We start from the raw sequence: 57,671 nt of genomic DNA on the forward strand, positions 1-57,671 counted from the left end.
CACAATACTGCTGATAAGCCTGTAAACTTTGTATTCCACGGTGGTTCCGGTTCTTCATTGGAAGAAATTCGCGAGGCGATTGGTTATGGTGTTATTAAAATGAACATCGATACTGATACGCAGTGGGCTACATGGGATGGTATCCGTAAATTTGAAGCGGCTAACCGTGATTATCTTCAGGGACAGATTGGTAACCCAGAGGGTGATGATAAGCCAAATAAGAAATATTACGACCCACGCGTGTGGTTACGTAAAGGTCAGGAAACGTTGGTTGAGCGCTTGAAAGTCGCTTTTGAAGATCTTAACTGCATCGATCGTTTATAATATTTAATTATATGCATACAAAGAGGCGCAATTTTATAAATTGTGCCTCTTTTTTTTATATTTTGGTGCTTCACTATTCTAAGGAGTAAATTATGCGTTCAACATCACCTTCATCACGAGATAGTTTTACAAGTAAATTCGGGGTTATTGCAGCAGCTGCCGGTTCAGCAGTTGGACTTGGCAATATATGGAAGTTTCCCTATGAGGTTGGACAAAATGGAGGCGGTGCTTTTTTAGTATTTTACTTTTTCTTTATCATCACCATTGGCTTGCCAATTATGATTTCTGAGTTTGTGATTGGACGCCGGACTAATGCTAATGCGGTAAGGGCCTTTAAAAAACTATCTCCCGGCCGACCATGGTATTTTACGGGTGTTATGGGTGTTGCAGCTGCTTTTATGATCTTATCATTTTACGGAGTTGTGGCCGGTTGGACGCTTGAATATATTTACCAGGCTCTTGTTAACTCATTCAAGGGGATGTCGCCGGCGGAACTCTCAGAAGGATTTAATGTGTTCTTAAGTAATCCTGTAAGACCAATTATCTGGCAGGTTTTGTTCATGATCTTAACTGCTATTGTCGTCATAGGAGGTATTAAGAATGGAATTGAGAAGCTCACCAAGGTGTTGATGCCGGTATTGTTATTGATTATCATTATTATGGGCGTCAGGTCGTTAACGCTCGGTACAAATATTGATGCATCAGGTGAGATCATTGGTCGCTCGGTTGATGGATTGAAGTTTTTATTTCAGCCTGATTTTTCTAAGGTTGACACCGATGTTATTCTGGATGCGCTTGGTCAGGCTTTCTTTTCTTTAAGTTTGGGTATGGGTACAATAATCACATATGGCTCATACATTAGAAAAGACAATAACTTAAACAGAACAGCTGTTCAGGTGGCGTTTCTGGATACGCTGATTGCCTTGTTGGCCGGTATCGCTATTTTTCCGGCAGTATTTTATTTTAATGTTGCTCCAACAGAAGGCCCGGGGCTTGTGTTTACAGTATTGCCAAGTATTTTCCAAAAGATGGTAGGTGGCTATTTCTGGACTTTGGCATTCTTTCTATTACTGGCTGTTGCTGCGCTTACTTCAAGTATATCGTTGCTGGAAGTCGCTGTAGCCTACTTTGCGGAAGAGTTGAAGATAAACAGGGTTAAGGCCACAATTATTACCACTATTATGATTACGTCACTGGGAGTGCTTTGCTCGCTTTCCAATAATGTATTGAGTCAGGTGCAGTTGTTTGGCAGGGATATTTTCGCTTCAATGGAGTATTTGTCTTCGAATGTCATGTTGCCGCTGGGTGGTTTCTTAATAGCTCTTTTCACAGGCTGGGCTATCAAACGGAGTGATTTCTATGCCGAGTTATCCAATGAGGGAACTTACAAGTTAAAGATGTTTAATGCCCTGTATTTTATCATTCGTTTTATTGCCCCGTTTGCGATTGGTTTGGTATTTCTTTATTCGGTTGGCTTGCTTGGTTAACTAAAAGATACTGCTTATGTGGCGCGATCTATTTACTCTGTCAAAAAGAGAGCAGCAGGGATTGATCAGTCTTATGGTTATTTTAATTGTGACAGGAGCAATGTTGTTCGTTGGTAAGTCATATGAAGAGCCTGAAGTTGATGAAAAGCTGATTGAGTGGGCTAATAGTGTTCGGATTATTGAAGATGCCCATATGGAGATGGTGATGGATACTGTTTTTGCTTTTAATCCCAATTATGAAAGTGTAAGTCGTCTGCAATTGCTTGGTTTTTCAAACCTGGCAATAGTTAATCTTATTAAGTATCGTGAAGCCGGTGGTTTTATTAAATCACCTGATAAGTTAAGGCAGATTTTTGGTGTTGATTCAGTTTTATACAATAAGCTGCAGGATTATATTGATCTGGAATTGGACCTGGGGGAAGAAGAGTTTAAAAATGGGGCAGTGTCGGCAGGTGGTGGCCGTGTAATCTCTCGCACCGGTAATAGTGTTGCAAGAGATTCGGTTGTGACAAAGCCTGAGATGAGAATTGAGATCAATTCAGCAGATACTGCTGTTTTTGCTTTGCTAAAAGGTATTGGACCTGTGTTGTCAAAGCGAATTGTGGCTTATCGCAAAAAGCTTGGCGGTTACTGTGAAGTGCAGCAATTAATTGAGGTGTATGGGATCTCTGATGATGTGCTAGGCCGCAATTTGCCTTATTTGGAAGTAGATGAATCATTAATACAGCCACTCGATGTTTCGAGGGCGAGTTTAAGGCAAATGAAGAATCACCCTTATCTGGATTTTTACATGGCTTTGGAAATATACGAAGCCAGGAAAAATAATAACCTGATATCGCTGGATCAGTTTTATAATTCTGACGCTTTTATGAAGGCAGATACTGCAATGCTTTCAAGGTATTTTGTTGTTGGTAAAGAAGGGAGTGGAGGTAATTAATTGAAAAAAGTATGCCTAAAAATTTGTTGTACTCGGTAAACTTCATTTTCTTTGCACCTGCAAAATTTCGAGGGAGCTCTTCTAATGAGCTTCAAAATGTTGAATTTTTGCGGTTTAATGACTAATTTTGCGGTTCAAATAAAAAGTAAGCGTTATGATAGTAATTCCTATTAAAGAGGGCGAAAACATCGAGAGAGCCTTAAAGAAATTTAAAAGAAAATTCGAGAAGACTGGTGCTATGCGTGAGTTAAGATCGCGTCAGGCATTTACTAAGCCTTCTGTTGTAAGAAGAGAGCAGGTAAAAAAAGCTATATATATCGAGCAATTACAGCGCGAGTCTGAATAAATTGCTCGCGGAGGGCGTCTGTTTACTGCTTTTTTCGTATATTCGTTTGAAGCATAAAAAGACACCCTCTGTTAATGCAATACTTAGAATCTTTCTATAATTACCTGACTTATGAGCGAAGAAATTCGGCTCATACAATTACTGCTTACAAAAAGGATATAGATCAGTTTTGTAGCTTTCTGGAGAGCGAAGGTGTCGATCTCTGGGTTAATGTAACTTCAAAAACCGTCCGTTCCTGGATGGTGTCTTTGGTCGACAATGGAATTTCGGCGAGGACGGTGACACGAAAAATTTCCACATTAAAAGTATTCTTCCGGTTTTTAATGGTTCAGGGAGTTGTTGATAGCAATGTAGCTGAGCATGTTATTACGCCCAAAATTCCAAAACGATTACCTGTTTTTGTGAAAGAGGGAGAGATGAATCTGTTGCTGGATGTTGTTGATTTTGGTTCTGATTTCAAGGGGCTAAGAGATAAGCTTATTATTGAGATGTTTTACCATACCGGCATGCGTTTGTCGGAATTGGTAAATCTGAAAGATGAAGATATTGATTTTGGGAATGATGTGTTCAGGATATTGGGTAAGCGAAATAAAGAGCGGATTGTTCCAATTATTAAAGAACTAAAAGTGTCGCTTGTTCGTTATATTGAAGAACGGAACAAGATGTTTCCTGATCGGGTTAATTCAAATTTGTACATAACAGAAAAAGGATTGCCGGTTTACCATAAATTAGTTTACCGGGTTGTGAATGGTTATTTGAGTCGGGTTTCTACGGTTTCTAAGAAAAGTCCTCATGTTATCCGACATTCATTTGCCACGGCCTTATTGAACAGGGGAGCTGACCTGAATGCAATCAAGGAGTTGCTGGGTCATGCGAATCTTGCGGCAACAGAGGTGTATACACATAATACATTCGAAAAACTTAATTCTATTTATAAACAGGCTCATCCCAGAGCCGAAAAGATGGAGGATTATATATGAATATTACAATTCAATCCGTACGCTTTACAGCGTCAGCACAATTAGAGGAGTTTATTCAGCAGAAAGTTGGGAAATTAGATCAATTCTTCGATGGAATTGTTTCTGCAGAAGTTATCCTGCGGTTGGATAAGTCTGATTCGACCGAAAATAAGGTTGCTGAAATAAATCTTAATATTCCGGGGGAAAATTTGTTTGCAAAAAAGCAATGCAAAACATTCGAAGAAGGGGTTGATTTATCGGTAGACGCCTTGCGTAAACAACTGATTAAATGGAAGGAAAAGGTGCGTGCCAAATAATTAAAAAAAGAATATTTTTTTTTGTGTTCTTGAAAATAAATTATACATTTGCACACCGATTTTAGGGTAGTAAAACTATGCTAAAGTACTATAAATAGGCTGATTGACTAAGGTTATCGGCCTATTAAAATGAAATAAAGTTAGTGTTTTGCTAACAACGATCTTTTGAAAATGATGTGATTTTAATGGGGAGATACCAAAGTGGCCAACTGGGGCGGACTGTAACTCCGCTGACTTATGTCTTCGTAGGTTCGAATCCTGCTCTCCCCACTTTTTTAGGATCTAAATCTATTTTTTTGCTGACATTAAAGTGGAATTTGCTTATCTTTAACGTCCTGCGAAAAAAATGCGGGAGTAGCTCAGTTGATAGAGCATCAGCCTTCCAAGCTGAGGGTCGCGGGTTTGAGCCCCGTCTCCCGCTCTCTTTAGGAGCTGTGATGATGATTCCTTAAAAATATTAATTAAAGATTCAATTTATATCTAATTGTCTAATATTTCGAGTTATGGCTAAAGAAACATTTGTAAGAACGAAGCCTCACGTTAATATCGGTACCATTGGTCACGTTGACCACGGTAAAACTACTTTGACTGCTGCAATTACTAAAGTATTGGCAGAAAAAGGACTTTCAGAAGTGAAAGACTTCGATCAGATTGATAACGCTCCTGAAGAGAAAGAAAGGGGTATTACAATTAACACTGCTCACGTTGAGTACCAAACAGAAAACCGTCACTACGCTCACGTTGACTGTCCAGGTCACGCCGACTACGTAAAGAACATGGTAACTGGTGCTGCTCAGATGGACGGTGCTATCCTGGTATGTGCTGCTACTGACGGTCCTATGCCTCAGACTCGTGAGCACATCCTACTTTGTCGTCAGGTAAACGTTCCTAAGATCGTTGTTTTCTTGAACAAAGTTGACATGGTTGACGATGAGGAATTATTAGAGCTTGTTGAAATGGAAGTTCGTGACCTATTGAACTTCTATGAGTTCGAAGGTGATGATTCTCCAGTAATCATGGGTTCTGCTCTTGGTGGTTTGAACAACGAGCCAGAGTGGGTTGAGAAGATCATGGAATTAATGGCTGCTGTTGATGAGTGGATTCCACTTCCTCCACGTGATGTTGAAAAAGATTTCTTGATGCCTGTTGAGGATGTATTCTCGATCACTGGTCGTGGTACTGTAGCAACTGGTCGTATCGAAACTGGTGTTATCAACTCAGGTGAAGAAATGCAGATCATTGGTCTTGGTGCTGAAGGTAAGAAGACTGTTTGTACTGGTGTTGAGATGTTCCGTAAGATTCTTGATCGCGGTGAAGCTGGTGATAACGTTGGTCTTTTATTACGTGGTATCGACAAGAAAGAGATTAAGCGTGGTATGGTATTAGCTAAGCCAGGTTCAATCAATCCTCACTCTAAGTTTAAAGGTGAGATCTACGTATTGAAGAAAGAAGAAGGTGGTCGTCACACTCCTTTCCACAACAAATACCGTCCTCAGTTCTATTTACGTACATTAGACGTAACTGGTGAGATTACTCTTCCAGAAGGAACTGAAATGGTAATGCCTGGTGATAACGTAACTATTACAGTAGATTTGATCTACCCAGTTGCATTGAACCAAGGTCTACGTTTCGCTATCCGTGAAGGTGGTAGAACAGTAGGTGCTGGTCAGGTTACTGAAATTCTTGACTAATCACTGATTAGAATATAGATAGCCGGAAGTATTGCTTCCGGTTATTTTACGGGTGTAGCTCAGTTGGTAGAGCACTGGTCTCCAAAACCAGGTGTCGGGCGTTCGAGTCGCTCCTCCCGTGCTAAAAGAGCCGGTTTTAGATTGTAACAAATTTAGGGCCGGCGAACTAATGAAAAGTACTATGAGTAAGATAACAACATATTTCAAGGACGTTCAGAACGAGTTGGTGAACAAAACTTCATGGCCGAGCTGGTCAGAGTTAACGAATAGCGCAATTGTTGTAATGATTGCTTCAGTAATTATTGCAGGTATCGTTTTTGCTATGGATTATTCGTTTGATAATATTCTTGATTGGGTATATAAACGCCTTTACTAATCTTATTAGGACTCTCAGATAATGGCAGAAGTCAATAAAAAATGGTATGTTCTTCGAGCAATCGGAGGAAAAGAAAAGAAGGTTAAAGAATATGTGGAAAGCGAAATCGCAGGCTTAAAGCTGACCGATTACGTGAGCCAGGTATTAATACCAACTGAAAAAGTTTATCAAATCCGTAATGGTAAAAAAGTAAGCAAAGAGCGCCCTTATTTACCAGGTTACGTATTGGTTGAAGCTGCTATGGTTGGCGAGATACCACATATCTTAAGAAATATCCCAAATGTTATCGGATTCTTAAATGACAATGATGATACTCCGGTTCCATTGCGTCAATCTGAAGTTAATCGTATTTTAGGAAAGGTTGATGAGTTAAATGAAACTGACGAGGAAATCAATGTGCCTTACTTTGTCGGTGAAACTGTAAAAGTAATTGATGGCCCATTCAACGGGTTTAACGGTTTAATCGAGGAAGTAAACGAAGAGAAGAAGAAATTGAAAGTAATGGTGAAGATTTTCGGAAGAAAGACACCATTGGAATTGAGTTTTATGCAGGTTGAAAAAGAGTAATACTTAGTAAGAATCGCTTCCGTGCAACTTGTTTGCATTTACAAGTAATAAACTTTTCACCGATAAACTATATTTATTAATAAATACGAATTGCTACAATGGCTAAAGAAGTAGAAACCTTTATCAAACTTCAGATTAAAGGTGGTGCAGCAAATCCTTCACCTCCGGTAGGACCTGCGTTAGGTGCTAAAGGAGTGAACATCATGGAATTCTGTAAGCAATTCAATGCCAGAACACAGGAGAAAGCTGGTAAAGTTTTGCCTGTGGTCATCTCGGTGTACAAAGACAAGTCTTTTGACTTTGTTATTAAGACACCTCCGGCATCTGTTCAAGTATTGGAAGCAGCTAAGCTTAAGGGTGGTTCACCAGAACCTAACCGTAAGAAAGTTGGATCTGTTACTTGGGAACAGGTAAGAGTAATCGCCGAAGATAAGATGGCTGACTTGAATTGTTTTACTGTAGAATCTGCAATGAGGATGATCGCCGGTACCGCCCGAAGTATGGGAGTAACCGTTTCAGGAGAATTCCCTGGTAGTAACTAATTAAGACCTTTTTGCGAAAATGACAAAACTAACAAAAAATAAAAAGTTAGCGTTAGAGAAATTGGATGCCTCAAAGCATTACACTCTTGAAGAAGCAGCAAAATTGGTAAAGGAAATCACCACTACCAAATTTGATGCCTCTATTGACGTTGATGTGCGTTTAGGAGTTGACCCTCGTAAAGCAAATCAAATGGTTAGAGGAGTTGTAACTTTGCCTCACGGAACTGGTAAGGAAACACGCGTTCTTGTAATGTGTACTCCTGACAAAGAAGAAGAAGCAAAGGCCGCAGGTGCTGATTTTGTTGGATTAGACGAATACATTGAGAAAATCAAAGGCGGTTGGACTGATGTGGACGTGATCATAACAATGCCTAGCGTTATGGCTAAAGTAGGTGCTCTAGGGCGTATTTTAGGACCTCGTGGTCTTATGCCAAACCCAAAGAGTGGTACTGTAACCATGGATATCGCTAAAGCTGTAAATGAAGTTAAAGCTGGTAAGATTGACTTTAAAGTTGATCGTTACGGTATTGTTCATACATCAATCGGTAAAGTATCATTTACTGAAGATAAAATAGTTGACAACGTAAAGGAATTTATGAGCACGATTATGAAGCTTAAGCCTTCATCTGCTAAAGGAACTTACGTAAAAAGTGTTAGTCTTTCTAGTACTATGAGTCCTGGTATTCGCATCGATGCTAAATCAGTTGATGCTTAATGTTTAATCTTTAAAAAGACGAAGGAATCATGAGAAAAGAAGATAAAAATACATTAGTCAACGAACTGCTTACAAACCTTAACGAGTATAGCCACTTCTATGTAACTGAAGCTGGTGGTTTGAATGCAGAAGTTAGTAGTAATCTTCGCCGCGAGTGCTTTAGCAAAGAAGTGAAAATGGTAATGGTTAAAAATACCATTTTCAGAAAAGCGTTAGAGCAAATGGAAGGCGAATACGAAGAGATTTATCCTACTTTAAAGGGAACAACTGCTGTATTATTTTCAAATACAGGAAACGTACCTGCTAAGTTGATTAAAGAATTCGCTAAAGATAACGCTAAGCCAGAATTAAAAGGTGCATACGTAGAGGAATCAGTTTACGTAGGTGCTGACCAGCTTGAAGCTCTTTGCAGCATCAAGTCTAAGGAAGAATTACTTGGCGATGTTATCGGATTATTACAGTCTCCAATGAAGAATGTTGTTTCTGCGCTTTCATCTGGAGGTTCAACAATTCACGGTTTATTACAAACCTTAGCAGAAAAAGAATAATAAAAGTACAAACAATATTTAATAAATAGAAAAATGGCTGATATCAAAAAGTTGGCAGAAGAGTTAGTAAATTTAACTGTTAAAGAAGTTAACGAGCTTGCTGAAGTATTAAAAGAAGAATATGGTATCGAACCTGCTGCTGCAGCTGTAGCTGTTGCAGGTCCTGCTGCTGGTGGTGAAGCTGGTGGTGCTGCTGAGCAAACTGAGTTTGACGTAGTCTTAAACTCTGCTGGTGGTTCTAAGTTAGCTATCGTTAAGTTAGTAAAAGAAATGACAGGCGTTGGTCTTAAAGAAGCTAAAGAATTAGTTGACAAAGCTCCAACTGCATTAAAGGAGAAGGTTACTAAAGAAGAAGCTGAAGCATTAAAATCTCAATTAGAAGAAGCGGGAGCAGAAGTTGAACTTAAGTAATTTTAGTCCTATATAAGGATTTTCGGTTTAGGAATCAGTGTGAGCTGACTCCTAAACCTTTTTGTGCTTTAATATTTTAGGTTCAATAAATAAGTTGATAGATGACTCCAAATACTACAGAAAGGATTAGTTTTGCTTCCATCCAGAACAGGTTAAATTACCCTGATTTACTGGAGGTTCAATTAAAATCTTTCCGCGAATTTTTTCAAATGGGAACCACTCCCGAAGAGCGGACATTGGAGGGGTTGTATCAGGTTTTCAACGAGAACTTTCCAATCACCGACACAAGAAACAACTTTGTTTTAGAGTTTCTTGATTTCTCGATTGATCCGGCCCGTTACACCATTCCAGAGTGCATTGAAAGAGGTTTAACATACAGTGTACCTCTAAAAGCCAAATTAAAATTGTACTGTACCGATCCCGAGCATGAGGATTTCGATACTGTTGTGCAAGATGTTTATTTAGGCACAATCCCTTATATGACCGATAAGGGTAGCTTCATTATTAATGGGGCTGAGCGTGTAGTTGTTAGTCAGTTGCACCGTTCACCTGGTGTATTCTTTGGACAAAGCGTACACGCCAATGGTACAAAATTATATTCTGCACGTATAATCCCTTTCAAAGGGTCATGGATTGAGTTTGCTACCGATATCAACAGTGTGATGTATGCTTACATCGACCGTAAGAAAAAGCTTCCGGTAACGACACTGTTAAGAGCCATTGGTTACGAAGGTGATAAAGACATTTTAGCAATCTTCGATTTGGCCGACGAAATTAAAGTCAATAAGGCCAGCCTTAAAAAGGTTGTTGGTCGTAAGTTGGCAGCTCGTGTGTTGAAGAGTTGGATCGAGGACTTCGTTGATGAAGATACAGGTGAAGTTGTATCTATAGAGCGTAACGAAGTAATCATCGATCGTGAAACAATCATCACAGATGAGCATGTAGATGAAATTATTGACTCAGGTACTAAAACAATTCTTCTTCATAAAGAGAATCAAAACCTTTCTGACTTTGCGATTATTTACAATACGCTTCAGAAAGACCCTTGTAACTCAGAAAAAGAAGCAGTAGTTCACATCTATCGACAGTTACGTAACGCTGAGCCACCTGATGAGGCAACGGCACGTGACGTAATCGACAAATTATTCTTCTCTGATAAGCGTTATGACTTAGGTGAGGTAGGTCGTTACCGATTGAACAAAAAATTAAACTTGAGTACTGACTGGGAAAATAAAGTGTTGACTCGCGAAGATATCATCGCGATCATCAAGCACCTTATTCAGTTAATTAACTCAAAGACTGACGTTGATGACATTGACCATTTAAGTAACCGTCGTGTAAGAACTGTTGGTGAACAAATGGCTAATCAATTCGGTGTTGGTTTGGCACGTATGGCACGTACTATTCGAGAACGAATGAATGTGCGTGACAATGAAGTATTTACTCCAATTGACCTGATAAACAGTAAGACATTGTCTTCTGTGATCAATAGTTTCTTCGGAACAAATGCTTTATCTCAGTTCATGGATCAAACAAACCCACTGGCTGAGATTACTCACAAGAGACGTATGTCAGCTCTTGGACCTGGTGGTCTTTCGCGTGAAAGAGCCGGTTTCGAGGTGCGTGATGTTCACTATACTCACTATGGACGTCTTTGTCCTATTGAAACACCTGAAGGACCAAACATTGGTTTGATTTCTTCATTGTGTGTGTATGCTAAGATCAATGATCTTGGTTTTATAGAAACACCATATCGTCAGGTTACAGAAGGTCAGGTTGACCTTACTAACGAAGGTGTATCATACTTAACTGCCGAAGAGGAAGAGTCTAAGATAATTGCCCAGGCAAATGCACCATTGAAACAAGATGGTTATTTCCAGAATGATCGTGTTAAGGCACGTGAAGAGGGTGACTTCCCTGTGGTAGAGCCGTCAGAAGTGCATATGATGGACGTTGCTCCAAACCAGATCGCTTCTGTTGCAGCATCTTTGATTCCTTTCTTAGAGCATGATGATGCGAACCGTGCACTGATGGGATCTAACATGATGCGTCAGGCCGTACCATTGTTACGTCCTGAATCACCAATTGTTGGTACTGGCCTTGAAGGAAAATTAATTCAAGACTCTCGTACACATATCGTAGCTGAAGGAGCTGGAGTTGTTGAGTATGTCGACGCTGATGAGATTGTGATCCGTTATGATCTTACTGATGACGAGCGTTTTGTTAGCTTTGAAGGTGAAACGAAGCGTTATCCGATCGTTAAGTATCAGAAGACTAACCAAAATACCTGTATTGATGTGAAGCCACTTGTTAGCAAAGGGCAGCGCGTTGAAAAGGGTATGATCTTAACAGATGGTTACTCAACTGAAAAGGGAGAACTTGGACTTGGCCGTAACCTGAAGGTTGCATTTATGCCTTGGAAGGGTTATAACTTTGAGGATGCTATTGTGATCTCTGAAAAAGTTGTTCGTAACGATGTTTTCACGTCTGTTCATATTGATGAGTATTCGTTAGAGGTTCGTGATACAAAACGTGGTCTTGAAGAGTTAACCTCAGATATTCCAAACGTTAGTGAAGAAGCAACGAAAGATCTTGATGAGAACGGATTAATCCGTATTGGAGCTCATGTAACGCCTGGTGACATCTTAATTGGTAAGATCACGCCTAAAGGTGAAAGTGATCCAACTCCGGAAGAAAAATTACTACGCGCGATCTTCGGTGAGAAGGCGGGTGATGTAAAAGATGCATCATTAAAGGCTTCTCCATCATTGAAAGGTGTTGTAATTGATAAGAAGTTATTCTCACGTATCGTTAAAGATCGTAAATCAAGAACTTCTGAAAAGAGTCAGATCGCCAAAATTGATGAGGATTTCATCAGAGGTACTGAAGAATTGAAGGGACGTTTAGTAGACAAATTATTTACTCAGGTTAATGGAAAAACATCGCAGGGTGTTAAAGATTATTATGATGTAGATGTTGTTTCTAAAGGAACCAAATTCACACAGAAGATCTTAAATGATATTGATTATATCAATGTAAATCCTAATAAGTGGACAACTGATAAGGACAAGAATGAGCTTATCGCTAAAGTTATTCACAACTATAGGATGAAATATAAAGAGTTGGAAGCAAAAGAGAAGCGCCAAAAGTACAATGTGACTATTGGTGATGAACTTCCAGCCGGTATTGTACAGCTTGCCAAAGTTTATATCGCTAAGAAACGTAAGATTACAGTAGGTGACAAGATGGCAGGTCGTCACGGTAACAAAGGTATTGTATCCCGTATTGTTCGTCAGGAAGATATGCCATTCTTAGAGGATGGAACTCCTGTGGATATCGTATTGAACCCACTTGGTGTACCATCACGTATGAACCTTGGACAGATATATGAAACTGTTCTTGGTTGGGCAGGATTGAAGCTAGGCGTTAAGTTTGCTACACCTATTTTCGATGGTGCCAAGATGGATGACATGAACAAATGGACTGATGATGCGGAAATTCCAAGATATGGTCGTACTTATCTTTACGATGGTGGAACCGGAGAACGTTTTCACCAGCCAGCAACAGTAGGTGTTATTTACATGCTGAAGCTTGGTCACATGGTAGAAGATAAGATGCACGCTCGTTCGATTGGTCCATACTCATTAATTACACAGCAACCATTAGGTGGTAAAGCCCAGTTTGGTGGTCAGCGTTTTGGTGAGATGGAGGTATGGGCATTAGAGGCCTTTGGTGCTGCTAATATCCTGCAGGAGATTCTGACGGTTAAGTCGGATGATGTGATTGGTCGAGCTAAAGCTTATGAGTCAATCGTTAAAGGTGATGGTCTGCCACAACCTGGTATCCCTGAATCATTGAACGTATTGCTTCATGAGATGAGAGGTCTTGGACTAAGTGTGAACCTAGAATAATAGTCTGATCGAAGAGAGAGGCCCTGTGCTTCTCTCTTGATAACCATATTATATAATTTACAATAATACTCTACGCTATATGGCATTTAGAAGAGATCAGAAACAAAAGAGTAACTTCAATAAAATCACAATTGGACTGGCTTCTCCTGAAGAAATTCTGGAGATGTCAAGTGGTGAGGTATTGAAGCCAGAAACAATAAATTACCGTACATACAAACCTGAACGTGACGGATTATTCTGTGAGAGAATTTTCGGTCCTGTGAAGGATTACGAGTGTCACTGTGGTAAATATAAACGAATTCGCTACCGTGGTATCGTTTGTGATCGATGCGGGGTAGAGGTAACAGAAAAGAAAGTACGTCGTGAGCGTATGGGACACATCTCGTTGGTTGTGCCTGTTGCTCATATCTGGTACTTCAAATCGTTACCAAACAAAATTGGTTACCTACTTGGATTACCAACTAAAAAGTTGGATACCATTATTTATTACGAACGTTATGTTGTAATTAATCCTGGTATAAAGGCTGAGGATGGCATCAATAAAATGGATTTCTTAACAGAAGAGGAATATCTTGATATTCTTGAAACGCTTCCAAAAGAAAACCAACATTTAGATGATGATGATCCAAACAAATTCATTGCAAAGATGGGTGCTGAGGCATTACATATGTTGCTTGGACGAATTGATCTGGATTCATTATCTTATGACCTGCGCCACAAAGCCAATACAGAGACCTCTCAACAGCGTAAAAATGAGGCATTAAAGCGCCTGAATGTTGTTGAATCATTCCGCGATTCTCAGGGCATTAACCGTCCTGAATGGATGGTCGTAAAAGTGGTACCTGTAATTCCACCGGAATTACGTCCGCTTGTACCGTTGGATGGTGGTCGTTTCGCTACATCAGACCTTAACGATCTATATCGTCGTGTTATTATCCGTAATAACCGTTTGAAACGATTGATCGAGATCAAGGCTCCTGAGGTTATCTTGCGTAACGAAAAGCGTATGTTACAGGAATCTGTTGATTCTTTATTTGACAACTCACGTAAGTCAAATGCTGTTAAAACAGATTCAAACCGTCCATTGAAATCTTTAAGTGATAGCTTGAAAGGTAAGCAAGGACGTTTCCGTCAGAACCTGCTGGGTAAACGTGTTGACTATTCAGCTCGTTCGGTTATTGTTGTAGGTCCTGAATTAAATATGCATGAGTGTGGTCTGCCAAAAGATATGGCAGCCGAACTATATAAGCCGTTTGTAATCCGTAAGCTAATTGAGCGTGGAGTTGTTAAAACGGTAAAGTCTGCGAAGAAAATTGTTGATCGCAAAGATCCGGTTGTTTGGGATATTCTGGAAAATGTGTTGAAAGGTCATCCGGTTCTGTTAAACCGTGCCCCAACACTTCACCGTTTAGGTATTCAGGCATTCCAGCCAAAATTAATTGAAGGTAAAGCCATTCAGTTACACCCATTGGCATGTGCTGCATTTAACGCCGACTTTGATGGAGACCAGATGGCGGTTCACTTACCACTTGGTAATGCTGCGATTCTGGAAGCTCAGATGCTGATGTTGGCTTCGCAAAACATCCTTAACCCTGCTAACGGTGCTCCTATTACCGTACCATCACAGGATATGGTACTGGGGCTGTATTACATGACCAAAGCTCGTGAAGGAGCTAAGGGGCAAGGTTTGATGTTTTATTCTCCGGAAGAAACGAAGATTGCTTTTAACGAAAAACGTGTTGACTTACACGCGATCGTAAAGGTAAAGACTCTAGATACGGATGAGAATGGTGAAATCATAACTAAAGTTATTGAAACAACTGTTGGTCGTATTCTATTTAATGAATTCGTACCTAACGAAGCAGGTTTCATCAATACGGTTCTGACTAAGAAAGCGCTGCGTGATATTATTGGTGATGTACACAAGGTATGTGGTACACCACGTACAGCAGCTTTCCTTGATGATATTAAGAACCTTGGATATCGTATGGCCTTCGAGGGTGGATTATCTTTTAACCTGGGTGATGTTATTATACCTGCGGAAAAAGAAGCTCTTGTACAGGAAGGATATGACGAGGCTGAGGAGGTGATGAACAACTATAACATGGGTTTCATTACCAACAACGAACGTTACAACCAGATTATCGATATCTGGACGCATGTTAACGCCCGATTGACGCAGACATTGATGAATCAGATTAGTACCGATAATCAAGGGTTTAACTCTGTTTATATGATGCTTGATTCTGGTGCGAGGGGTTCTAAAGAGCAGATTCGTCAGTTATCTGGTATGAGGGGTCTTATGGCCAAGCCTCAAAAAGCAGGTGCTGAGGGAGGACAGATTATTGAAAACCCAATTCTCTCGAACTTTAAAGAAGGACTGTCGGTACTTGAGTACTTTATTTCTACTCACGGTGCTCGTAAAGGTCTTGCGGATACCGCTCTTAAAACAGCGGATGCGGGTTACTTAACACGTCGTCTGGTAGATGTATCGCAGGATGTTGTTATTCTGGAAGAGGATTGTGGTACATTGAGAGGATTAACTGCAACTGATATTAAGAATAACGAGGAAATCGTTGCTTCACTATTTGAGCGTATCTTAGGTAGGGTTTCTGTTCACGATATTTACCATCCAAGTACAGGTGAGTTAATTATTAAGTCTGGTCAGGAGTTTAGTGAAGTTGCAGCCAGGATAGTTGATGAGTCACCAATTGAACGTGTTGAGATACGTTCAGTACTGACCTGTGAGTCTAAGAAAGGTGTTTGTGCCAAATGTTACGGACGTAACCTGGCTACAGGTCGCATGGTTCAGTTGGGTGAATCAGTTGGTGTTATTGCAGCTCAATCAATTGGTGAGCCGGGTACACAGTTAACACTTCGTACCTTCCACGTAGGGGGTACAGCTGGTAACATCACTTCTGAAAATAAGATTCATGCTAAATATGATGGTATTGTTGAAATTGAAGAATTACGTACAGTTCCATCAAAAACAGAAGAAGGAGAAGATGTAGATGTAGTTATCGGTCGTTTGGCTGAATTACGTATCATCGATAAGAATACTAATATTGCATTAACAACTCACCCAATCCCATATGGTGCCAAACTTTTCATTAAGAATGGTGCTGAGATCAAGAAGGATGATGTGATATGTGAGTGGGATCCATATAATGCGCTTATTATCTCTGAGAAAAAAGGTAAAGTAGCTTTCGAAAACATGATCGATGGTGTTACCTATAAAGAAGAGTCAGATGAGCAAACTGGTTTCCGTGAAAAAGTAATTACAGAAACTCGTGATAAGACTAAAAATGCCGGCTTACGTGTTGTAAGTGCTGATGGTGAAGTGTTGAAAAACTATAACTTACCAGTAGGTGCTCACATGGCTGTAGAAGAAGGGGATGACGTTGCTCAAGGTCAAATTCTTGCCAAGATTCCTCGTGCAGTTGGTAAAGCAGGTGATATCACCGGTGGTCTTCCACGTGTGACTGAGTTATTTGAAGCACGTAACCCAAGTAATCCAGCTGTGGTTTCTGAGGTTGACGGTGAGGTAACATTCGGTAAGATTAAGCGTGGTAACCGTGAAATTATCGTTACTACTAAAGCTGGTGACGTTAAGAAGTACCTGGTTTCATTATCGAAGCAGATTCTTGTTCAGGAGAACGATTATGTACGTGCCGGTACACCACTTTCTGATGGTGCAACAACGCCAAATGATATCTTAAGTATCAAAGGTCCTACAGCTGTTCAGGAATACATTGTAAACGAGGTGCAGGATGTATATCGTCTACAGGGTGTGAAGATTAACGATAAGCACTTTGAAATTATCGTTCGTCAGATGATGCGTAAGGTTGATATTGCTGATCCGGGTGATACTAAGTTCCTTGAAAAGCAGGTTGTGGATAAAGTTGAATTCATGGAAGAAAACGACAATATCTGGGGTAAGAAAGTTGTTGAAGATGCTGGTGATTCAACCACATTGAAGGCAGGTATGATTATTACCGCTCGTCGTTTACGTGATGAAAACTCACAATTAAAGCGTCGTGACCTTAAACTGGTTACTGCTCGCGAGGCTGTTCCTGCAACATCGAGTCAGGTGCTACAAGGTATTACGCGTGCTGCACTTCAAACTAAGAGCTTTATGTCTGCTGCTTCCTTCCAGGAAACAACAAAAGTTCTTAACGAAGCCGCAATCCAGGGTAAAGTTGATAAACTGGACGGATTGAAGGAAAATGTGATCTGTGGTCACTTAATTCCTGCCGGTACTGGTGTGCGTAACTTCACTAAGGTTGTCGTTGGTTCTAAAGAAGAATTTGACAGCCTGGTAAGTAAGAAAGCTGCCAGTGAAGAAATAGAGTAAGTTTATTTATTGAGATAGAGAAAGAGGGGAAGCACAGTTGTGTCTTCCCCTTTTTTCAAAATATTAGAACTATGGAAGACAAGAAAAATCAAAACCAGATTAACATCGAGTTGAACGAAGAGGTATCTCAGGGCACCTACTCCAATCTTGCTATAATTACGCATTCACCTGCAGAATTTGTTGTGGATTTTGTAAGAATTATGCCAGGCGTACCTAAAGCGCAGGTTAAATCGCGTGTGATATTAACTCCTGAACATGCTAAACGCCTGATGAACGCTTTGAAGGATAATATTGCAAGATACGAATCTTTGCATGGTCCAATCAAAAACACTGACAACAATGGACAAGGACCAACAATGCCAATGAATTTTGGACCTGCAGGTCAGGCATAAGAATTGAAGATATTTAAAGTAAAACGGGGCTGCATTGTCCCGTTTTTTTTATTTTTACTAAAAATGACGCTTATGTATTCTCCGAGAGTTTTCCTTTTACTTTGTTCTTTTCTGCTTATACTTTCCTCATGTCAATCAAAAGCTTCAGATGAAGATAAAATGCTAAAGCTCGGTTGTGAGCAAGTCGAGGAATATCTTCCATTGTTAAAGGATAAAAGAGTTGGACTACTGGTAAATCATACTTCAGTTGTAAATGGTGTCCATATTGTTGATACCTTATTGGCGCAAAATATCAAAATTACTAAAATATTTGCCCCTGAACATGGTTTCAGAGGAAAGGCTGATGCCGGCGAACACATAGATAGTAATGTTGATGTGGAGACTGGTATTCCGGTTATTTCTCTTTATGGGAAGCATAAAAAGCCAACAGAGGAAGATTTGTCAGGACTTGATATAGTCATTTTCGATATACAAGATGTAGGAGTTCGATTTTATACCTACATATCATCTATGCATTATATGATGGAGGCTTGCGCAGAGCAAGGAGTACCCATGGTCGTGTTTGATCGCCCTAATCCAAATGGAGATTACTTTGATGGTCCGATCTTAAAAGATAAGTTTAAGTCTTTTGTAGGTATGCATCCTATACCGGTTGTTCATGGCTTAACAGTTGGCGAGCTGGCGAAAATGATCAATGGTGAGAAATGGTTGAAAGACTCCCTTCAATGTGATTTAAGCATTATTGAGATGGATAATTACAATCATAATATGATGTATTCTCTTCCCATTAAACCATCGCCCAACCTGCCTAATGATATATCAATCAGGCTCTATCCGTCATTGTGCTTTTTTGAGGCAACCGAGGTAAGTGTAGGGCGTGGGACTTATATGCCATTTCAAATTATCGGATATCCCGACTCTACCTTTGGAGAGTTTACGTTTACTCCAGTCAGTATTGACGGTATGTCTAAATATCCGCCTCAACAAGATAAACTATGCTATGGAGTTGATCTGCGTAGCGAATCTTTATCCCATCGTTTTAGCCTGGAATATCTTTTGGATTTTTATGAGAAATCGTCTTATAGTGATGATTTTATTAGTAATGAGCGCTGGTTTAACCTTTTGGCAGGAACAGATGAATTATTCAAACAGGTTAAGGCCGGATTAACAGAAGAGCAAATTCGCCAAACCTGGCAAGACGAACTAAATGAATACAGTAGATTAAGAGATCACTACCTTATATATCCATAGCAATGAAGTTAAAACTATCAGGATTAATCTGTTTGCTCATTGTATTCCATGTTCTATCTGTGGGACAAAATGAGTTTAAATATACATGTGTTGATATTGAAAGTGTTTTAAAGGATTTCAAAGTTGTAAAGGAATCAGGGGGCAATTTTCAGATAGATAATGTGAATAACGAAAAGCTTGCCTTTATGGTGAGCGAAAACAAAAGGGAATGGCGGGATTATATTTTAAGGTATATTGAGATTCCTGCTTATGCCTGGTCTGAACCGAATCTTAAACATGATTTGACCAACGATTCAATAGAGCATCTGATAGTTGTTGTTGATAGCCTGACCAACAAGGGGCAGCTACTGGAATTGATGGATTCAGTTAAAGTATCCCTTTTAATGTTTGGGGATACTTTAAAAAATGATGTGGCTGCCTATACTGATAGAGCTGAAAATGCATTGTTTTTTAGTCAAAATAACCCGTTATCGAGAGATTTATCTATTCAATATATTTTTAAGGGTTTTAATCTGAAAGACGGGCATGTATACTGGAATAAAGAAAACCGGCTTAACTATTTACCTCCAGAGGTTCACGGATTAAATGCATGTAAAATCAAATACAAAGTTGATTCAATTGCGCAGCATGCTATTGAGGCCGGAGCTTTTCCAGGTTGCCGAATACTGGTTGCCTACAAAGGAACAGTGGTTTTTAATGAATCCTATGGATTTCATACCTATGATAAGCGAACGCAAGTCAGGCAACATGATGTTTACGATTTAGCATCCGTGACCAAAATATCTGGACCTTTGCCACTTATAATGAAGGCATGTGACGAGAAAAGAATGGATTTAGATATGCCTTTTTATCAGTACTGGCCGGATTGGAAAAGCCGATTGTTTCATCGGTCCAACAAAGAGCAAATGACACTTCGGGAAGTGTTAGCTCATCAGGCCGGATTGACTCCTTACATCAATTATTATCCCTGGTTACTGGATGAAGGGCATTTGAAGAATAAATATTTTCAATTATATCCTTCAGGTAATTATGATTTAAAGATTGACAACAACTTATACCTATCCACTGATTTTAAGAAGAGGGTATATAAAGCCATTCGGAAATCACCGCTGCTTAACGAGAGAAAATACAAATACAGTGGTTTGTCATATATGATATATCCTCAGCTATTGTCTGATTTATACTCTGAAGATTATGAAAGCCTTTTATATGATGAATTTTTCCGTCCTTTAGGAGCATCTTCATTATGTTATAATCCACTGGATAAAATAAAACACAGTCGTATTATTCCAACTGAGATTGATAGTAATTTTCGGAAGCAGCAGATCAAAGGATTAGTGCATGATGAAGCTGCTGCTGTAATGGGAGGGGTTTCTGGCAACGCCGGTCTTTTCTCAAGTGCTGATGATTTGGCTAAACTAATGCAAATGTACCTGAATAAAGGAAGTTATGCCGGGCACCAATATATTTCCGAATCTGTGTTCGATGAGTTTACGAAAGTACAGTATCCGGATAATGAGAACAGAAGAGGAGCAGGTTTTGATAAACCTTTGTTTGGTAATGATACATTGTCAATTAAGGTGAGCTATCCTGCACCGGCTGTTAGCCCTGAAAGTTTTGGACATAGCGGCTTTACCGGTACTTTTGTTTGGGTTGACCCTACATATCAATTGGTGTATATCTTTTTGTCCAATCGGGTTTATCCAAGTCGCAACAATAGATTAATCTACCAGATGAATGTTCGTCCAGGCATCCAGCAGATTTTCTATGATGCTATAAAAGAAAAGGGGCTTACCAGTCTTCAGGTAAATCCTGATTAGGTTCAGGATATTCAGGTTTGCTGTTCATTTTATAAAATATCTGATTTTCTGTGATATCCATCTCAATAACTTTCATATGAATAAGGTTAATCAGAATTTTTTCAGCCTTACGCGGGCTAATGTTAGCCATGCCACAAAACTTTGAAAAAGTAATATAACCATGGATGCCTAAATAAGTAAGAAGTTTACTTTCGGCATACTTTATTTTTAGAAGTGCACCTCCTGGTTGTTTGTCCCTTTTCCACACTTCAGTCAGAATTCGGTTGGCAACCAGGTTCTGATCTTTTACTCTAACATAATAAGTGGATTTTCCATCTTTATCAGGAGCCGAGTGAGGGCGGTTTTTACTCTTCTCAATGATGATTTCTAACACTGTTTTGCCTTCAATCTCCCATTTACGAGTTTCAAACTTTACACCTGGGCGACAATGACGTGTGGCAGCAGATTCAATCATGTAATATTCTTCATCGGATTCTATACCGGCTATTTTACCGTTATCCTTTACTCCAATCAAGAGACGTCCCCCATCTGTATTAGCAAATGCGGCAATTGAACGTGCTATTTTTTTTGTATCTGTAATTGCAAACTTAAAATCCTGAGTCTGGTGTTCTCCTTCCTGGATCATTTGCTGAAGCTCTTTCTCATTCACTGTTCTAAATTTTGTGCAAAGATCGGAAAAATGCCAGTATTAATAAAACCTGGGGAATTGAATACTGATATTTTTAGTTAAAGTATTGTAAATGCTTAAATAGTTATTAATATGTTGATAATAAGTTATTAAGAATGAGTATTAATAAGGATTAAATTCTGTAATTATGAGAATTGTCATGGAAATAAATGTTAAAAAATATTAACTTTTAGAGAAATAATTCTTTATACCAATAATTTTTTAACAACCCTTAAATCAACAATTATGACTGAAGTTAAACAATTGGTAAAAGGATTGGCGGACCAACACGGCCGGTCAATGGAGAGCCTTTTACCTATTCTTCAAGGAATCGTACACCAGGAACAGCACATTTCAGAAGATGCGATGGTGGAAGTGGCCCGTGAGCTGAATATATCAGCAGCTCAGGTATTTGGAACGGCCACTTTCTACTCTTTTCTTCATACTAAGCCTCTGGGCAAATATGTGATTCGTGTTTGCAAAACAATTACCTGTATGATGCATGGTAAAAATCAGATAATTAAAGAGCTTGAGACAGTTTTAAAGATCAACCTGGGAGAAACGACTCATGATCGTAAATTTACACTGCTCGAAACCAATTGCCTGGGACAATGCCATAAAGGTCCGGCCATGCTGATCAATGATGAGCCATATACTGAACTGACGCCAGAAAAAGTGCGTGAAATAATTATGAAATATAAACAGCAGGAAATCAATGCTAACTAAGCTTTAGTTAGATCCTTTTTTTGATTGATTTCATAAAACACGCAATTGTATGAAAAAGAACTTACAAAGACTCGATCTTATATTTAAGAACGAACATGATACAGATGCTATTCTAAAGAAGACATTCGCAAGAAATGATGATGATGTTATCAATGACTTAATTAGTTCCGGACTTAAAGGGCGAGGAGGAGCTGGTTTTCCTACTGGTTTGAAATGGAAATTGGCAGCCGAAGCAGCTGTTGATGAAAAATTTGTCATTTGTAATGCTGATGAGGGTGAGCCCGGTACATTTAAAGATCGGGAGATATTGTCGAGTGTACCGCATAAGGTTTTATCAGGCATGGCAGTTTGCGCCAAGATAATAGGTTCTAAGAAAGGTTTTATTTACTTAAGAAGTGAATATACTTTCCTTAAACCTCAGCTTTTAAATGTAATCGATGAATTTCATAAACTTCTTGATACCCTGGGCTTGAATTTCAGAGTTGAGATTTTTATGGGAAGTGGTGCATATATCTGTGGTGAAGAAAGCGCCTTGTTTGAAAGTATGGAAGGTAAACGTGGTGAACCACGTAATAAACCGCCATTCCCAACCGATTTTGGATACAAAGGTAAGCCAACTGTTATTAATAATGTGGAAACTTTGGCCCATACCTATTCAATTTTTAAATATGGTCCTGATAAATTTAAAGATCTGGGAATCCAGGATTCAAGAGGCTCTAAAGTATTTTCGGTTTCTGGTGATACTCCGATACCAGGTATCTATGAATTGGAGTTTGGAATGTCCCTGCAAAAGTTTGTGGATGATTTCGGAGACGGGGATTCCAAAGCTGTGCAGGTTGGTGGAGCATCAGGTTTTTGTGTGCCGCGTAAGCGGTTTGGGAAAACAGTCATCGGTTATCAGGGAAAATTAAGAGGCACATCTTTGCCAACCGGAGGCTCAATGATGATTTTCAACTCATCACGATCCATGTATAATGTACTGCATAATTACCTTGACTTCTTCGTAGAAGAATCCTGTGGACAATGTACTCCATGCCGGGTTGGTACTCAGCAGCTATTATTGGGTATTCAGGCCGTAAAAAAAGGTGAGCAGTCTTCTACTTATCTGGATAAGCTTCTCGACCTGGCTGAAGCTATGCGGGTGACTGCAAAATGCGGTTTAGGGCAATCAGTTGCCAACTCATTTTCATCCATTGTTGAGAATTTCCGTGAGGAGATGATTTACTAACCTTAAACTCTTGATTATGTCAGACAAGATTAATCTAAAAATAGATAATATAGCAGTTAGTATACGTGGTGGTGCAACGATATTAGAAGCTGCTAAAACAATAAATGTGCGCATACCAACTCTTTGTCACCACGAGGATTTATGTGTTGCCGGTAATTGCAGGGTGTGCGTGGTTGAGCAAGTTGGAAGTGACCGCCTTTTACCTGCTTGTGCAATGCCAGTTGCTGAAGGCATGGAAATTCAAACCAACAGCATGAAGGTAAGAAACGCCCGTAAACAGATTGTTGAATTATTGGTGAGTGAACACCGCGCTGACTGTACGCGATGCTACAAGAATGGAAAGTGTGAACTACAGGAACTTTCTTCAGAATACATTGTTGGAGAAGGCGGTTTTATTGACCTGATAGCGCATAAAGGCTATACCATTGATAACTTTTCACCTTCAATTATTAAAGATGACAGTAAATGTATCAGGTGTCAACGGTGCGTAAGAACCTGTGATCAGCTGCAGAGCATCGGGGCTCTTACAGTTGCTCATAAAGGAGAACATATGAAGGTCTCATCCTTCTTCGATAAGCCTATGTTTGAGGTTGTTTGTACAAATTGCGGACAGTGTGTTAACCGTTGTCCTACAGGAGCACTTACAGAGAAAACCTACCTGGATGAAGTATGGTCGGCTCTTAATTCTGAACATAAGCATACTGTGGTTCAAACAGCACCGGCTGTTCGAATTGCACTTGGTGAAGCTTTGGGTATGCCGCCTGGAGAAATCGTTACAGGTAAAATGGTATCGGCCTTACGCCGTTTAGGATTCAATTCTGTTTTAGATACTGATTTTACAGCTGACTTAACAATTATAGAAGAAGGGAATGAATTGCTGCAACGTCTTAAAAGCGTTGTAAAAGATAAAGACGAAAGTGTTAAGTTGCCACTTACAACCTCTTGTTCGCCGGGATGGGTCAAGTTTATAGAACATGCATTCCCTGATTTGTTGCCAAATGTTTCTACAGCAAAATCTCCGCAGCAAATGTTTGGTGCATTGGCCAAAACATTCTATGCCAATAAAATTGGGGTTGAGCCTGAAAATATGGTGAGTATTTCAATTATGCCATGTACTGCTAAAAAATATGAGGCTGATCGGCCAGAAATGCGAAGTAGTGGATTCAAGGATGTGGATTATGTTTTAACTACCAGGGAATTGGCTCTGATGATTAAGCAAGCAGGTATTGATTTTGTTTCCCTGCCTGACGATGAATACGACAGTATTATGGGAGAATCGAGTGGTGCTGCTGTTATTTTTGGTGCAACCGGCGGAGTAATGGAAGCGGCATTGCGAACAGCTTATGAGGTGGTGACTGGTCGTGAAGTTCCTTTTGAAGGATTGAATATTACACCTGTACGCGGTATGGAGAATATCCGGGAAGCTAACATTAAGATTGAAAATGTATTGCCGGAATGGGATTTCCTTGAGGGAGTTGAGCTAAAAACATGTGTAGCACATGGTTTGACCAATGCTAAACATGTTATGGAAGCAGTGAAAGAAGGTAGGGCTGATTATCATTTTATAGAAATAATGGCCTGTCCTGGCGGTTGCCTGGGTGGAGGAGGTCAACCAATACCTACATCTCCGGCTATTCGTAAAAAACGAAGTGAGGCAATTTATCATGAAGATGAATTAAAGCCAATAAGAAAATCTCATGAAAATCCGGAAGTTGTTCATTTATATGAAGAATTCCTGAAGGAGCCGCTAGGTGAGGTATCTCATAAGTTACTTCATACGCATTATACCGAACGTAACAGATATTAATAAATGGAGAGAAACCGGCTTAGGTCGGTTTCTTTTTACTATTTTAAACTTGTTTTTCGAGTTTATTGATTATGGAAACGAAACATGAAATTGTAATATGTCTTGGCAGCTCCTGTTTTTCAAGGGGTAATAAAGATGTATTAGAGGTTGTTAAAGCATTTTTAAAGGAACATAAATTAACCGCTGAGGTCTTTTTTCATGGCGACCTGTGCGGGGGTAAATGTGAAGAAGGACCTGTTTTGCAAATTGACGATCAGACTTTTTCACAGGTAACAGTTGATAATGTTTATGAGATACTGACCAGCTATTTTGAAGTTGAACAGGAGAAGTAGAATTATATGGGGCAATTAATACAAACAGACAAAGAGAAATGTAATCTTAGTTATACATGCGTACGGGTGTGTCCGGCTAAAGCCATTAAAATAGCCGATAAGCATGCGCAAATACTCCCTGATCGTTGTATTGGCTGTGGTCAATGTGTGACCATGTGTGGGCAACATGCGATTGAATATCGGAGTGATATTGCCAATGTTGAAAGTTTAATCAAAACGGATAGCAAGGTGGCCGCAATTTGTGACCCTGCTATTTCAGGAGAATTTACTGACGTAGCTGATTATCGCAAATTTGTTGCAATGATTCGTGAAATTGGATTTGACTTTGTTACTGAAATGTCCTTTGCAGTTGACCTAATTGCATATAAATACAAAGATCTGGTAGATAATTTTCAGGGTAAGCATTACATAACAACTAAATGTCCACCTGTTGTAAGTTACATTGAAAAGCAGGAACCTGAACTTGTAGATAACCTGGCTCCAATTGTACCGCCTTATATTGCCATGTCTAAAGTTATTCATAAACGCTATGGCGACGAGGTTAAGGTTGTATACATTACTTCATGCACAGCTGCAAAGGATGAGGTTAAACACTTTTATCATACTGATGGCCATGTTGACGGGGTGTTAACTTTTGTTGAATTACGTGAGCTCTTTGCAAATAAAGGAATAGCTGAAAATACAGTTGAATTCAGCGAGTTTGATGCGCCACTTGGACGTAAAGGAGGCTTATTCCCCATATCACATGGACTCTTTCAGGCGGTAGATATTAATCAGGGTCTATTGGAAGGAGATATTCTGATAACTGAAGGACGAGCTAATTTCTTACAGTCCATTAAGGAGTTTAAGTCTGAAAATCAGTTAAACCAACACCTTGACTTATTCTATTGCAAGGGATGTATTCAAGGACCCGGTATGTCAAAAGGAGGTAAGAAATTTACACGGCGTTCACAAGTGATTAAATATGTCAATAAGCGAATGAAAGCCATTGATGCTTATCAATGGCGTTTAGATATTGAGGAATTTAAGACTTTGGATTTGTCTCGTAGCTATAGAAGTAAAGACTTGAGATTACCTACACCAACAAAGGCTGAAGTTGATGTGATTTTGGCAGATATGGGGAAATCGAAGCGTGAAGATCAATTGGGTTGTGGTGCTTGTGGTTATCCTACCTGTCGTGAGTTTGCAGTGGCTCATCTCCAGGGATTAACGGATTATGAACAGTGTTATACCTTTTCCATTAAAAAATTACGCACCTATGTAAATAAGGTGAATGCTTCTAATGAAAAGTATAAAAAAACACAGGAGGCATTAGTGAAAAGTGAAGAAAAAGCGAGGGTTGAGGAAGGTTTGGCGCGTGAAGCAGCAGAAACGACCACAGCTATGCTCAATAAATTAAGAGCAGGTGTCGTGATTGTTGATGACAATTTAAATGTGATTGAGGCCAATCAGCGTTTTGTGGAGATGCTGGGCGACGATGCCAGAGATATTGCTGATGTGGTGCCGGGTTTAAAAGGAGCTGAATTGAAAAGTCTGGTTGATTTCTATAAGGTCTTCTCAACAGTCTTGCAGGCAGGTCAGGACGTACTGGATCGCGACGTTGAATATGGTGGTTCTATCTTTAATGTCTCGGTGTTCACAATCAAAAAGAATAAGGTAGTTGGGGGAATTATTCGTGACCTGGTAACGCCTGAAGTAAGAAAGGAAGAAGTGATAAAAAGGGCACAGGATGTAATCAAAGAAAACCTGGAAACTGTTCAGCAGATTGCCTTCCTGCTTGGAGAAAGCGCCTCCAAAACAGAAAAAACGCTTAATAGTATTATCGAAGCTCAACAATTAGGAGAGAGCCATGGAGCTGGAAAATAGCTTTTTTATAGACGTTGAATGTCGCCAGAATAACCATGTCGGTGAAATCATTTGTGGTGATGTTTTTCTTTCTCAAAAAATAAAAGAGGAAGGAAGAATTGTTGCTGTGCTTTCTGATGGAATGGGAAGCGGAGTGAAAGCTAACGTTCTGGCTACCCTGACTGCTTCTATGGCCATGAATTTTACCATCGAGCATCGTGAAGTGGCTCGTACAGCCGAGATCATTATGAATACCCTGCCGGTATGCAGTGTGCGAAAGGTTAGCTACAGTACATTTACCATTATTGATATTGAAGATGATGGCACAACAACGATAGTAGAGTATGATAACCCCCTTTGTTTAATTATGCGTGGCCAGGAAGAGTTTGATCCGGGTTGGGAAGATCTGGTTCTGAACAGTGAAAAAAATAGAGGGAAAAAAATACGTATTTGTAAATTTAAAGCAAAACTTGAAGATCGCATATTTTTTTGGTCCGATGGAATTGTACAGGCAGGTATGGGTTCAAGAGCTTTTCCTTTTGGCTGGGGACGTGAAGATGTTGGAGAATATGTTAAGAAAATTGTTAACTACAGACCATTTGCTTCGTCAGGTAAGTTGGCCCAAAAAATCATTAATATGGCTCAGCTGCATGATGGTGACAAACCCAAAGATGATACCTCGTGCGGTGTAATATACTACAGAGAACCGCGTAAACTGTTGCTTATTACCGGTCCGCCGTTTGATGAGCACAATGATTTTGAATTTTCCTTAAAAGTTAAGCGCTTTAAAGGCCGGAAAATTATCGCAGGAGGAACTACTGCTGAAGTTGTTGCCCGCGAACTGGCACTGAAGTTTGATGCGGGTTTTGAATCGGAAGATTCGGAATTACCACCAGTGTCTTTTATGGAAGGAATTAGTTTGGTTACTGAAGGGATTTTAACCCTTGGAAAAGTAGCCCGAATATTGGAAAACTACAATGTTAACAGCCGCTTAGCCAATGGGCCTGCTGATCAGATAATAAAAATGCTTTTTGAAAGCGATAAGATTCATATTCTTAATGGGACACGCATCAATGTAGCCCATCAGGATCCAAATTTACCAGTTGAACTTGAAATCAGGAGGACAGTTGTAAAGCGTGTTGTTCGCCTGCTTGAAGAAAAATTCCTCAAAGACGTTACTATCGAGTATATGTGATAAGAAATCGTAAATAAATATGATGTAAATCATACGTTTAAGTTTTGTTATGATTTGATGCTCAAATGTTAATAAACCTTTTAATTTGATAGCTATGGGGTTTCTTATCGTCTGATTTGTTGCGTTTTAATTTAGACTTGTTCTGTATTAAAGAAAACCAACATCTGGCCTTTTTTTTCTCGGTATATTAGTATTAGTTTGCTTTCATATTCGGGAAAAATTTCTTTAATCGAATGCTAAACTAAATCCAGCTAAGAAACTAAAAATATGGCGTCATCAATAAAAATAAAAAAGATAGCTGAGCTTTTGGATGCTTGTGTTGTATGCGGTGAGCAGTATATTGACTGCGAGGTTAACCATGCCTTTGCGAGTGACTTGATGAGTGATGTGTTAACACTCGAATCTGAGCAACTGGTCTTAATAACTGGATTAACAAATATGCAAACCGTACGAACAGCAGAAATGGCTGATATTAATTGTGTTGTTTTTGTTCGTGGAAAGAAAATAACACCCGATATGATAGAAGTAGCTGAAGAAAATAATATGGTTCTTATTGAGTGTCAGTATTCAATGTTCAGAACCATTGGTGTTTTATACGAGGCAGGCGTTAGTCCCGTTTATTAATTTTAATATGGAGTTTAACTACGAAGTTGAAGGAGGGAATTTTGCTAAAGCTGGAAATGCAGCCAGTAGTGTAAAAAAGGTTCTTAAACAGCTAAATGTTGATCCTAAAATCATTAAACGCATCGTTGTCGCGCTTTATGAAGGTGAAGTTAATGTTGTGGCTCATGCCTATAAAGGGAGTGTTTTAGTGGATATTGATACGAATAGAATATACATTAAAATAGCGGATGAAGGTCCTGGAATTCCAGATATTGATCTGGCAATGCAGGTTGGTTACTCCACAGCTTCAGCCATGGTGAGAGAGATGGGATTTGGTGCTGGAATGGGATTGCCAAATATGAAAAGAAATGCTGATACAATAGATATAACAAGTAAAGTTGGTGAAGGAACTATAGTTGAATTAACAACTAAGTTGACCAGTTAAGAACTTAAAACCTATGAGTGAACAACAGTTTTATCACGCATTAAAAGTCGATAAGGATTTGTGTTTTGGTTGCACACATTGTATGAATGTTTGTCCGACAGATGCCATTCGTATACGCGATGGTGTTGCATCAATAAGAAAAAACTGGTGTGTTGATTGTGGTGAATGTATGAAAGCTTGTCCGGTAGATGCCTTCTATGTTGAGCAGGATGATTTTGAGAAGATATTTAACTTTAAGCATCGGGTAGCTATTCTGCCGTCGGTTTTTATTGGTCAGTTTTCTAAAAGAATTAAAGAGTGCGAGATTATCGATATCCTGAAAGGACTTGGATTTACACATGTAGTGCCTGCGGAGGCAACAGTTGATGTTATTAATGAGTCCATGCTTGATGAGTTGAACTCCGATAGAGAAAAGCCAATGATAAGTGCTTTTTGTCCCTCAATAGTAAGACTTATTCAAGTTCGTTTTCCAGGATTAGTGAATAATATTATTCCAATTAAACCTCCAATTGATACTACTGCACTGTATTACCGGCAGTTGTTACAAGAAGAGGGGAAAAGCTCAGATGAAATAGGTATATTCTATGTAACCCCTTGTGCCTCAAAAATTGCAACTGTCAAGAGTCCTGTTGGAGATGAATCATCAAATGTTGATGGTGTTATCAATATGGATTTCTTATACAACAAAGTATTTCATGTATTAAATAATCGCAATGAGACGACTGAAAATTGTGATTACACTGTGCCTTATTTATCTCCGAAAGGATTGAACTGGAGTCTAACGGATGGTGAGGCTAGTCAAATGAGAGGCCGTTGTTTGGCTATTGATGAAATACATAATGTTATTTCATTTCTGGAGAAGGTTGAAAATGATGAAATTATAAACGTAGATTTTCTTGAATTACGTGCTTGCGATCAGAGTTGCGCAGGAGGTGTATTGCTGACTGAAAATCGATTTTTAACCGTTGAACGTATTAAGAACCGTGCAGATCGCATAAATGCGTCCGGAAAATATATTCAAAATATTTCTGAAGAACACAAACAAACGATTAAGGCGAACAGTGATGTAGGTAAGATTGAGCCGCGTTCAATGATGGTATTGGACGAAGATATGGGCATTGCATTGAAAAAAATGGAACGCGTTCGTCGTATGATGTGCTACCTGCCTGGTATTGATTGCGGTGCATGTGGTGCGCCAAGCTGTGAGAGCCTGGCTAAAGATATCGTGCGAAAGGAAGCACATTTGTCCAACTGTGTGTTTTTGCAGAGGATGATGGAAAAGACTAAAAAGTTAGACCCACAGCACTCTATCCGAATTATAGAAAAAAGCTGGGGCAAAGATCGTTTAGATAAGGATTGTAAGAAAAAAGGAGCAAAGAATGACAGTTTCTGATATCATAGAAAAGCTAGAACTAAAAGTTACAGGTGGAGAAGAAGGCCTTCAAAATGAAGTAAAGGGAGGTTACACTTCAGACTTATTGAGTGATGTGATGGGAAATGTAGATGAAGGGCAAGTTTGGATAACCCTACAGACACATCGCAATGTTATGGCTGTGGCTTCGCTTAAAGAAGTAGCAGCTGTTATTATAGTAAAGGATTTGGAGGCTGATGAAAATACTATTAGTCAAAGTAATGATGAAGGTATTCCATTGTTGAGTTCTTCAATGGAAGCGTTTGAATTGTCAGGTGAACTGTACAAATTATTGAACAAATGATATGAAACGCTTTAAGGCAGATTTGCACATGCACACCGTCTTATCTCCATGTGGAAGTTTAGAGATGAGCCCGGCAGTCATTGTAAATAAAGCATTAGAGCGAGGATTAGATATAATAGGCATTACCGATCATAACTCAACCAGGCAATGTGCCGAGGTTTATAAGATAGGTAAGCAAAAAGGATTAGCAGTGTTATGTGGTGCTGAAGTCACCACTAAAGAGGAAGTCCACTGTTTAACGTTCTTTGAAAATTTTGAAAAACTTGAACTTTTTCAGGCATATCTTGATAAACATCTGCCAAATATTCCCAATGATGTTGAGAAATTTGGTTACCAGGTGTGGGTTGATCATGCTGAGGAAATTGTTGGTCAGGAAGATCGTTTGTTGATTAGTGCAATAAATCAGTCCATTGATGAGGTTGAGAAAAAGGTGAGAGAACTTAATGGATTGTTTATTCCGGCCCATATATTCCGGCCAAGTTTTAGTGTTTATAGTCAATTGGGTTTTATGCCTTTTGATATTATACCAGACGCCATCGGGATGAGCGCCAGAGTGGATGTTGAAGAACAGATAAAAAAACACCCTGAGTTAAAGCAATTTGCAGTTTTACGCTCTTCAGACGCTCATTTCCCGGAACAGATAGGAACGCACTATTCTATAATTGAAATGGAAGAAGCCACTTTTGATGAGTTACGCAAAGCACTGCATCAGCAAGAAGGAAGAAAAATTGTAGAACTGAAGTAATGAAGGATTTATCAATGCATATCATGGACATTGTTCAGAATTCGGTGAGAGCGAAAGCAGAGAATGTGAGACTTGCCATCACACTGAATGAGCAATGGTTGATCATTAAAGTGGAAGACGATGGAAGTGGAATGGATAAGGAGACCTTAAAGAAAGTAACGGATCCATTTTATACGTCCAGAACAACACGAAAGGTTGGGATGGGTATTCCTTTAATTCTGCAGAATGCCGAGTTGACAGGTGGAAACATGTGTTTATCTTCGGAGTTGGGAGTTGGTACAACACTGACTGCCACATTTGGACGCGAGCACATTGACAGGCCACCAATGGGAGATATTGCATCTACTGCCGCAATGATGATAACGGGTAACGATGGTGTTAACCTTCAGTTTGTAGTGCATAGAAAAGATGATGAATTTGCAATAAGTACCAATGAGGTCAAAGAGGCAATGGGGGATGTAGATATACGATTGCCAAAAGTGACAAGTTTTTTAAAGGAAATGATTGACGAGAATTTAAAGGAATTAAATATAGAATTTGATTAAATGTCTGATTAGATCAGGCATCCAGACAAACAAAAGAATGTGTAATTAATAATAACCAATCGCTATGTCAAAAGTAAAATCTCTGGCTGATTTGCGTAAAATGCGCGAAGAATTGCAGACTAAAGTAAGTCTGCGTGAGAAAAGCGACAATCCTGAAAAAATGGTTCAGGTAAAAGTGTCGATGGCTACTTGTGGTATTGCCTCAGGAGCAAAAGAAGTGATGAACCATATGATTGAAGAAATGGATCGTCAGGCAATTGATGCCATAGTTACTCAAACCGGATGTATGGGATACTGTCATGCAGAACCTACTATCGAAGTAACACTACCTGGAACAGATCCAGTGGTTTTTGGTCATGTGGATAATAAAAAGGCCGATGAAATCATTGAGAAGTATGTTATCAGAGGGGAGTTGGTGGATGGAATCATCCCGGTAAATTACGAAACAGTAAAAGAGAATAAAAACGAATAGTTTTTTGCGCTATGGCTAAATTCAAAAATCATATCCTTGTTTGTGGTGGAACCGGATGTCGTGCCTCACAGGGAGAAGAAATTGTACAAAACCTTGGTAAAGTTTTAGAGGAAAACAGCCTCGAAAACGAAGTACAAGTGGTAAGAACCGGATGTTTCGGTTTCTGTGAAAAAGGTCCTGTTGTTAAAATGGTTCCTGATAATACTTTTTACGTTCAGGTAACACCTGAAGATGCTACAGAAATAGTGGCTGAGCACCTGGTGAAAGGTCGTAAAGTTGAGCGTTTGTTATATACCGATCCTGAAACACAAGAGCGTGTGTCAGAATCGAAAGATATGGGTTTCTATAAGAAGCAGATTCGTATTGCACTTAGAAACTGTGGGTTTATTAATCCAGAAAACATTGATGAGTATATTGCCCGCGATGGATATGCCGCGTTAGGAAAGGCTTTGACTGAAATGACTCCTGAAGAGGCTATTAAAGAAATTATTGACTCTGGTCTTCGCGGTCGTGGTGGAGGTGGTTTTCCTACAGGTTTAAAATGGGATATCACGCGTAAAGTAGAAGCAGAGCAAAAATATGTGGTTTGTAACGCTGATGAGGGTGACCCGGGTGCATTTATGGACCGTTCAATTCTGGAAGGTGATCCTCATGCTGTTTTAGAAGCTATGGCTATTAATGGCTACTGTACAGGTGCATCTAAAGGGTTGATATATATTCGCGCTGAGTATCCATTGGCAATTTCACGTCTGAAGATAGCCATTGATCAGGCACGTGAGTATGGTTTGTTGGGAGATGATATCTTTGGTACCGGGTTTAGCTTTGATGTTGAATTGCGTTACGGTGCCGGTGCATTCGTTTGTGGTGAAGAAACATCATTGATCCACTCAATGGAAGGTTTACGTGGTGAACCTACTGTAAAACCTCCATTCCCATCTGAAAGTGGATACAAAGGTATGCCTACCAACGTAAATAACGTTGAAACCTATGCTAACATACCAGTTATCTTATTAGAGGGAGCTAAATGGTTTAGCAGTATCGGAACTGAAAAGAGCAAAGGAACCAAGGTATTCGCTTTAGCGGGTAAGGTAAATAACGTTGGTTTGATTGAAGTTCCAATGGGTACCACTCTTCGTGAGGTAATTTTCGATATTGGTGGTGGTATCAAAGACGGTAAGAAATTTAAAGCTGTTCAGACAGGTGGGCCTTCTGGAGGTTGCTTAACTGAAAAGCATCTTGATATTCCGATTGATTACGATAACTTATTGGCTTGTGGCTCTATGATGGGTTCAGGAGGTATGATCGTAATGGATGAGGATGATTGTATGGTTTCTGTAGCTAAATTCTATTTAGATTTTACAGTTGAAGAATCATGTGGTAAATGTGCTCCATGTCGTATTGGTAACAAGCGTTTATATGAAATGCTTGATAAATTGACTGAAGGAAAAGGAACGGAAGAAGACTTAACATTATTACGTAACCTGAGTAATGTAATTAAGGATACGTCGCTTTGTGGATTAGGTCAAACATCACCTAATCCGGTTCTTTCAACGATGGAGAACTTCGCTGATGAGTATGAAGCACACGTGAAAGAAGGTAAGTGTCCGGCTGGTCAATGTAAATCGTTAATGCAATATGTAATTGATGCTGAGAAATGTATTGGTTGTACATTGTGTTCTCGTGTATGTCCGGTTGATGCGATTACCGGTGATAAGAAAGAGCCTCACTTAATTAGTCAGGAGACTTGTATCAAGTGTGGTGCTTGTTATGAAAAATGTAAGTTTGGTGCTATCAGCATTCAATAGCCAAACCAGTTTTTGAACAGTAAAAGATAGAAGAATGGAAATCGTTCAATTAAGCATAGATAATAAAAAGGTAGTCGTTGAGAAAGGCACTACCATCTTAGAGGCAGCTAAAAACATCGGGGTGGATATTCCTACTTTATGTCATATGAAGCTGCACGATATGAACATTGAGAATAAGCCAGGCGGATGTCGTGTTTGTGTGGTTGAAGTTGAAGGTCGTCGTAACCTGGCACCAGCATGTAAAACTGAATGTACAGAAGGTATGGACATTCAAACACACTCTGTTCGTGTGGTAAATGCGCGTCGTACAGTAATGGAACTGATCTTATCAGATCACCCGTTTGATTGTTTGGTTTGTGCTAAATCCGGAGATTGTGAATTACAGACAATGGCACAGAATCTCGGTATTCGCGAAGTTCGTTACCAGGGTGAGAAAAACTCATATAAGAGTGATGAATCACCAGCTATCGTTCGTGAGATGGAGAAGTGTATCATGTGTCGCCGATGTGAAACAGCTTGTAATGAAGTGCAGACTGTTGGTGTGCTTTCAGCTGTTAACCGTGGTTTTGAGTCTGTAGTAGCACCTGCTTTTGAAATGGATTTAGACCACTCGGCTTGTACATTCTGTGGACAATGTGTTGCAGTATGTCCAACGGGAGCTTTAACAGAGCGTGACAGCTCAGCGAAAGTTATGGATGCCATTGTTGACCCTAAGAAAACAGTGATTGTTCAGACCGCTCCTGCTGTTCGTGCTGCATTAGGAGAAGAATTTGGAATGGAAGCAGGTTCGCTTGTTACCGGTAAAATGGTTTCAGCTCTGCGCAAATTAGGTTTTGACCATGTATTCGATACAGACTTTGCTGCTGATTTAACTATCATGGAAGAGGGTACTGAGTTACTGGGTCGTTTAAATAAGCATTTGGCTGGTGATAAGGATGTTAAGTTGCCTATCTTAACTTCTTGTTGTCCGGGTTGGGTAAATTTCTTCGAACATCAGTTCCCTGATATGATTGATATTCCATCAACAGCTAAATCTCCGCAACAGATGTTTGGTGCTATCGCAAAGACTTATTTTGCCGATCAGTTAAAGCAAAAGCGTGAAGATGTTGTAGTAGTGTCGGTTATGCCATGTTTGGCTAAGAAATATGAGTGTGCGCGTGATGAATTTAAAGTAGACGGTGATCCGGATGTTAATTTGTCAATCTCTACTCGTGAGTTGGCTCAGATGATCCGTAATGCCAACTTAAATTTCGAAGCATTGGAAGACGATGATTTCGATAAGCCATTAGGCGAGTCAACCGGTGCTGCTGTAATTTTCGGTACAACTGGTGGCGTAATTGAAGCTGCTGTTCGTACAGCATACGAAGTTCATACCAAGAAGCCACTTCCAAAACTTGACTTCGAAGAATTACGTGGTTTTGAAGGTATTCGTTCTGCAACAATCGACTTTGATGGTCTTCCGATCAACATCGGTATTGCACACGGATTAGGAAACGCACGTCAGTTATTAGAAGATATCAAAGCTGGTAAATCACAATTCCATGCCATTGAAATTATGGCATGTCCTGGTGGATGTATCGGTGGTGGTGGTCAGCCATATCACCACGGTGATGTTGAAGTATTGAAGAAGCGCCAGAAAGCAATTTATGAAGAGGATAAAGGTAAGATCCTTCGTAAATCACACGAGAATCCATTCATTCAGAAACTATATTCTGAATTCCTTGGTGAACCATGTGGACATAAATCGCACGAACTGCTTCACACACACTATTACGATAAGAAAAAGAAGGTTGAAATCTAAAAAAGTATCAAGCTATAGGTATCAGGGTGATAGACTATCCTGATACTTGGTACTTGAATCTTTTATCTTAAAGAAACGAAAAATGGCAAATATAAAATTACCCGCCGCTAAGGTGGAAGAATTAAAAGAAGTATGTAAAAAACTCGGTAACGAAGGTGGCGAGTTGATTAACGCACTTCATGCAGCTCAGGAATTATTCGGCTATCTGCCTGCTGAAGTTCAGGAGTTGGTAGCTAGCGAAATGAATGTATCTGTAGCTCACGTTTATGGTGTTGTTACATTCTATTCTTTCTTCTCAATGATTCCAAAAGGAGAGCATCCAATCTCAATCTGTATGGGTACAGCTTGTTATGTGCGTGGTGCTGAGAAGGTCCTGGATGAATTTAAGCGTCATCTGGATGTTAAGGTTGGTGAAACAACTGAAGATGGTAAATTTTCAATTAGCTGCTTACGTTGTGTCGGAGCTTGTGGTTTAGCCCCGGTAGTTACTGTAGGCGAAAAGGTTTATGGTCGTGTAGCTGCCGAAGATGTAAAAGGTATTTTAGATGAGTACAAATAAAATACGTGTTTCAAAATGGAGCCGCCTTACATTTGTAAGGCGGCTTTTTTGTTATTTATACTGAAAGATAATTGGTGCTATTGCTTTAATGGTGATGAAAGTATAGCTGTGAAAATTTCGATTTGGTAGATTATAGGAGGTATGTAAGCAAAATCGTTATTCATTCGATGAAATACTGTTTTTTAACAGATAATAATTCTGGTATTTTGTTGCTTAAATTAGCTTAAAACCCCTAATTTTGAGCAATGGAGTCATGATGGGGACATCAGATAAAAGCAGGTGAAATGTCAATAATTTATAACCCACAACAATATAAGTTGGCTGATAAGCCAATGGAGAATTTTATCGATGCAGATGAGATTCATGAGATTCTTGATGCAAATCAAAACCCAGGCATGGAGCAAGTGCAAGAGGTGATCAAGAAGTCATTAAATAAGAATCGCTTGAGTTTGCAGGAAACAGCCTTGCTGCTCAATGCCAATGAACCAGAAATGGTTGATGCCATTAAGGCGGCAGCGAAACAATTAAAGGAGCAGGTTTATGGCAGACGTATAGTTTTATTCGCCCCTTTATATGTCGGTAATTTGTGTATTAACGATTGCACGTACTGTGGCTTTCGCTCAACCAATAAAAAACAAGAACGATTAACACTTGGAAAACAAGATATAATTGATCAGGTAGTGGCCCTGGAAGATACCGGACACAAGCGTCTGATATTAGTCTATGGAGAACACCCGCGTTACGATGCTCAGTTTATTGCTGATACAGTGAAAATTGTTTACGGTGTTAAACATGAAAACGGAGAGATACGTCGTGTTAATATTAACGCGGCTCCTTTGGATATTGATGGTTATAAGATAGTTAAAGAAGCCGGAATTGGAACCTACCAGATCTTTCAGGAAACATATCACAAACCAACGTACGAAAAAGTACACCTGAAAGGAACTAAAAAACACTTTGACTGGCGCTTGGCAGGATTGGATCGTGCGCAGGAAGCCGGAATCGATGATGTTGGTATTGGTGCTTTATTCGGTTTATATGATTGGCGTTACGAAGTGATGGGCTTATTACGTCATGTTAACCATTTTGAAGCAGTCTATAATGTAGGACCACATACTATTTCATTTCCACGCATCCAGTCAGCATCAGGTTTTGAGGTTGATAAACGTTATGAGGTAAGCGATGCTGATTTTACTAAGTTAGTGGCTGTTTTACGCCTGGCAGTTCCATATACCGGATTGATTTTAACAGCACGCGAACCTGGTTATATCCGCGATGAGATCCTGCAATATGGAGTCTCTCAAATTGATGGCGGTACTAATATTGAAATGAAAGGCTATACCAGTCATAAGGAACAGCAGGACCTGGACCATGAACAGTTTGAGATTTGCGATGATCGTTCTTTAAACGAAGTGATGGAAGAGTTAGTCGAAGATGGTTATATTCCATCTTTTTGTACTGCTTGCTATCGATTAAACAGAACAGGTGAGCACTTTATGGAATTTTCCGTTCCCGGCTTTATTAAACGCTTTTGTCAACCAAATGCCATATTGACGCTTGCCGAATATTTGGAGGACTATGCTCCGCCAACAACAAAAGAAAAGGGCTATCAGTTAATTGAAGATAGTCTAAAAGATTATGAAGATGAGCGTTTTAAGTCGAAGTTGATAGAGCGTCTTGGTAAAATAAAGGAAGGAGAACGTGACTTATATTTCTAATTTGATAACAGCACTATAGCGAAATAAAAAAAAGTGGCGAAGATGTCTTTCTTCGCCACTTTTAATATAGAATGAGTTGTTAATTCTTCGAAATTCTAAACTGTAAGGTTTCTGTCTTGCCATTACCCAGTTTATCTTTTGCTTCGACTTCTACACTATAGATGCGCTCTTCTTTGAACAGTTCCATACTAGATGGTGAGCCATTACTACCATAGTTTTTCTTCTCACCTCCATCAATACTGTAAAGTATGTTTTTTGTACCGCAATGTTTATCAGTTGCGCCAATGTATAATTTAACAAATGGCGGATAAACAGATATGTCTTGACCGTCATGTTTTTCCTGGCGTGTTGGTTTTATACTGAAATTGATAAATACATCAGGGCCTTCATTATCAACGTATACCTGGCTGGTTTTTGCTGTCTCCCGGTTATTGACATTGTCAATTGAAGAGAAATTGATTTCATAAAAGCCTTCATCAGGGATTTTAAAACTGGTAGTTTCTTGCTCCTGATCACCATTGACCTTAGATATGATTTTCTGAACACCAGATGCATTGTCTTCAGAGAATAGTTTTATCTCAGTTAACTTGTTAATGAATAATGTATCTCTGTTAAAGAATTGCGGACCATCGTAATCAATGCCGCTTGAAGGAGCTTCCGTATCCATAAATACAGATACTTTACCAACCTTAGATTGGTTCTCTACCATATCATAGGATTGATAATAAACAGATTGTAAGGCTTTTTCTGTATCAAAGGCAAAGGGCTCTTCATACTTCTTGTCAATTTCCACGCGGTTGGTACCGAACATCGTTCTGTCAACAACCAATTGATTGTCTTTGGCATCTAACTCGCACCTGCTTCGTTCAGATACATAAAGATATTTACCTCGGAACTGATCTCCAATTATCGTTGCAGTTGCCTCTGGTGGATCGTAATCAATAACAAAAGAAAAAGTAGTCATATCACCACCTGCAATATCTTCGGTGTGGCTACTGCCATCTGACCGGTTACCAACATTGTCGCTAGCCCAGAATTTAAAGTCGTGGTTCCCATTTTCAATCATGCTCAAATCAATAGGGCGTGAATAGGTTTTTACCGGATCGTCGTTCAGCTGATATTTGATATGACTGATTCCTGTTGTTTTATCAACAGCTAATAATTCAATTTTAGAACGTGCTGAAACAGTATTGCCAGAAACATCACCAACTAACTTCCAGTTGACAGCAGGAGCCGTCTTGTCAATAGTAAACTGTCTCTCTTGTATGCTTTCGACATTACCTACGTTATCAACACTGTAATACTTTAATGAATAATGCTTTTCTTCTGATATGTTAATGACTCCCTCTGATAACCTAAATTCTTCGCCATTAATGCTATAGTAGGTTTTATCAAGTCCAGAAACTTTATCGTAAGCGCTTAGTGCTATTTGAAGGCCGGCCCCATAATAAATACTGTCGTTTCTTACGTATTTCTGCGCGTGACTGAAGCTGGCTTTTGTTGTAGGGGCAATTCCATCGGCATAAACCTGAAATACTACATCTGAAACAGGATAAACCAATTCTTTTGTTTCAGGATCAACTTGTGATGGTGTACGTATAGTATTCAGGCCTTCTGAATCAAAATAAAACGGATTAGCATATTTAGGACAACTTTCACTTTCAAGTGTTTCTGTATTTCCTTCAGCCCCGGGGCTTGTTGATAGCATTAAATACATGGGCTGGTGTTTATTCGCAAATAAACGACCTTCTTCGTTACGATACATTTTTTGAGGATGGTCGGCTTGCTCCTGCGACTTTGTTATACTGATAAAAAGAAACAATGCCAGGCACGAACTTAGAATTTTTTTCATTGACATAAATCTGTTCACTTTGTAGATTTTATTATTGCGTGTGTTATCTATTGAGAATTTTACACAGAATTACGATGTTAGTACTATAGGGTTACCTAATTGTGGAAGAAGTAATCAACAAAATGGATCCATTTTGACCAGTAGCTTAAAATTTGCGATGAATGGATGTATTTCGTCTAAATAGGTCAAAAGGTTCGACCAATAAACTCGCATGTTCCGCTATAATAGTAGAATTAGGCGTATTTGGTAAATGTTATGCAAATAAATCATATAAAAAGATAAAAACATCTCAAAATCCATTGGAATTAAAAACTATTGAATACATTCGTGGTTAAATAATAAGTTAACAAGGTAGTTACGAATTTGTGTGCTTCGGTTGAATGTGTGTGTGGCTCATTATAGATCTCTCGAACAATTTTCATACTTCCAAAAAAAACAATACGAATGTTTCAAACAGAAATCTCAACGATTGAAAATGATACCTTAAACAGGTCATTTGAAGTTATGCTTAGCCAGTTAAAAAGTAAAATGAAAAGTGTTTATCACGAAAGAAGTGATATTAATGAGCTTGGGAAAAAGAGGGGAATGCCACCGTTTGTTATGCGTGAAATAATGTCAGTTAATCCTTTTACCGCTATTATTCCTAAAGAGTATGGGGGATTAGGAGGAGATGTCAAGGAAAGCATTGCTTTAATGTCGGCTGCATCATATGAGTCGCTTGCACTTTCATTAACTTTTGGCATCAATATGGCTTTGTTTCTTCAGCCAGTTATTAAAGCTGCGCAACCAGAAGCGAAAGCGGCGGTTCTAAAGCGTTTTGTTGAGCAGCAGAATATGGGAGGACTAATGATCACAGAACCTGATTTTGGAAGTGATGCACTTAATATGCGTACATCTTACAACGAAACAGATAGGTTTGCTCATTTAACGGGAAGCAAGCATTGGGCAGGATTAACAGGCTGGGCTGATTATTGGTTGCTCACAGCGCGTAAAGATACGGGAGATGGAAGATTGGCAAGGGATGTTGATTTCTTTATTTGTGATGTTACACAGCAAGATCAGACAATTGTTGTTGAAGAGTTTTTTGAGAATTTAGGTTTGTATCAGATTCCCTATGGAAGAAATAAACTTGATGTACAAATACCAGCTATCCAAAAATTAGTACCTGAAAAATCGGGTGTTAAGTTAATGCTTGATTTATTGCACCGGAGCCGTATGTCATTCCCTGGAATGGCCATGGGTTTTATACAGCGGATGTTGGATGAAGCTATTGAGCATTGTCAAAAGCGGTTTGTAGGTGGTAAAAGTTTATTGAATTACGATCAGGTACAACAACGAATTAGCCAAATTCAATCCTATTTTACCACTGTGTCTGCCTATTGTGTCAATAGTTGTAAGAAGGCCGGTTTAGCCAAAGATCTGTCAATGATAGGAATCGAAGCCAATGCTGTTAAAAGTCTTTCTACCGATATGATGCAGGCTGCTTCTCAAACCTTACTGCAATTGGTCGGTGCTAAAGGATATAAACTGAATCATATTGCTGGCCGTTCAATAGTTGATAGTCGCCCATTTCAAATTTTTGAAGGATCAAACGATATGTTGTATTCTCAAATATCAGAAGGTGTGATAAAGTTGATGAAGAAAGCCAGGCAGACCAACTTATTGGCTTTTTTAAAGTCATTTGAGTTGACCACTAATGCATCAGACCTGGTGAAAGATTTATTTGACTTTGAGCTAAGTTATAACGAGCCTCAGCGTAAACTTGTTGATTTAGGGAAGATCCTGAGTCGTGTTATTTCGCTTGAACATCTTATTGAGCTAGCTAACAAAGACTTTTCAGCCAAGCTTATTGATGGTGCGACTGTACATTTAAGACAGGAAATCCAGGAATTACTTTCTTCATTTAACGCAAAGAACGAAACAAGAGTCATTGAAGATTATCAGGTTGATACAAATTGGTTGCTGTTCACCTGATAGCAATATAAAGTAATGCGTGAATAAGCTTGTCTTAAAGCAAAATGATTCGCGCAAGCTACAGACTGGAAAAGTGCAAGATATATAGCCAATTTAGAGGCTGGTATTGCACTTTTTCTGTCAAATTTCACGAAATCACTTTTAAGGCAGACTTATTTACTCTTTCGCCAAAGGGTTTTTTGAAAGATGATGCCATAATACTTATCTGATGAATCGCTCATAAAGCAATATTCAAAACCTATCTGAATACCTCCGTATGACTTAATATTATAGAATGCATCGATCCAGTGAGAATTATTACTATAGCCCGCATCGTTAAAGTTGCTCGTGGTGCCTGCTCCAAAGTCAAATCTGCCTCCGTAGGTGTAATAAAGACCTGTTACCAAAGCGGCATTCTTCCAGCTTTCAATATCATGGTTATAGGTAAGGTACGGTTGAAAAGAATGCTGTTTTAAGCGAAAGTCATAGCCATATCCCAATCCTATTCCAAAGTATTGCTCATCGAATCGTTGATGAGCCAGACGTAAATTAAAACTATGACGTGCATCCTCAAATGCTGTAAGCCAAAAGCTTGCTTCCAGATCGCTATAACCAATCGTATTAAAAAACTGAACACTCAAAGAATGAATACTTGCAGGTACCTCTTGATAAGTATTAGCAGACTCATACAGATCTTGTTTACTTGTTCCCGATACAAATGTGAAGGCAAAAAGACCCCCAATTAAAAAAATCAACTTTTTCATTTTAATTTTCACAATACGCAACACACACCACTGAAAGTGATGCACTTTTGATTCAACATGTAAATTTGTGTGATTTGGATCTTGAATCAGTTGGTAAACTGAACGCTTATTTCAATAGTTTGATATTGTCTTTATTGATTTCGATAATTCGCTGTTTATATAGAGTTCCAATGGCCTTCTTAAAGTTCTTTTTACTGGTGCCAAAAACCTTGTAAATAACTTCAGCGGGACTTTTGTCAGAAACATTCATCTGGCCTCCCTTTGAATTAAGGATTGATAATATTTCACCAGCCAAACCATCAATTTTTTCATAACCGGGTTTTTCCAGTGTAATATCCAGCTTGTCATCTTCCCTGACTTTTTTAATATACCCCTTGCATTTATCACCAATCTTAATTGGTTTGAATAGTTCATTGTGGTATAACATGCCTGTATGCAAATTATTTACGGCAACTTTATAACCAAGATCAGTTTTGCCTATTACCATCAAATTAACTTCTTCGCCTTCTTCATACTCCGGAAGCAAATTGTCAAGAGCCGAATTAAGCTTTGATGTAGCAACAATCCGACGACTCTCATCATCCAGATAGATGTATACAGCATATTTTTCACCTTCTTTCATCCGTTCGGCTTGCTCACGATAAGGTACCAGCAGGTCCTTCATCAGTCCCCAGTCCAGAAAGGCTCCGGTTTTATTCACGGATATTACTTCAAGATAAGCTAATTCACCAACAGTAGCATAAGGCTCCTCGGTTGTTGCAATTACCCTGTCCTCCGAATCCAGGTATATAAATACCTCTATTTCATCATCCGGTTTAAGGCCTGGCGGGACATAACGTATGGGGAGTAATATTTCTCCAAAATCTTCTCCTCCATCCAGGTAAACCCCAAAATCAACTTCCTTAATAACCTTTAGTGTATTGTACTTGCCTATCATAATGAATAAATGTGACCGCAAAGGTAACTAAAATACATTTAGGAGCTGATATGATTTATAACAGTGGAAATTGTGCTTTTTAATTAAGAACTTAATATACCTAAATGAATTTCCTGACCAATGTGATCTAATAAAAGACTTTTTTGTCTAAAAATAAAGGGTGTTAGATTTCAGTCATTCAGTGTTATAGGGGATTCATAAAGTATCTACACATCTAGAAAGTTGCATATGTAGAAAAATAGATATATGTTTGTACAGTGATTTAGTTGAACGACTAATAATGATGAAAAAACAAACTAAAAATATGAATAGAAAACTTCTTAAACATGGATTAGCAGTCTGCCTGGTATTGGCAGGCCTGCTGACGCACGCTCAGGAAAGTGCGGGTGATGCAGTCTTTTCGTTGGATGAAGCTTTAAACCTGGCTTCAGAGAATAATCGCGAGGTTCAAAAAGCTTTAGCAGATGTGGAAGCGGCAAAAGGTGGTAACCAACAGGCCCTGGCGGCTTTTTTGCCATCGGTTGAACTGTCAAGTGGATACACTACTTCCAATGATCCGTTATATGCTTTTGGTTTTAAGCTTCAGCAACAAAATGTTACGATGGCCGATTTTGATCCGGCTGTGATCAATTCTCCTGGACAAACCAATCAATTTGGTACCCAGGTTATGATAGAGCAGCCTCTTATTAATTTAGATGCATGGGCAGGTAAAGGCGCAGCTAATAATCAGGTAAAAGCTACAGAAAGAAAAACGGAGTATACAATAGAGCAAATCAGCTTCATGGTAAAGCAAACCTATTATGGATTGCAATTGGCTCAAAACAGAGTTCAGGTGATGACAAAAGCTCAGGCTGCCACTGACTCTTATTTAAAAATGGCTGAAGATAATTTGCAACAGGGATATTTAAAAGAAGCAGATGTGATGGCCATAAGAGTCCGTCAATATGAACAGGTAGCGATGGTACAGGAAGCTGAAAACAATGTCAAAAGTATGACAGAAATGCTTAATTTTTTAATGGGACGAGATATTACTTTACCAATACAGGTAAGTGATTCGATCACTCAGGTTGCTTTCTCATTTAATAATGCAACAAGCATTCTAAATCGATCTGATGTTTTGGCTATGCAGCATGGATTAGAAGCACACAAAAAGTTGTCGAAGAGTGACTTGTATAAGTTTGCGCCACGCGTAAATGCTTTTGGAGCATACAATATGTACGATGCTGATTTTGGAGGTTTTGGTGCCGACAGTTACATGGTGGGTGTTAAGCTACAATGGCGCGTTTTTAATGGAGGTAGAAATATTGGTAAGTACAATCAGTCAAAAGCCAGCTATAATAAAGCACAAATAGCATATCAGGATTATCTGGAGAAAGAGAATATGGAACTGTCAAAGGCATCAAGGGCGATAGCTGTGGCCGAAAGCCAGATGGTAACATATAACCTGGCCGCTGAAGAGGCTCTTGAATCGCTGCGTATACGAACCAACCGATATAACCAGGGGATGGAAAAAACATCAGACCTTTTGATGGCAGAAACCAAAGCCGAAGAAAGTCTTCTTAAGAAACTTAATGCCATATACAACTACAACGTAGCTGTTTTTAAATACCAATTACTGGCATCTGAATCGAGCCAGAATTAAATCTAGTCATTCAAAAAAACAAAATACTATACAATGAAAACGTTAAAGTTATCCATAGCCGCTTTGGCATTCGCCTATTTAACGCAATCTTGCGGAGGGTCTTCATCACATACAGAATCTAAACAGGAGGCCGTAAAAGCCAATGTGCAGGTAGTTGAATTAACAACAGTTCCCAAAAAACACCATTATACAGGTACAGTATCATCTGTTAATCAGTCAACCCTTAGTACCCGTATTATGGGGCAGATAAGCCAGGTAATGGTTCATGAAGGCGATGCGGTTAAGAAAGGGCAGTTACTGATGTCTATCCGAAGTAATGATATTCAGGCAAAGCAAAAGCAGGTGGAGGCGAATATTATTCAGGCCAAAGCAGCCAATAAACATGCAAAAGACGATTATCAAAGGATTCAGGCATTGAGGAGTAGCAATAGTGCTACACAAAAGGAGCTGGATGATATTACCGTACATTACGAAATGACCAAAGCTCAACTGGAAGCAGCCTTAAAAGCCAAGGATGAAATTGATGAGCTATTGGCTTATGCTAATATTCGTGCACCATACAGCGGAGTTATCACGCAACGCTTTGTTGATGCTGGCGATATGGCTAATCCGGGTTTGCCTTTACTGGCTATTGAAGCACCCGGATTGTTTGAAGTGATCGCTAAGATTCCTGAATCAGATGTTTACAAAATGGATAAAGGAGATGCTGTTGAGGTCATGATTGATGCTTGCAAGGAACCAATACAGGGTACTGTTGCACGCATTAGTCCGTCAAGCCGCTTCTCTGGTTCACAGTTCGATGCCAGAATCAGTTTAAATCCAGATATGAAGCAAAAAGAGCTTATAAGAAGCGGTGTTTTTGCACATGTCAACCACTTGAAAGGTGAAGAAAAGAAGATTCTGGTCGCCTCTTCATCCATTGTTGAAAGGGGCCAGCTTAAAGGATTATGGACAGTAAGCACATCAAACCAGGCCTTGCTCCGATGGGTTCGCCTGGGTGCTGCATATGGAGATAAAACAGAAGTGCTGTCCGGACTTAATGAAGGCAACCAAATAGTGGTATCTGCTGAAGGACGCTTGTATGATGGCGCTCCATTGCAATTAAACTAATGTTCCCAAAATTAAAATCTTAGAATTATGAAAACAGGATTTGCCGGGACATTAGCCCGGATGTTTATAAAATCAAAGCTTACACCATTATTAATGATCGCTTTTATGATCATCGGGGTGTATAGCTCATATCTGACTCCACGGGAAGAAGAGCCCCAGATTGATGTTCCTATAGCTGATATTTTTATCGGGTATCCCGGAGCGAGCCCTAAAGAAGTAGAATCGAAGATTGTTACACCTATCGAGAAAGTTATCTCAAATGTAAAAGGAGTTGAATATGTTTACTCGCAGTCCTTAAATGAACAGGCCATGCTTATTGTTCAGTTTTATGTGGGAGAAGACATCGAGCGAAGTCTCGTTAAGCTTTACAACGAGATAATGAAGAATATGGATCAGATGCCGGCAGGTGTTACCTTACCCCTGGTGAAAACGCGATCTATAGATGATGTGCCGGTAATGGGACTTACCCTATGGAGTGAACATTACGATGATTACCAGTTGAAAAGGGTTGCCCAGGAACTGACTTCTGAAATTGAAAAGATAACAGATGTATCTGAAACCAAAGTGATTGGTGGACGAAACAGGGAGATACAGGTCGTGTTGGAGCGTGATAAAATGGCTGCATTCAATGTTGACCCACTGTTGATTACCCAGCAGTTACAAGCTGCCAATCAACAGGTTTCCGCAGGTAGCTTCAATCAAAACAATACGGAGTATTCGGTGCAAACAGGTAAGTTTTTTGAGCATGTTGATGAGGTCGCTAATTTGGTGATAGGTGTACATCAGCAGTCGCCTGTGTATTTGCACCAGGTGGCTCAGGTCGAAGATGGCCCTGAATTACCAAGTTCATATGTGGCTTTCGGTTATGGAACTGCCAGTGAAAACAAAGAAGTGTATCATAGTGAATATCCTGCTGTTACAATTTCGGTTGCTAAACGCCGGGGGGCAGATGCCATGCGATTAGCTGAGCAAATCACTGAAAAAATAGATGTGCTGCGCGAAGAATTAATACCTGCAGATATTCAGGTTGAGGTAACAAGAAATTATGGAGAAACTGCATCTGATAAAGTAGGAGAGCTGCTAATGCACTTGTTGGGTGCCATTGTAGCGGTTACCTTTGTAGTGATGCTTGCCATGGGATGGCGAGGTGGACTGGTGGTATTTATTTCGGTGCCTATCACCTTTGCGCTAACCATGTTCAGTTATTATTTCCTTGATTATACCCTGAACCGTATTACCTTATTTGCTTTGGTATTTGTGACCGGTATTGTGGTTGATGATTCCATTATCATTGCCGAGAACATGCACCGCCACTTCAAAATGAAACAGTTACCCTTCTGGCAGGCGGCATTGCGCTCCATCGATGAGGTTGGTAACCCAACTATCCTTGCGACTTTTACTGTAATTGCGGCGGTAATACCTATGGTATTTGTTTCTGGTATGATGGGGCCGTATATGAGCCCGATGCCCATTGGTGCATCTATTGCAATGATCTTTTCATTGCTGGTAGCACTAATGATCACACCATGGTTGGCGTATCGTTTGTTAAAGCATGATGATGGAGGTGATAAGGATAAAGATTACTCACTTGAAAAGACCTTAATTTACAGGTTGTACGATAAAACAATGCGTCCAATGATCGAAAACTCCTTTAAAAGGTGGGTATTTATCATTGGAGTAACTGTCCTTTTATTCGGATCGGCCAGTCTGTTCCTGTTTAAGGTAGTAACCGTTAAGATTCTGCCTTTTGACAATAAAAATGAATTCCAGGTGGTGATTGATATGCCCGAGGGAACGACTTTGGAAGAAACAGCCAATGTTACCAAGGAGTTGGCCGCCTACCTGAAGGGGCATGAGCTGGTAACCAATTACCAGACTTATGTGGGCACTTCAGCTCCGATCAATTTTAACGGCCTGGTTCGTCACTATGATCTGCGACGAGGGGCTAACGTGGCGGACATACAGGTTAACCTGGTTTCTAAAAAAGAACGCGATCTGCAATCACATGATATTGCCAAGGAATTGCGACCCGGATTACAGGCTATAGGAGAGCGCTTCAATGCCAACGTGAAAGTGGTTGAGGTGCCACCCGGACCTCCGGTAATGTCTACCCTGGTGGCTGAAATTTACGGACCAGACTACGAATCACAACGAGATGTGGCATTGCAAGTGAAAAATATTTTTGCTGACACAGAGAGTGTGGTCGACGTAGATTGGATGATGGAAGATGATCAGGTCGAATATCACTTTGATGTTGATAAAGAAAAAGCCATGTTGGCTGGTGTTGCTCCTCAGCAAATTATTCAGGCTTTGAATATGGCCCTGCGTGGAGCGCAGGTATCTCAGCTTTATGCTGAAAAAGACCATCAGCAGGTAGGTATAAAACTACGTTTACTAGAGAGTGAGCGTGCAAGTATTGATGATCTGAAAATGGTAAGCATCAAGTCTCAGCAGGGCAACATGGTCGTGGTTGGAGATCTGGTTAATATCTCTGAGGAAACAAGGGAGAAGAGCATTTTTAGAAAGAATCAAAAGCAGGTGGTTTATGTAACTGCCGATGTTGCAGGTAAACTTGAAAGTCCTGTTTACGCGATACTTGATATGAGTGAGCGAATGGGTGAAATACAATTGCCCGAGGGGTATAGTATCGAGGAGTTTTATAATGGGCAGCCCTTTGTTGAGAATAATTTCGGACTTAAATGGGATGGCGAATGGCAAATTACCTATGAGGTGTTCCGTGATTTAGGAACCGCTTTTGCTGTTGTACTGGTTATCATCTACATGCTAATTGTAGGATGGTTTCAAAACCTTAAAGTACCGTTCGTAATGATGGTGGCTATACCATTGTCACTGGTGGGCATTGTCTTGGGACACTGGATGCTCAATGCCTTTTTTACCGCAACTTCAATGATCGGTATGATTGCACTGGCCGGTATAATGGTTCGAAATTCCATATTGCTCATCGACTTTGTGAATATCCGACTCAATGAGGGAGTGGCTTTACGAGAGGCTGTGATTGAAGCAGGGGCTGTCAGGACAACGCCAATTCTTTTAACTGCTGGTACAGTTGTTATTGGTGCTGTTGTTATCCTCTTCGATCCAATTTTCCAGGGACTTGCAATTTCACTAATGGGCGGAACCATTGCTTCTACCGTCTTAACCTTGCTGATAGTGCCTCTTATTTATTATATGACCGAGCGCAAGAAGTTTGAAGGGGATGATAGTGAAGGAAAAACCGATGATTCAACCAATCATCAGGAAATGCTTGAAGAAGTGATAGAAAATAAAAATTAATAAAGCATAGTTCACCATGCATGGTGCCGGTAATAACGGCGCCAGTGCAGTGAGCATTGTATCATCTACTGAAGATATGAAACTATTAATAGCCATTACAGTGGCAGAATACAGAGAGCGTTTGCAGGAGTTTTTTAGTGAACACCAGGTTTCCTATTATAATGAAATAGAAATGAAAGGCATGCGTAAGCTTGAACAGCAGCATCGCCTGGGTAATTGGTTTGGCCAACGAACGATGGGGGTTGATAACATCGCTTTTATCTCATTCGTAGGTGATGAACAGGCCAGTAGTTTACAGGAAAAACTATTGCAGTGTAAAGCTGAAATGCCTCAATGCAATATCAATGCCTATGTCATTAATGTTGAGTCAGGGGTATAAACAATCAAAAGAGAAGTAATTAATAATATAAATAGCTGAAAATATGCAGGAAAGAATAGTAAGAGCAGTGGCCGGAACATTTGTGTTGATCAGTGTTTTGCTGGCAATTTATGTCAATATTAACTGGCTTTTTCTGGCCGGATTTGTAGGGGTGAACCTTATACAGTCTTCCATAACTAAGTGGTGTTTGATGACAGATATACTGACTAAGTTAGGCGTACCGAAATAGTTAGAGTTCAGTTGCTCGTTGCGATTGGGCAAATGTTTTCTATATTTTTTGTTTGTGAATGATAAAGGCTCTGATCTCGTTAGATCGGAGCCTTTAATCTAGATGTTGATAAATTGTAGCTACCTGGTCCGGACAAGAGCGACTTATTTTACCTGCGAATATGATCTCTTAGGTCATAAATAAAACGTCTTTATACGGACTTCAGTTTTATTATTAGCATGGCTAATCCAACTTGAAAAAATCGATCAATTCCTTTAATTGAGTCGCCTGTGAATTGAGTTCTTCAGCATTACCTGCTATTTCTTCACTGCTTGAGGCATTTAACTGGGTAGTGTGATTAAGCTGCTGTATGGCAGCGTTAATTTGTCTGACGGCGTCTTTTTGCTCTCTTGTTGCTGACGAAATTTCCTTCATCAGGTTATTAGAATTATCGATTGATGGTAACATTTTATTGAGTAACTCGCTTGAGTTCTCTGATAAAGCATTACTCTCATGGGCTGCTTTTACAATCTCTGCGGCTGTATCCTGACTTCTTTCAGCCAGTTTTCGCACCTCACCTGCTACCACTGCAAATCCTCTTCCGTGTTCACCCGCCCGGGCAGCTTCAACAGATGCGTTAAGGGCCAGTATGTTTGTTTGCATGGCTATTTCTTCGATCATCGATATTTTATCAGTGATAAGCTTATTGGCTTGCTTGGCTTTCTCCGATTCAACAGCCGTGATTTTAATTCCCTCCAAAGCATCATTTGAATGGACTTCACTGGTATCGGCATTGGCATTGTTTTGCTCAATATTCGCCACCATTTCTTCCATTGTTGTTGATACCTCTTCTATAGATGCTGCTTGCTCACTTGCTCCCTGCGTTAATTCCTGCGAACTGATATTAAGCTGTTCACTGGCATGATTGAGCTGTTCTGCTCCTGTACTGATCTCACTTACAACTTCGCGCAGTTTTAAATTCATTTGTTTAAGTGCGGCCATTAAGCGGCTTATTTCGTCTTTTCCGCTTGTTGTATAAGAGTGGTGTAACTCTCCTTTGGCCAATGCTTCGGCCAGCTGTACCCCGTTTTTAACAGGTTTTATAATGCTTTGTGCAATGACTCTGGATGTAATTATTCCAATAAGTATGGCTATTATCAGTAATGTCGTACTCCAAAAAGCAGCCGCTCTTATAATTCGGATTTCTTCCCTGGTTATTTGTTCAATAACTTCTTTGCTAAGCTTTGCAACGGCGGCACCTGAGGCTTGCATGGCCTTCATTTGATTGCCTTGTTCAATGTTTTCATTGACAAATAATTCAAAGGCATCATGGTATTCTTTATAGCCATCTTTAACTTGAGCAATCGAGGCAGTTGTTTTTGTGTTATAGCTGGTGCTTGCTTTATCAAGAATCTTATAAAGCTTCTCGATCTTTGAGTCTACTTTTCGAAGTGACTGTTTATTGATATCGCCGTTCTGATCAATGGGCGCTGATACAAATTCCCAGGCGGCAAGTCTTATCTGGCTGTGCGCATAAAAAATGTCTTTCGATAATTTGTGGTGTTGATTGATCTGTCTGTCATAGGAGATCAAGGCACCAACTTTACCACCTATTTTGGCCCAATTGCTTTTGGTGGTGTTCTTGTCGTTTTCAACATCAACATAGGCACGTAAACCTGCGGCGTAATCAGATATTGCCGTTATGAGTGAATCGGTCTTTTGCTTATTGAATGAACTTAAGCTATCAGCTGAATTTACTTCTTTCAGTGCGTCCGAAAGACCTGATAAAGCAATGTCTACTTTTGCATTATCATTGAATTTCATGTAATAAAGAACAGCTATCCTTGCATTTAAAAGATTGTCCTGCCCCTGTTTTAAATGATTGGCGACTTCAACTATGTTCTGTGTGTTGTTGATCCCGGTTCGTCCAATAAAACCAACTAGGGCAACACAGGCAACCATTGTTGAAAATCCTGCAATCAACCTGATTCTAATTGACGTATTTCTCACGAAATTTATTTTCATTCCTTGTGTTTCTGATGAGGTTATTGCTCACAAAAATAATGTTCTGAAATGACTTGTTACGAATGACCAATAATGCTAAGTGTCATTAGTTGAGGTGTATATGTAATTTGGGTGTATGAAATGCCTAAATATTTACATGAAGCTGTGAAAATTATTGACGAAATTTATCCGCAATTAAATACTCAAATAGCTTCATTTATGCTGCTTAAATATTGAATATATTAGCTAATTGTCAGATAACCAAAGGTAAATGCTTTTGCACAACAAAATGTGGTAATTGCTTAAAAACAACCCGGGTTTACCATAAATCTATCGTTTTAGTGCTCTTGCCGGAGTTTTTTGCACACCTTTATACAGGTGTATAGCTACCGAATGTGTTTGGACTTTCATGATCGGTATTTCACTACTTATCATTTTAACTTTTCACAGAATTATATGAAAAGAACTTAGCCTGGTAATAGCGGTTATTGCAGCGGATGATCCTTTCATGAGAAGTATAGACCAGAGTGTTAAAATTAGGTCCTTATCCATATTTTTTTTGCAATCTGTAAAAAAACAAATACATTTGCCTCGAATCAAAAGTGTAAAAAAGACACTAAGTAGTATGAGGCAGATTTCTCCATATATTTCAGTAGACTGTGTATTATTTGGTTATAATGGTACAGAACTTGAAGTTTTAATTGTTGATAGGACACTTACTGATGAAAAGAGTGGTGAACAGTTGATCAATGACAGGACATTGACTGGTAATCATGTTTACGAAGATGAAACCATTGAAGATGCGGCTTACAGGGTTTTAAATGAGTTAACAGGTCTGGATAATATCTTTCTGGAGCAGTTTAAAACATTTGCACATCCCGATCGACTAAAGAAACCTAACGACCAGCTGTGGTTAAAAAGAACTGAACGTGATCCGCATGCCCGAATCGTCACTATTGGATTCTATTCCCTTGTGGCCACCGATAAGGTGAAGCTGATCTGGAAAGGGCGGAACGTTAGGTGGGTGCCGGTGAAAGAGGTTGGTGACCTGGCGTTTGATCATAACCAGATATTGGAAGAGGCATTGAATACACTGCGCCTTCGAATTAAGTATGAGCCTATAACATTTGAGCTCTTGCCCGAGAAATTTACCCTTACACAACTTCAAAATGTATACGAAGCCATTTGGGGCATTGAGCTGGATAAGCGCAATTTTCGCAAGAAAATAGCCCGTATGAAATACCTGATTCCTTTAGATGAAAAACAAACGGGCGTGGCGCATAAACCAGCCAGACTTTACGTCTTCAGTCGTGAGGTTTATACAAAAACGAAAAGAGAGTTATTCGACTTTACTATTTAAATCGATACAATGAATAAGGATCATAAGATATCAATTCGCGAAAAAATAGGTTATGCACTTGGCGATGGAGCCGCAAATATAGCCTGGCGCGGCGTTGCCACATTTTTGTTAATTTTTTATACTGATGTGTTTGGTATTGCGCCGGCTGTTGCTGGTGTTTTATTGTTGGTTGCCCGTTCCAGTGACGGTATAAGCGATGTGGTAATGGGAGTAATAGGTGACCGTACCAAGTCTAAATATGGTAATTTCAGGCCATGGATATTATGGACCGCTATTCCATTGGCGGCTATTTTGTCAATGCTCTTTACTACCCCAGATTTAGGACCAACCGGGAAAATTATATATGCCTATGTGACTTATATTCTTTTTACATTAATCTATACTGCCAATAATATCCCATACGGGGCTCTGATGGCTGTTATGACAGGCGATGATAAAGAACGTACTAGTTTAGGTTCATTTAGAATGGTAGGAGCTTTTGCTGGTGGAATGCTGGTTCAGGGTGCATTATTGTATCTGGTTATGTTTTTTGGTAATGTTGAGCCACAAATTAATATTTCTCAACAGGCTGAAGATAAATATCTGGTAAGTGTTTCATCACCATACAATGTTCCTAATGCCAATATTAAAACAGAGCATGGTATTGCCACATTTGTTTGGCATGAGGCAAAAGACAATGATGAGCCGACGAAAGGAAAGAGCTTTTCCATGCAATCCGATGAAACATATTCGTTTATAGTTGAAGGAGAGCCTGAATTACTAGAGGAGCAAATTTTGGTGATAGATCAGAAGAAAGGGTATAGTCATTCAATTTACCTCTTATCGGTTTTTCTTGCCGGATTTATGATTATTACTTTTTTAACAACCAAAGAACGCATTAAGCCATCGGTTCAGCAAAAAAATAATTTGTTGAAAGACCTAAAAGATTTGGTCAAAAACAAGCCATGGCTTGTTCTATTAGTCGTTGGATTATTGTTTAATATCTACAATGCCACCAAACAAGGAATAACAGTTATTTACTTTAAACATTATTTGCACAATGAATTATTGGCAGCATCGTATCTGGTTGGTTTAATGGTTATTTCCATTTTAGGTGCAATGGCCACTGCACCATTGGCTCGTTCTTTGGGAAAGCGAAACCTATTTATATATGCACTGATTTTTTCAGGGGCGGTGAATGCCTTACTTGTATTTTGTGGTCCGCAAAGTACCCTTGCCATATTTGCGTTAGGGATAACATCCGAATTTGCTGCAGCTATTTTTCCAACATTATTTTTTGCCATGTTGGGTGATGCGGCTGATTATTCAGAGTGGAAGAATGGCAGACGAGCAACAGGACTTGTATATTCTGCAGGTTCATTTGCAACCAAGTTTGGAGGTGGTATTGCAGGGGCAATAATAGGTTTTGTATTGGCCATGTTTAAATACAATGGGCAGGATGCAGTTGCAATTCAAGGTGCTGTTCCCGGCATTATTATGCTGATGAGTTGGATTCCAGCAATAGTTGCTGTGCTTGCAGCTGGTATAATGTTATTGTATCCCCTTACCCAATCAAAGATGACAATAATAACTAATGAACTAAACGAAAAACGAAATAACGAACTTGCTTTAGAGCGACAGGGATAATTTATTGAGTTATGAAGTACGGATATTTTGATGATGAAAGAAGAGAGTATGTAATCACCAACCCACAAACACCGTGGCCTTGGATTAACTACTTAGGAAACGAAGACTTTTTTGGGCTTGTATCAAACACAGCAGGTGGATATGCATTTTACAAGGATGCTAAGTTTCGCCGGTTAACGCGCTACCGATACAATAACGTGCCGATGGATAATGGCGGACGTTATTTCTATATTAAAGATGAAGATACCATATGGTCGCCGGGATGGAAACCTTGTAAAACAGAATTGGATAAATACGAGTGCCGCCACGGTATGAGCTATACGCAAATTACTGGCGCGAAAAATGGTATTGAAGCCGAAACACTATTCTTTATTCCGTTAAAAACATGGGCTGAAGTTCAAAAAGTTAAACTGACGAACACCACATCAGAGCTTAAGAAGATAAAACTGTTCTCTTTCATGGAATGGTGTCTCTGGAATGCCGAGGATGATCAGAATAACCTGCAGCGTAACCTGTCAACAGGTGAGGTGGAAGTAAAAGGATCAACCATCTACCATAAGACAGAATATAAAGAGCGTCGCAATCATTATGCTTTTTACAATGTAAACGCACCTATTGATGGTTACGATACCGACCGTGAATCATTTGTTGGTTTATACAATGAGTTTGCTGCACCCCAGGCTGTTTTAAACGGACAGCCCGGTAATTCAGAAGCTCACGGCTGGTCACCCATTGCCTCGCATTATATTGAGGTGGAGTTACAACCTGGTGAATCAAAGGATTATATTTTTACCCTTGGGTATATTGAGAACCCTGAAGATGAGAAGTGGGAATCGAAGAACGTGATCAACAAGAAGCCTGCAGAAGAAGTAATGGAACGCTTCAACACCGTTGAAAAAGTTGAGGTGGCATTGGATGATTTGCGACAGTATTGGGATAACCTTCTGGGTAAGTTTGTATTGGAAAGTGATGACGATAAACTTAACCGCATGGTTAATATCTGGAACCAGTACCAGTGCATGGTAACCTTCAATATGTCACGTTCGGCATCTTTCTTTGAGGTGGGAATTGGCCGTGGCATGGGCTTCCGTGATTCAAACCAGGATCTGATAGGTTTTGTACACCAGATTCCCGAACGTGCGCGTGAGCGTATTATCGATATTGCATCAACCCAGTTCCCCGACGGTGGTTGTTATCACCAGTATCAACCTTTAACAAAACGAGGCAACGATGCCATTGGCGGTGGTTTTAACGATGATCCAATGTGGTTAATACTGGGTGTTGTCAGTTATATTAAAGAGTCAGGCGATTTTTCAATTTTAGATGAAATGGTGCCCTTTGATAATGATATGAGCATTGCCAAAACGCTGTATGATCACCTGACGA

The 57,671-nt window shown here is 39.6% G+C and carries 49 protein-coding genes and 3 tRNA genes (2 of these 52 only partly in view); 47 read left to right on the forward strand and 5 right to left on the reverse strand.

The window, feature by feature from the left end:
• The 21 genes from fbaA to ACRD69_RS03390 all read left to right on the forward strand — a co-directional run.
• On the forward strand, positions 1 to 324 hold the end of the coding sequence (fbaA, locus tag ACRD69_RS03290) for a class II fructose-bisphosphate aldolase (RefSeq protein ID WP_430813639.1). It extends 753 nt beyond the left edge of the window; the window shows 324 of its 1,077 coding nt (coding positions 754-1,077); its start codon lies beyond the left edge, outside the window; its stop codon occupies positions 322 to 324.
• A 92-nt stretch (positions 325 to 416) separates the two neighbouring features.
• Complete coding sequence (locus ACRD69_RS03295; protein ID WP_430813640.1) at positions 417 to 1,811, forward strand: sodium-dependent transporter; 1,395 nt, start codon at positions 417 to 419, stop codon at positions 1,809 to 1,811.
• A 16-nt stretch (positions 1,812 to 1,827) separates the two neighbouring features.
• On the forward strand, positions 1,828 to 2,748 hold the full coding sequence (locus ACRD69_RS03300; protein WP_430813641.1) for a ComEA family DNA-binding protein: 921 nt from the start codon (positions 1,828 to 1,830) through the stop codon (positions 2,746 to 2,748).
• Positions 2,749 to 2,902: 154 nt separating this feature from the next.
• Entirely contained in the window at positions 2,903 to 3,094 is a 192-nt protein-coding gene (rpsU, locus tag ACRD69_RS03305) for a 30S ribosomal protein S21 (RefSeq protein WP_212228489.1), read from the forward strand.
• Positions 3,095 to 3,168: 74 nt separating this feature from the next.
• Positions 3,169 to 4,074, forward strand: a complete 906-nt coding sequence (locus ACRD69_RS03310; protein WP_430813642.1) for a tyrosine-type recombinase/integrase — start codon at positions 3,169 to 3,171, stop codon at positions 4,072 to 4,074.
• A complete protein-coding gene (hpf, locus tag ACRD69_RS03315) occupies positions 4,071 to 4,370 on the forward strand; it encodes a ribosome hibernation-promoting factor, HPF/YfiA family (RefSeq protein WP_430813643.1) in 300 nt (99 codons plus the stop codon). The genes ACRD69_RS03310 and hpf overlap by 4 nt, the downstream gene beginning before the upstream one ends.
• 187 nt (positions 4,371 to 4,557) lie before the next feature.
• Positions 4,558 to 4,640: transfer RNA gene (locus ACRD69_RS03320), tRNA-Tyr, on the forward strand.
• A gap of 78 nt (positions 4,641 to 4,718) precedes the next feature.
• A tRNA-Gly gene (locus ACRD69_RS03325) sits at positions 4,719 to 4,791 on the forward strand.
• Between the two features lie 82 nt (positions 4,792 to 4,873).
• Positions 4,874 to 6,061, forward strand: a complete 1,188-nt coding sequence (tuf, locus tag ACRD69_RS03330) for an elongation factor Tu (RefSeq protein WP_430813644.1) — start codon at positions 4,874 to 4,876, stop codon at positions 6,059 to 6,061.
• Between the two features lie 48 nt (positions 6,062 to 6,109).
• Positions 6,110 to 6,182 (forward strand) — tRNA-Trp (locus tag ACRD69_RS03335).
• A 60-nt stretch (positions 6,183 to 6,242) separates the two neighbouring features.
• On the forward strand, positions 6,243 to 6,437 hold the full coding sequence (gene secE / locus ACRD69_RS03340) for a preprotein translocase subunit SecE (protein WP_430813645.1): 195 nt from the start codon (positions 6,243 to 6,245) through the stop codon (positions 6,435 to 6,437).
• A gap of 21 nt (positions 6,438 to 6,458) precedes the next feature.
• Positions 6,459 to 7,004, forward strand: coding sequence for a transcription termination/antitermination protein NusG (gene nusG, locus ACRD69_RS03345; protein ID WP_200464028.1), 546 nt, complete (start codon positions 6,459 to 6,461; stop codon positions 7,002 to 7,004).
• Positions 7,005 to 7,102: 98 nt separating this feature from the next.
• Positions 7,103 to 7,546: a 50S ribosomal protein L11 gene (gene rplK / locus ACRD69_RS03350; RefSeq protein WP_430813646.1), complete on the forward strand. Its 444-nt coding sequence runs from the start codon at positions 7,103 to 7,105 to the stop codon at positions 7,544 to 7,546.
• A 19-nt stretch (positions 7,547 to 7,565) separates the two neighbouring features.
• Positions 7,566 to 8,261: a 50S ribosomal protein L1 gene (gene rplA / locus ACRD69_RS03355; protein ID WP_430813647.1), complete on the forward strand. Its 696-nt coding sequence runs from the start codon at positions 7,566 to 7,568 to the stop codon at positions 8,259 to 8,261.
• Positions 8,262 to 8,290: 29 nt separating this feature from the next.
• Complete coding sequence (gene rplJ / locus ACRD69_RS03360; RefSeq protein ID WP_430813648.1) at positions 8,291 to 8,809, forward strand: 50S ribosomal protein L10; 519 nt, start codon at positions 8,291 to 8,293, stop codon at positions 8,807 to 8,809.
• Between the two features lie 33 nt (positions 8,810 to 8,842).
• Positions 8,843 to 9,220 (forward strand): 50S ribosomal protein L7/L12, encoded by a 378-nt coding sequence (rplL, locus tag ACRD69_RS03365; RefSeq protein ID WP_430813649.1) that lies wholly within the window; start codon positions 8,843 to 8,845, stop codon positions 9,218 to 9,220.
• Positions 9,221 to 9,321: 101 nt separating this feature from the next.
• A complete protein-coding gene (gene rpoB / locus ACRD69_RS03370) occupies positions 9,322 to 13,131 on the forward strand; it encodes a DNA-directed RNA polymerase subunit beta (RefSeq protein WP_430813650.1) in 3,810 nt (1,269 codons plus the stop codon).
• A 79-nt stretch (positions 13,132 to 13,210) separates the two neighbouring features.
• A complete protein-coding gene (gene rpoC / locus ACRD69_RS03375; RefSeq protein ID WP_430813651.1) occupies positions 13,211 to 17,485 on the forward strand; it encodes a DNA-directed RNA polymerase subunit beta' in 4,275 nt (1,424 codons plus the stop codon).
• A gap of 71 nt (positions 17,486 to 17,556) precedes the next feature.
• Positions 17,557 to 17,877 (forward strand): DUF3467 domain-containing protein, encoded by a 321-nt coding sequence (locus ACRD69_RS03380; RefSeq protein ID WP_262324710.1) that lies wholly within the window; start codon positions 17,557 to 17,559, stop codon positions 17,875 to 17,877.
• Positions 17,878 to 18,036: 159 nt separating this feature from the next.
• Positions 18,037 to 19,128: an exo-beta-N-acetylmuramidase NamZ family protein gene (locus ACRD69_RS03385; RefSeq protein WP_430813652.1), complete on the forward strand. Its 1,092-nt coding sequence runs from the start codon at positions 18,037 to 18,039 to the stop codon at positions 19,126 to 19,128.
• Positions 19,129 to 19,130: 2 nt separating this feature from the next.
• Positions 19,131 to 20,948 carry a serine hydrolase domain-containing protein gene (locus tag ACRD69_RS03390; protein ID WP_430813653.1) on the forward strand — a complete coding sequence of 606 codons (1,818 nt, stop codon included), beginning with the start codon at positions 19,131 to 19,133 and terminating at the stop codon, positions 20,946 to 20,948.
• Here ACRD69_RS03390 and ACRD69_RS03395 read toward each other — a convergent pair.
• Positions 20,920 to 21,597, reverse strand: coding sequence for an AlbA family DNA-binding domain-containing protein (locus tag ACRD69_RS03395; RefSeq protein WP_430813654.1), 678 nt, complete (start codon positions 21,595 to 21,597; stop codon positions 20,920 to 20,922). The two genes, ACRD69_RS03390 and ACRD69_RS03395, sit on opposite strands and share 29 nt — an antisense overlap.
• Positions 21,598 to 21,861: 264 nt before the next feature.
• Between ACRD69_RS03395 and nuoE the strand changes: the two genes are divergently transcribed.
• The 17 genes from nuoE to hydG all read left to right on the forward strand — a co-directional run bounded on the left by nuoE (position 21,862) and on the right by hydG (position 39,156).
• The gene (gene nuoE / locus ACRD69_RS03400; RefSeq protein ID WP_430813655.1) at positions 21,862 to 22,341 is read left to right on the forward strand and encodes an NADH-quinone oxidoreductase subunit NuoE; all 480 of its coding nucleotides are present in this window, start codon (positions 21,862 to 21,864) and stop codon (positions 22,339 to 22,341) included.
• A gap of 49 nt (positions 22,342 to 22,390) precedes the next feature.
• Positions 22,391 to 23,569 (forward strand): NADH-ubiquinone oxidoreductase-F iron-sulfur binding region domain-containing protein, encoded by a 1,179-nt coding sequence (locus ACRD69_RS03405; RefSeq protein ID WP_430813656.1) that lies wholly within the window; start codon positions 22,391 to 22,393, stop codon positions 23,567 to 23,569.
• A gap of 16 nt (positions 23,570 to 23,585) precedes the next feature.
• Positions 23,586 to 25,376 (forward strand): NADH-dependent [FeFe] hydrogenase, group A6, encoded by a 1,791-nt coding sequence (locus ACRD69_RS03410; protein ID WP_430813657.1) that lies wholly within the window; start codon positions 23,586 to 23,588, stop codon positions 25,374 to 25,376.
• Positions 25,377 to 25,447: 71 nt separating this feature from the next.
• Positions 25,448 to 25,708, forward strand: a complete 261-nt coding sequence (locus tag ACRD69_RS03415; RefSeq protein ID WP_430813658.1) for an NAD(P)H-dependent oxidoreductase subunit E — start codon at positions 25,448 to 25,450, stop codon at positions 25,706 to 25,708.
• A gap of 6 nt (positions 25,709 to 25,714) precedes the next feature.
• Positions 25,715 to 27,574, forward strand: a complete 1,860-nt coding sequence (locus ACRD69_RS03420; protein ID WP_430813659.1) for a [Fe-Fe] hydrogenase large subunit C-terminal domain-containing protein — start codon at positions 25,715 to 25,717, stop codon at positions 27,572 to 27,574.
• Entirely contained in the window at positions 27,558 to 28,748 is a 1,191-nt protein-coding gene (locus ACRD69_RS03425) for a SpoIIE family protein phosphatase (RefSeq protein ID WP_430813660.1), read from the forward strand. The genes ACRD69_RS03420 and ACRD69_RS03425 overlap by 17 nt, the downstream gene beginning before the upstream one ends.
• A gap of 267 nt (positions 28,749 to 29,015) precedes the next feature.
• On the forward strand, positions 29,016 to 29,372 hold the full coding sequence (locus ACRD69_RS03430) for a DRTGG domain-containing protein (RefSeq protein ID WP_430813661.1): 357 nt from the start codon (positions 29,016 to 29,018) through the stop codon (positions 29,370 to 29,372).
• Positions 29,373 to 29,379: 7 nt separating this feature from the next.
• Positions 29,380 to 29,796 carry an ATP-binding protein gene (locus tag ACRD69_RS03435; protein ID WP_430813662.1) on the forward strand — a complete coding sequence of 139 codons (417 nt, stop codon included), beginning with the start codon at positions 29,380 to 29,382 and terminating at the stop codon, positions 29,794 to 29,796.
• Between the two features lie 13 nt (positions 29,797 to 29,809).
• Positions 29,810 to 31,189 carry a [Fe-Fe] hydrogenase large subunit C-terminal domain-containing protein gene (locus tag ACRD69_RS03440; RefSeq protein WP_430813663.1) on the forward strand — a complete coding sequence of 460 codons (1,380 nt, stop codon included), beginning with the start codon at positions 29,810 to 29,812 and terminating at the stop codon, positions 31,187 to 31,189.
• Positions 31,176 to 31,511, forward strand: a complete 336-nt coding sequence (locus tag ACRD69_RS03445) for a serine kinase (protein ID WP_430813664.1) — start codon at positions 31,176 to 31,178, stop codon at positions 31,509 to 31,511. Before ACRD69_RS03440 ends, ACRD69_RS03445 begins: the two co-directional genes overlap by 14 nt.
• 1 nt (position 31,512) lies before the next feature.
• Entirely contained in the window at positions 31,513 to 32,256 is a 744-nt protein-coding gene (locus ACRD69_RS03450; protein WP_430813665.1) for a PHP domain-containing protein, read from the forward strand.
• On the forward strand, positions 32,256 to 32,801 hold the full coding sequence (locus ACRD69_RS03455; protein WP_430813666.1) for a sensor histidine kinase: 546 nt from the start codon (positions 32,256 to 32,258) through the stop codon (positions 32,799 to 32,801). The genes ACRD69_RS03450 and ACRD69_RS03455 overlap by 1 nt, the downstream gene beginning before the upstream one ends.
• A gap of 64 nt (positions 32,802 to 32,865) precedes the next feature.
• The gene (locus ACRD69_RS03460) at positions 32,866 to 33,273 is read left to right on the forward strand and encodes a (2Fe-2S) ferredoxin domain-containing protein (RefSeq protein WP_430813667.1); all 408 of its coding nucleotides are present in this window, start codon (positions 32,866 to 32,868) and stop codon (positions 33,271 to 33,273) included.
• A gap of 11 nt (positions 33,274 to 33,284) precedes the next feature.
• Positions 33,285 to 35,078, forward strand: coding sequence for an NADH-ubiquinone oxidoreductase-F iron-sulfur binding region domain-containing protein (locus ACRD69_RS03465; protein WP_430813668.1), 1,794 nt, complete (start codon positions 33,285 to 33,287; stop codon positions 35,076 to 35,078).
• A gap of 34 nt (positions 35,079 to 35,112) precedes the next feature.
• Positions 35,113 to 36,879 carry an NADH-dependent [FeFe] hydrogenase, group A6 gene (locus ACRD69_RS03470; RefSeq protein WP_430813669.1) on the forward strand — a complete coding sequence of 589 codons (1,767 nt, stop codon included), beginning with the start codon at positions 35,113 to 35,115 and terminating at the stop codon, positions 36,877 to 36,879.
• Positions 36,880 to 36,961: 82 nt separating this feature from the next.
• Positions 36,962 to 37,438 carry an NADH-quinone oxidoreductase subunit NuoE family protein gene (locus tag ACRD69_RS03475; RefSeq protein ID WP_430813670.1) on the forward strand — a complete coding sequence of 159 codons (477 nt, stop codon included), beginning with the start codon at positions 36,962 to 36,964 and terminating at the stop codon, positions 37,436 to 37,438.
• Positions 37,439 to 37,722: 284 nt separating this feature from the next.
• Entirely contained in the window at positions 37,723 to 39,156 is a 1,434-nt protein-coding gene (hydG, locus tag ACRD69_RS03480) for a [FeFe] hydrogenase H-cluster radical SAM maturase HydG (protein ID WP_430813671.1), read from the forward strand.
• Between the two features lie 79 nt (positions 39,157 to 39,235).
• Here the strand turns inward: hydG and ACRD69_RS03485 are convergent, their stop codons facing one another.
• Positions 39,236 to 41,008 (reverse strand): OmpL47-type beta-barrel domain-containing protein, encoded by a 1,773-nt coding sequence (locus ACRD69_RS03485; RefSeq protein WP_430813672.1) that lies wholly within the window; start codon positions 41,006 to 41,008, stop codon positions 39,236 to 39,238.
• Positions 41,009 to 41,452: 444 nt separating this feature from the next.
• On the opposite strand from ACRD69_RS03485, the gene ACRD69_RS03490 reads away from it, so the two are divergent.
• Positions 41,453 to 42,982 carry an acyl-CoA dehydrogenase family protein gene (locus ACRD69_RS03490; protein ID WP_430813673.1) on the forward strand — a complete coding sequence of 510 codons (1,530 nt, stop codon included), beginning with the start codon at positions 41,453 to 41,455 and terminating at the stop codon, positions 42,980 to 42,982.
• Between the two features lie 152 nt (positions 42,983 to 43,134).
• Here ACRD69_RS03490 and ACRD69_RS03495 read toward each other — a convergent pair whose 3' ends face one another.
• Together ACRD69_RS03495 and ACRD69_RS03500 are read right to left on the reverse strand one after the other, a co-directional pair.
• On the reverse strand, positions 43,135 to 43,725 hold the full coding sequence (locus tag ACRD69_RS03495) for a hypothetical protein (RefSeq protein ID WP_430813674.1): 591 nt from the start codon (positions 43,723 to 43,725) through the stop codon (positions 43,135 to 43,137).
• 106 nt (positions 43,726 to 43,831) lie between these two features.
• On the reverse strand, positions 43,832 to 44,662 hold the full coding sequence (locus ACRD69_RS03500; protein ID WP_430813675.1) for a CvfB family protein: 831 nt from the start codon (positions 44,660 to 44,662) through the stop codon (positions 43,832 to 43,834).
• A gap of 304 nt (positions 44,663 to 44,966) precedes the next feature.
• On the opposite strand from ACRD69_RS03500, the gene ACRD69_RS03505 reads away from it, so the two are divergent.
• The 5 genes from ACRD69_RS03505 to ACRD69_RS03525 are packed head-to-tail and all read left to right on the forward strand — an operon-like array spanning position 44,967 to position 51,316.
• Complete coding sequence (locus ACRD69_RS03505) at positions 44,967 to 46,304, forward strand: TolC family protein (protein ID WP_430813676.1); 1,338 nt, start codon at positions 44,967 to 44,969, stop codon at positions 46,302 to 46,304.
• 33 nt (positions 46,305 to 46,337) lie between these two features.
• A complete protein-coding gene (locus ACRD69_RS03510) occupies positions 46,338 to 47,414 on the forward strand; it encodes an efflux RND transporter periplasmic adaptor subunit (RefSeq protein ID WP_430813677.1) in 1,077 nt (358 codons plus the stop codon).
• A 27-nt stretch (positions 47,415 to 47,441) separates the two neighbouring features.
• Entirely contained in the window at positions 47,442 to 50,708 is a 3,267-nt protein-coding gene (locus ACRD69_RS03515) for an efflux RND transporter permease subunit (RefSeq protein ID WP_430813678.1), read from the forward strand.
• 16 nt (positions 50,709 to 50,724) lie between these two features.
• Entirely contained in the window at positions 50,725 to 51,087 is a 363-nt protein-coding gene (locus ACRD69_RS03520) for a hypothetical protein (protein ID WP_430813679.1), read from the forward strand.
• A gap of 43 nt (positions 51,088 to 51,130) precedes the next feature.
• On the forward strand, positions 51,131 to 51,316 hold the full coding sequence (locus ACRD69_RS03525; protein ID WP_430813680.1) for a YgaP family membrane protein: 186 nt from the start codon (positions 51,131 to 51,133) through the stop codon (positions 51,314 to 51,316).
• Positions 51,317 to 51,538: 222 nt separating this feature from the next.
• Here ACRD69_RS03525 and ACRD69_RS03530 read toward each other — a convergent pair whose 3' ends face one another.
• The gene (locus ACRD69_RS03530) at positions 51,539 to 53,320 is read right to left on the reverse strand and encodes a methyl-accepting chemotaxis protein (RefSeq protein ID WP_430813681.1); all 1,782 of its coding nucleotides are present in this window, start codon (positions 53,318 to 53,320) and stop codon (positions 51,539 to 51,541) included.
• 604 nt (positions 53,321 to 53,924) lie between these two features.
• On the opposite strand from ACRD69_RS03530, the gene ACRD69_RS03535 reads away from it, so the two are divergent.
• The 3 genes in view from ACRD69_RS03535 to ACRD69_RS03545 are tightly spaced (at most 11 nt apart) and all read left to right on the forward strand, a layout consistent with a single transcriptional unit that may run on beyond the window.
• Positions 53,925 to 54,659, forward strand: a complete 735-nt coding sequence (locus ACRD69_RS03535; RefSeq protein ID WP_430813682.1) for an NUDIX hydrolase — start codon at positions 53,925 to 53,927, stop codon at positions 54,657 to 54,659.
• A 9-nt stretch (positions 54,660 to 54,668) separates the two neighbouring features.
• Entirely contained in the window at positions 54,669 to 56,285 is a 1,617-nt protein-coding gene (locus tag ACRD69_RS03540; protein ID WP_430813683.1) for an MFS transporter, read from the forward strand.
• Positions 56,286 to 56,296: 11 nt separating this feature from the next.
• Positions 56,297 to 57,671, forward strand: the 5' portion of a protein-coding gene (locus ACRD69_RS03545) for a glycoside hydrolase family 94 protein (RefSeq protein WP_430813684.1). It continues 1,061 nt past the right edge of the window; 1,375 of the gene's 2,436 nt are visible here — the first part of the coding sequence; the start codon lies at positions 56,297 to 56,299; the stop codon falls past the right edge of the window.

The organism is Carboxylicivirga agarovorans (assembly GCF_050589845.1).
In the GTDB taxonomy this organism is placed as follows: Bacteria; Bacteroidota; Bacteroidia; order Bacteroidales; family Marinilabiliaceae; genus Carboxylicivirga; species Carboxylicivirga agarovorans.

Coding starts and splice junctions, on each gene's coding strand:
- ACRD69_RS03295 (WP_430813640.1), top strand. CDS start 417: ATGCGTTCAACATCACCTTCATCACGAGATAGTTTTACAAGTAAATTC.
- ACRD69_RS03300 (WP_430813641.1), top strand. CDS start 1,828: ATGTGGCGCGATCTATTTACTCTGTCAAAAAGAGAGCAGCAGGGATTG.
- rpsU (WP_212228489.1), top strand. CDS start 2,903: ATGATAGTAATTCCTATTAAAGAGGGCGAAAACATCGAGAGAGCCTTA.
- ACRD69_RS03310 (WP_430813642.1), top strand. CDS start 3,169: ATGCAATACTTAGAATCTTTCTATAATTACCTGACTTATGAGCGAAGA.
- hpf (WP_430813643.1), top strand. CDS start 4,071: ATGAATATTACAATTCAATCCGTACGCTTTACAGCGTCAGCACAATTA.
- tuf (WP_430813644.1), top strand. CDS start 4,874: ATGGCTAAAGAAACATTTGTAAGAACGAAGCCTCACGTTAATATCGGT.
- secE (WP_430813645.1), top strand. CDS start 6,243: ATGAGTAAGATAACAACATATTTCAAGGACGTTCAGAACGAGTTGGTG.
- nusG (WP_200464028.1), top strand. CDS start 6,459: ATGGCAGAAGTCAATAAAAAATGGTATGTTCTTCGAGCAATCGGAGGA.
- rplK (WP_430813646.1), top strand. CDS start 7,103: ATGGCTAAAGAAGTAGAAACCTTTATCAAACTTCAGATTAAAGGTGGT.
- rplA (WP_430813647.1), top strand. CDS start 7,566: ATGACAAAACTAACAAAAAATAAAAAGTTAGCGTTAGAGAAATTGGAT.
- rplJ (WP_430813648.1), top strand. CDS start 8,291: ATGAGAAAAGAAGATAAAAATACATTAGTCAACGAACTGCTTACAAAC.
- rplL (WP_430813649.1), top strand. CDS start 8,843: ATGGCTGATATCAAAAAGTTGGCAGAAGAGTTAGTAAATTTAACTGTT.
- rpoB (WP_430813650.1), top strand. CDS start 9,322: ATGACTCCAAATACTACAGAAAGGATTAGTTTTGCTTCCATCCAGAAC.
- rpoC (WP_430813651.1), top strand. CDS start 13,211: ATGGCATTTAGAAGAGATCAGAAACAAAAGAGTAACTTCAATAAAATC.
- ACRD69_RS03380 (WP_262324710.1), top strand. CDS start 17,557: ATGGAAGACAAGAAAAATCAAAACCAGATTAACATCGAGTTGAACGAA.
- ACRD69_RS03385 (WP_430813652.1), top strand. CDS start 18,037: ATGCTAAAGCTCGGTTGTGAGCAAGTCGAGGAATATCTTCCATTGTTA.
- ACRD69_RS03390 (WP_430813653.1), top strand. CDS start 19,131: ATGAAGTTAAAACTATCAGGATTAATCTGTTTGCTCATTGTATTCCAT.
- nuoE (WP_430813655.1), top strand. CDS start 21,862: ATGACTGAAGTTAAACAATTGGTAAAAGGATTGGCGGACCAACACGGC.
- ACRD69_RS03405 (WP_430813656.1), top strand. CDS start 22,391: ATGAAAAAGAACTTACAAAGACTCGATCTTATATTTAAGAACGAACAT.
- ACRD69_RS03410 (WP_430813657.1), top strand. CDS start 23,586: ATGTCAGACAAGATTAATCTAAAAATAGATAATATAGCAGTTAGTATA.
- ACRD69_RS03415 (WP_430813658.1), top strand. CDS start 25,448: ATGGAAACGAAACATGAAATTGTAATATGTCTTGGCAGCTCCTGTTTT.
- ACRD69_RS03420 (WP_430813659.1), top strand. CDS start 25,715: ATGGGGCAATTAATACAAACAGACAAAGAGAAATGTAATCTTAGTTAT.
- ACRD69_RS03425 (WP_430813660.1), top strand. CDS start 27,558: ATGGAGCTGGAAAATAGCTTTTTTATAGACGTTGAATGTCGCCAGAAT.
- ACRD69_RS03430 (WP_430813661.1), top strand. CDS start 29,016: ATGGCGTCATCAATAAAAATAAAAAAGATAGCTGAGCTTTTGGATGCT.
- ACRD69_RS03435 (WP_430813662.1), top strand. CDS start 29,380: ATGGAGTTTAACTACGAAGTTGAAGGAGGGAATTTTGCTAAAGCTGGA.
- ACRD69_RS03440 (WP_430813663.1), top strand. CDS start 29,810: ATGAGTGAACAACAGTTTTATCACGCATTAAAAGTCGATAAGGATTTG.
- ACRD69_RS03445 (WP_430813664.1), top strand. CDS start 31,176: ATGACAGTTTCTGATATCATAGAAAAGCTAGAACTAAAAGTTACAGGT.
- ACRD69_RS03450 (WP_430813665.1), top strand. CDS start 31,513: ATGAAACGCTTTAAGGCAGATTTGCACATGCACACCGTCTTATCTCCA.
- ACRD69_RS03455 (WP_430813666.1), top strand. CDS start 32,256: ATGAAGGATTTATCAATGCATATCATGGACATTGTTCAGAATTCGGTG.
- ACRD69_RS03460 (WP_430813667.1), top strand. CDS start 32,866: ATGTCAAAAGTAAAATCTCTGGCTGATTTGCGTAAAATGCGCGAAGAA.
- ACRD69_RS03465 (WP_430813668.1), top strand. CDS start 33,285: ATGGCTAAATTCAAAAATCATATCCTTGTTTGTGGTGGAACCGGATGT.
- ACRD69_RS03470 (WP_430813669.1), top strand. CDS start 35,113: ATGGAAATCGTTCAATTAAGCATAGATAATAAAAAGGTAGTCGTTGAG.
- ACRD69_RS03475 (WP_430813670.1), top strand. CDS start 36,962: ATGGCAAATATAAAATTACCCGCCGCTAAGGTGGAAGAATTAAAAGAA.
- hydG (WP_430813671.1), top strand. CDS start 37,723: ATGTCAATAATTTATAACCCACAACAATATAAGTTGGCTGATAAGCCA.
- ACRD69_RS03485 (WP_430813672.1), bottom strand. CDS start 41,008: ATGAAAAAAATTCTAAGTTCGTGCCTGGCATTGTTTCTTTTTATCAGT.
- ACRD69_RS03490 (WP_430813673.1), top strand. CDS start 41,453: ATGTTTCAAACAGAAATCTCAACGATTGAAAATGATACCTTAAACAGG.
- ACRD69_RS03495 (WP_430813674.1), bottom strand. CDS start 43,725: ATGAAAAAGTTGATTTTTTTAATTGGGGGTCTTTTTGCCTTCACATTT.
- ACRD69_RS03500 (WP_430813675.1), bottom strand. CDS start 44,662: ATGATAGGCAAGTACAATACACTAAAGGTTATTAAGGAAGTTGATTTT.
- ACRD69_RS03505 (WP_430813676.1), top strand. CDS start 44,967: ATGAATAGAAAACTTCTTAAACATGGATTAGCAGTCTGCCTGGTATTG.
- ACRD69_RS03510 (WP_430813677.1), top strand. CDS start 46,338: ATGAAAACGTTAAAGTTATCCATAGCCGCTTTGGCATTCGCCTATTTA.
- ACRD69_RS03515 (WP_430813678.1), top strand. CDS start 47,442: ATGAAAACAGGATTTGCCGGGACATTAGCCCGGATGTTTATAAAATCA.
- ACRD69_RS03520 (WP_430813679.1), top strand. CDS start 50,725: ATGCATGGTGCCGGTAATAACGGCGCCAGTGCAGTGAGCATTGTATCA.
- ACRD69_RS03525 (WP_430813680.1), top strand. CDS start 51,131: ATGCAGGAAAGAATAGTAAGAGCAGTGGCCGGAACATTTGTGTTGATC.
- ACRD69_RS03530 (WP_430813681.1), bottom strand. CDS start 53,320: ATGAAAATAAATTTCGTGAGAAATACGTCAATTAGAATCAGGTTGATT.
- ACRD69_RS03535 (WP_430813682.1), top strand. CDS start 53,925: ATGAGGCAGATTTCTCCATATATTTCAGTAGACTGTGTATTATTTGGT.
- ACRD69_RS03540 (WP_430813683.1), top strand. CDS start 54,669: ATGAATAAGGATCATAAGATATCAATTCGCGAAAAAATAGGTTATGCA.